At 63.2% G+C, this 56,472-nt stretch carries 51 protein-coding genes (1 of these 51 cut by a window edge); 39 read left to right on the top strand and 12 right to left on the bottom strand.

From position 1 onward, the window contains the following. On the bottom strand, positions 1-2 hold a 2-nt sliver of the coding sequence (locus DMP08_RS04210) for a PadR family transcriptional regulator (protein WP_123191724.1). Its footprint begins 313 nt before the window's first position; a 2-nt sliver of its 315-nt coding sequence is all that appears in the window; the start codon is cut by the window's left edge — 2 of its three bases fall inside, at positions 1-2; its stop codon lies beyond the left edge, outside the window. 659 nt (positions 3-661) lie between these two features. Here DMP08_RS04210 and gatC point away from each other — a divergent pair. From gatC to DMP08_RS04235, 5 genes are all read left to right on the top strand, one after another. Then, the gene (gene gatC, locus DMP08_RS04215) at positions 662-973 is read left to right on the top strand and encodes an Asp-tRNA(Asn)/Glu-tRNA(Gln) amidotransferase subunit GatC (RefSeq protein WP_123191725.1); all 312 of its coding nucleotides are present in this window, start codon (positions 662-664) and stop codon (positions 971-973) included. After that, on the top strand, positions 973-2,598 hold the full coding sequence (gatA, locus tag DMP08_RS04220; protein WP_123191726.1) for an Asp-tRNA(Asn)/Glu-tRNA(Gln) amidotransferase subunit GatA: 1,626 nt from the start codon (positions 973-975) through the stop codon (positions 2,596-2,598). The genes gatC and gatA overlap by 1 nt, the downstream gene beginning before the upstream one ends. A gap of 2 nt (positions 2,599-2,600) precedes the next feature. Continuing rightward, positions 2,601-4,175, top strand: coding sequence for an Asp-tRNA(Asn)/Glu-tRNA(Gln) amidotransferase subunit GatB (gene gatB / locus DMP08_RS04225; RefSeq protein WP_123191727.1), 1,575 nt, complete (start codon positions 2,601-2,603; stop codon positions 4,173-4,175). Positions 4,176-4,238: 63 nt separating this feature from the next. Continuing rightward, the gene (locus DMP08_RS04230; protein WP_123191728.1) at positions 4,239-5,753 is read left to right on the top strand and encodes an alanine/glycine:cation symporter family protein; all 1,515 of its coding nucleotides are present in this window, start codon (positions 4,239-4,241) and stop codon (positions 5,751-5,753) included. A 55-nt stretch (positions 5,754-5,808) separates the two neighbouring features. Continuing rightward, positions 5,809-6,084 carry a holotricin-3 gene (locus DMP08_RS04235; protein WP_123191729.1) on the top strand — a complete coding sequence of 92 codons (276 nt, stop codon included), beginning with the start codon at positions 5,809-5,811 and terminating at the stop codon, positions 6,082-6,084. A gap of 101 nt (positions 6,085-6,185) precedes the next feature. Here DMP08_RS04235 and DMP08_RS04240 read toward each other — a convergent pair whose 3' ends face one another. Next, positions 6,186-9,632 (bottom strand): DUF11 domain-containing protein, encoded by a 3,447-nt coding sequence (locus DMP08_RS04240; RefSeq protein ID WP_123191730.1) that lies wholly within the window; start codon positions 9,630-9,632, stop codon positions 6,186-6,188. Between the two features lie 268 nt (positions 9,633-9,900). On the opposite strand from DMP08_RS04240, the gene DMP08_RS04245 reads away from it, so the two are divergent. From DMP08_RS04245 to DMP08_RS04315, 15 genes are all read left to right on the top strand, one after another. Beyond that, positions 9,901-10,794 (top strand): DUF2797 domain-containing protein, encoded by an 894-nt coding sequence (locus DMP08_RS04245; protein WP_123191731.1) that lies wholly within the window; start codon positions 9,901-9,903, stop codon positions 10,792-10,794. A gap of 404 nt (positions 10,795-11,198) precedes the next feature. Continuing rightward, a complete protein-coding gene (gene hisZ / locus DMP08_RS04250; protein ID WP_123191732.1) occupies positions 11,199-12,914 on the top strand; it encodes an ATP phosphoribosyltransferase regulatory subunit in 1,716 nt (571 codons plus the stop codon). Positions 12,915-12,918: 4 nt separating this feature from the next. After that, positions 12,919-14,247: a histidinol dehydrogenase gene (gene hisD / locus DMP08_RS04255; RefSeq protein ID WP_123191733.1), complete on the top strand. Its 1,329-nt coding sequence runs from the start codon at positions 12,919-12,921 to the stop codon at positions 14,245-14,247. After that, positions 14,240-15,310 carry a histidinol-phosphate transaminase gene (gene hisC, locus DMP08_RS04260; RefSeq protein ID WP_123191734.1) on the top strand — a complete coding sequence of 357 codons (1,071 nt, stop codon included), beginning with the start codon at positions 14,240-14,242 and terminating at the stop codon, positions 15,308-15,310. Before hisD ends, hisC begins: the two co-directional genes overlap by 8 nt. A 2-nt stretch (positions 15,311-15,312) precedes the next feature. Next, positions 15,313-15,915 carry an imidazoleglycerol-phosphate dehydratase HisB gene (gene hisB / locus DMP08_RS04265; RefSeq protein ID WP_123191735.1) on the top strand — a complete coding sequence of 201 codons (603 nt, stop codon included), beginning with the start codon at positions 15,313-15,315 and terminating at the stop codon, positions 15,913-15,915. An 82-nt stretch (positions 15,916-15,997) separates the two neighbouring features. Further along, on the top strand, positions 15,998-16,657 hold the full coding sequence (gene hisH / locus DMP08_RS04270) for an imidazole glycerol phosphate synthase subunit HisH (protein WP_123191736.1): 660 nt from the start codon (positions 15,998-16,000) through the stop codon (positions 16,655-16,657). A gap of 1 nt (position 16,658) precedes the next feature. After that, the gene (gene hisA, locus DMP08_RS04275) at positions 16,659-17,495 is read left to right on the top strand and encodes a 1-(5-phosphoribosyl)-5-[(5-phosphoribosylamino)methylideneamino]imidazole-4-carboxamide isomerase (protein WP_123191737.1); all 837 of its coding nucleotides are present in this window, start codon (positions 16,659-16,661) and stop codon (positions 17,493-17,495) included. Positions 17,496-17,644: 149 nt separating this feature from the next. After that, positions 17,645-18,409: an imidazole glycerol phosphate synthase subunit HisF gene (gene hisF / locus DMP08_RS04280; protein ID WP_123191738.1), complete on the top strand. Its 765-nt coding sequence runs from the start codon at positions 17,645-17,647 to the stop codon at positions 18,407-18,409. Between the two features lie 2 nt (positions 18,410-18,411). After that, on the top strand, positions 18,412-18,729 hold the full coding sequence (gene hisI / locus DMP08_RS04285; RefSeq protein WP_123191792.1) for a phosphoribosyl-AMP cyclohydrolase: 318 nt from the start codon (positions 18,412-18,414) through the stop codon (positions 18,727-18,729). A gap of 246 nt (positions 18,730-18,975) precedes the next feature. Then, on the top strand, positions 18,976-19,656 hold the full coding sequence (gene fsa / locus DMP08_RS04290) for a fructose-6-phosphate aldolase (RefSeq protein ID WP_114567867.1): 681 nt from the start codon (positions 18,976-18,978) through the stop codon (positions 19,654-19,656). Further along, entirely contained in the window at positions 19,653-21,413 is a 1,761-nt protein-coding gene (gene rho, locus DMP08_RS04295; protein ID WP_123191739.1) for a transcription termination factor Rho, read from the top strand. Before fsa ends, rho begins: the two co-directional genes overlap by 4 nt. A 137-nt stretch (positions 21,414-21,550) precedes the next feature. Beyond that, positions 21,551-22,633 carry a signal peptide peptidase SppA gene (gene sppA, locus DMP08_RS04300; RefSeq protein ID WP_123191740.1) on the top strand — a complete coding sequence of 361 codons (1,083 nt, stop codon included), beginning with the start codon at positions 21,551-21,553 and terminating at the stop codon, positions 22,631-22,633. After that, positions 22,614-24,641, top strand: coding sequence for a methionine--tRNA ligase (locus tag DMP08_RS04305; RefSeq protein ID WP_123191741.1), 2,028 nt, complete (start codon positions 22,614-22,616; stop codon positions 24,639-24,641). Before sppA ends, DMP08_RS04305 begins: the two co-directional genes overlap by 20 nt. 77 nt (positions 24,642-24,718) lie before the next feature. Continuing rightward, a complete protein-coding gene (gene rnhA / locus DMP08_RS04310; RefSeq protein ID WP_123191793.1) occupies positions 24,719-25,195 on the top strand; it encodes a ribonuclease HI in 477 nt (158 codons plus the stop codon). 144 nt (positions 25,196-25,339) lie between these two features. Next, positions 25,340-26,473, top strand: a complete 1,134-nt coding sequence (locus DMP08_RS04315; RefSeq protein ID WP_123191742.1) for a coiled-coil domain-containing protein — start codon at positions 25,340-25,342, stop codon at positions 26,471-26,473. 89 nt (positions 26,474-26,562) lie between these two features. On the opposite strand, the gene yihA is transcribed toward DMP08_RS04315, so the two are convergent. Continuing rightward, the gene (gene yihA / locus DMP08_RS04320) at positions 26,563-27,144 is read right to left on the bottom strand and encodes a ribosome biogenesis GTP-binding protein YihA/YsxC (RefSeq protein WP_123191743.1); all 582 of its coding nucleotides are present in this window, start codon (positions 27,142-27,144) and stop codon (positions 26,563-26,565) included. A 353-nt stretch (positions 27,145-27,497) separates the two neighbouring features. Between yihA and DMP08_RS04325 the strand changes: the two genes are divergently transcribed. The 16 genes from DMP08_RS04325 to rpmE all read left to right on the top strand — a co-directional run bounded on the left by DMP08_RS04325 (position 27,498) and on the right by rpmE (position 42,438). Next, on the top strand, positions 27,498-27,812 hold the full coding sequence (locus DMP08_RS04325; RefSeq protein WP_123191794.1) for a DUF6110 family protein: 315 nt from the start codon (positions 27,498-27,500) through the stop codon (positions 27,810-27,812). 5 nt (positions 27,813-27,817) lie between these two features. Continuing rightward, a complete protein-coding gene (locus DMP08_RS04330; protein ID WP_123191744.1) occupies positions 27,818-29,899 on the top strand; it encodes a heavy metal translocating P-type ATPase in 2,082 nt (693 codons plus the stop codon). A gap of 262 nt (positions 29,900-30,161) precedes the next feature. Beyond that, positions 30,162-30,941, top strand: a complete 780-nt coding sequence (gene rpsB, locus DMP08_RS04335) for a 30S ribosomal protein S2 (RefSeq protein WP_123191795.1) — start codon at positions 30,162-30,164, stop codon at positions 30,939-30,941. Between the two features lie 102 nt (positions 30,942-31,043). Continuing rightward, positions 31,044-31,910: a translation elongation factor Ts gene (gene tsf, locus DMP08_RS04340; RefSeq protein ID WP_123191745.1), complete on the top strand. Its 867-nt coding sequence runs from the start codon at positions 31,044-31,046 to the stop codon at positions 31,908-31,910. Between the two features lie 434 nt (positions 31,911-32,344). Continuing rightward, positions 32,345-33,637 (top strand): UDP-N-acetylglucosamine 1-carboxyvinyltransferase, encoded by a 1,293-nt coding sequence (gene murA / locus DMP08_RS04345; RefSeq protein WP_123191746.1) that lies wholly within the window; start codon positions 32,345-32,347, stop codon positions 33,635-33,637. 12 nt (positions 33,638-33,649) lie between these two features. Beyond that, complete coding sequence (locus tag DMP08_RS04350; RefSeq protein ID WP_123191747.1) at positions 33,650-35,140, top strand: LCP family protein; 1,491 nt, start codon at positions 33,650-33,652, stop codon at positions 35,138-35,140. 115 nt (positions 35,141-35,255) lie between these two features. Continuing rightward, positions 35,256-35,489, top strand: a complete 234-nt coding sequence (locus DMP08_RS04355; RefSeq protein ID WP_123191748.1) for a NifU family protein — start codon at positions 35,256-35,258, stop codon at positions 35,487-35,489. Between the two features lie 33 nt (positions 35,490-35,522). Next, on the top strand, positions 35,523-35,816 hold the full coding sequence (locus DMP08_RS04360; RefSeq protein WP_123191749.1) for a hypothetical protein: 294 nt from the start codon (positions 35,523-35,525) through the stop codon (positions 35,814-35,816). Positions 35,817-35,996: 180 nt separating this feature from the next. Further along, positions 35,997-36,887 (top strand): pyridoxal 5'-phosphate synthase lyase subunit PdxS, encoded by an 891-nt coding sequence (pdxS, locus tag DMP08_RS04365; RefSeq protein WP_123191750.1) that lies wholly within the window; start codon positions 35,997-35,999, stop codon positions 36,885-36,887. Between the two features lie 41 nt (positions 36,888-36,928). Next, positions 36,929-37,531 carry a pyridoxal 5'-phosphate synthase glutaminase subunit PdxT gene (gene pdxT / locus DMP08_RS04370; protein ID WP_244596795.1) on the top strand — a complete coding sequence of 201 codons (603 nt, stop codon included), beginning with the start codon at positions 36,929-36,931 and terminating at the stop codon, positions 37,529-37,531. A gap of 105 nt (positions 37,532-37,636) precedes the next feature. Further along, on the top strand, positions 37,637-37,855 hold the full coding sequence (locus tag DMP08_RS04375; protein WP_123191752.1) for a UDP-N-acetylmuramoylalanyl-D-glutamate--2,6-diaminopimelate ligase: 219 nt from the start codon (positions 37,637-37,639) through the stop codon (positions 37,853-37,855). Positions 37,856-37,915: 60 nt separating this feature from the next. Then, on the top strand, positions 37,916-38,749 hold the full coding sequence (lgt, locus tag DMP08_RS04380; protein ID WP_123191753.1) for a prolipoprotein diacylglyceryl transferase: 834 nt from the start codon (positions 37,916-37,918) through the stop codon (positions 38,747-38,749). 159 nt (positions 38,750-38,908) lie between these two features. Next, positions 38,909-39,289, top strand: a complete 381-nt coding sequence (locus tag DMP08_RS04385; protein ID WP_123191754.1) for a desulfoferrodoxin family protein — start codon at positions 38,909-38,911, stop codon at positions 39,287-39,289. Between the two features lie 96 nt (positions 39,290-39,385). Beyond that, a complete protein-coding gene (gene pyk, locus DMP08_RS04390) occupies positions 39,386-40,891 on the top strand; it encodes a pyruvate kinase (RefSeq protein WP_123191755.1) in 1,506 nt (501 codons plus the stop codon). Positions 40,892-40,899: 8 nt separating this feature from the next. Beyond that, a complete protein-coding gene (gene rhaD, locus DMP08_RS04395) occupies positions 40,900-41,802 on the top strand; it encodes a rhamnulose-1-phosphate aldolase (protein WP_123191756.1) in 903 nt (300 codons plus the stop codon). Positions 41,803-41,967: 165 nt separating this feature from the next. Further along, the gene (rpmE, locus tag DMP08_RS04400) at positions 41,968-42,438 is read left to right on the top strand and encodes a 50S ribosomal protein L31 (protein WP_123191757.1); all 471 of its coding nucleotides are present in this window, start codon (positions 41,968-41,970) and stop codon (positions 42,436-42,438) included. Positions 42,439-42,559: 121 nt separating this feature from the next. On the opposite strand, the gene DMP08_RS04405 is transcribed toward rpmE, so the two are convergent. From DMP08_RS04405 to DMP08_RS04425, 5 genes are all read right to left on the bottom strand, one after another. Next, positions 42,560-43,786, bottom strand: a complete 1,227-nt coding sequence (locus tag DMP08_RS04405) for a molybdopterin molybdotransferase MoeA (RefSeq protein WP_123191758.1) — start codon at positions 43,784-43,786, stop codon at positions 42,560-42,562. Positions 43,787-43,873: 87 nt separating this feature from the next. Further along, a complete protein-coding gene (locus tag DMP08_RS04410; protein WP_123191759.1) occupies positions 43,874-45,010 on the bottom strand; it encodes an ABC transporter substrate-binding protein in 1,137 nt (378 codons plus the stop codon). A gap of 30 nt (positions 45,011-45,040) precedes the next feature. Further along, positions 45,041-45,823: an ABC transporter ATP-binding protein gene (locus DMP08_RS04415; RefSeq protein WP_123191760.1), complete on the bottom strand. Its 783-nt coding sequence runs from the start codon at positions 45,821-45,823 to the stop codon at positions 45,041-45,043. Continuing rightward, positions 45,820-46,950, bottom strand: a complete 1,131-nt coding sequence (locus DMP08_RS04420) for a FecCD family ABC transporter permease (protein WP_244596797.1) — start codon at positions 46,948-46,950, stop codon at positions 45,820-45,822. Before DMP08_RS04420 ends, DMP08_RS04415 begins: the two co-directional genes overlap by 4 nt. Before the next feature lie 201 nt (positions 46,951-47,151). Then, on the bottom strand, positions 47,152-48,012 hold the full coding sequence (locus DMP08_RS04425) for a DUF364 domain-containing protein (protein ID WP_123191761.1): 861 nt from the start codon (positions 48,010-48,012) through the stop codon (positions 47,152-47,154). A 120-nt stretch (positions 48,013-48,132) separates the two neighbouring features. On the opposite strand from DMP08_RS04425, the gene DMP08_RS04430 reads away from it, so the two are divergent. Together DMP08_RS04430 and DMP08_RS04435 are read left to right on the top strand one after the other, a co-directional pair. Continuing rightward, a complete protein-coding gene (locus tag DMP08_RS04430; RefSeq protein WP_123191797.1) occupies positions 48,133-48,765 on the top strand; it encodes a P-loop NTPase family protein in 633 nt (210 codons plus the stop codon). Positions 48,766-48,856: 91 nt separating this feature from the next. Then, positions 48,857-49,522 (top strand): flavin reductase, encoded by a 666-nt coding sequence (locus DMP08_RS04435; RefSeq protein ID WP_123191762.1) that lies wholly within the window; start codon positions 48,857-48,859, stop codon positions 49,520-49,522. A 148-nt stretch (positions 49,523-49,670) separates the two neighbouring features. Here DMP08_RS04435 and DMP08_RS04440 read toward each other — a convergent pair whose 3' ends face one another. The 3 genes from DMP08_RS04440 to DMP08_RS04450 form a co-directional block, all read right to left on the bottom strand. Further along, entirely contained in the window at positions 49,671-50,399 is a 729-nt protein-coding gene (locus DMP08_RS04440) for a TorD/DmsD family molecular chaperone (RefSeq protein WP_123191763.1), read from the bottom strand. 66 nt (positions 50,400-50,465) lie between these two features. Continuing rightward, complete coding sequence (locus DMP08_RS04445) at positions 50,466-51,086, bottom strand: 4Fe-4S dicluster domain-containing protein (protein ID WP_123191764.1); 621 nt, start codon at positions 51,084-51,086, stop codon at positions 50,466-50,468. A gap of 2 nt (positions 51,087-51,088) precedes the next feature. Next, positions 51,089-53,791: a molybdopterin-dependent oxidoreductase gene (locus DMP08_RS04450; RefSeq protein ID WP_123191765.1), complete on the bottom strand. Its 2,703-nt coding sequence runs from the start codon at positions 53,789-53,791 to the stop codon at positions 51,089-51,091. Between the two features lie 314 nt (positions 53,792-54,105). Here DMP08_RS04450 and DMP08_RS04455 point away from each other — a divergent pair, with 314 nt between their 5' ends. Next, positions 54,106-55,458 (top strand): Fic family protein, encoded by a 1,353-nt coding sequence (locus tag DMP08_RS04455; protein WP_161555414.1) that lies wholly within the window; start codon positions 54,106-54,108, stop codon positions 55,456-55,458. 100 nt (positions 55,459-55,558) lie between these two features. On the opposite strand, the gene DMP08_RS04460 is transcribed toward DMP08_RS04455, so the two are convergent. Continuing rightward, the gene (locus DMP08_RS04460) at positions 55,559-56,449 is read right to left on the bottom strand and encodes a class I SAM-dependent methyltransferase (protein ID WP_123191767.1); all 891 of its coding nucleotides are present in this window, start codon (positions 56,447-56,449) and stop codon (positions 55,559-55,561) included. Positions 56,450-56,472 lie beyond the last annotated feature (23 nt).

A 56,472-nucleotide genomic window follows, 5' to 3' on the forward strand; every position in this document is an offset into this window, starting at 1 on the left:
ATCGTATACCTCCTTGACGCCTTATACTATATGATACATAGTATAAGGCGTCAAGTGGTATGGGGGGCGTGTCGGAGCCGCTTTGTCCGATGTCGGGGAGCGCGCTCGCCGGTATCGAGTCCCGTCCTTCGCCTTATCGGCGTCTTTTTCGCTGTCAATCGCCGCGGGAGCCGCGTCTTGGCGTGGGCGGGCGGGGCTTCCGCGGCGATTGGGTCTACGGATTTCATCCTCAAGCGAAGATGGTTCTTGAGAGCCTGGGCGCGAATCAAGCTTGCGATGCACGCTTTTGCCCTCAATGTTGCGCTCGGCTTGGTCCGCCCCGATCCCGCCCCTGTGCGACCAGGTAAAACGTCCGCGGGGGTGCACGCTTCCAAGGGAGGGCGCGTCCAATGCGCGAACCATGCGCAACATTGAGGGCAAAACCGTGCAGAAAGCGTGACCATGGGCAGTGTCTGCACCCGCGCCCTTCACGCACGTCCCTTGCGCCCGCGCGTCTCCGCATGCCCCGCGCGGCCAAGAAATATCCAAGCGCATAGGGCGTATTTCGCCGCAGGGGCTGCGGGTTTGCTATTATGGTTCGGTTATGGTTTCACCTCTTCCACCCCCGTTGCCGCAAAGCGCGCGATGCGGGTGAAAACGAGAGAAGGAAAGAGCAAGCCCTATGACCCAGCATTTGACCGAACGCGACGTCCGCGACATCGCGGAGTACGCGCGCATCGGGCTGTCGGCAGACGAGGTGGCGCAAATGACCGTCGATCTCAACGCCATCGTGGACAGCCTGAAGCCCATCACCGAATACGACCTCGACGGGGTCGAACCCACCTTCCATCCCATCGGCGGCCTGTCCAACGTCATGCGCGAGGATGCCGAAGAGCCCGGCTTTTCCCAGGAGGTTGCGCTCGAGAACGCGCCCAAGCAGCAGGACGGCAGCTTTCTCATCCCGTCCATTCTGGGCGAAGGGGGCGATCGCTGATGACGCAAGCAAGCAACGCGTTCACCTGCATGAGCGTGCGCGCCATTCGGGAAGGTCTTGCCGCGAAGGAGTTCTCGGCGCGCGAGATCGCCGAGGCATCGCTCGCTCGCGTGCGCGCGCTCGACGGCGCCACGCATGCGTACCTTGAAACCACGCAGCAGCTGGCCTTCGAGCAGGCTTCGAAGGTGGACGCCGCCGTGGCGGCCGGCAATCTGGCTGCGGTCGGCCCCCTTGCGGGCGTGCCGGTGGCGTTCAAGGACAACATGAACCTGGCGGGCACCCATACCACGTGCTCGTCGCGCATGCTGGCCAACTACGTATCCCCGTACACCGCCACGTGCGCCGCGCGCACCATCGAGGCCGGCGGCATCCCGCTCGGCAAGCTCAACATGGACGAGTTCGCGTTCGGCTCCTCCACGGAGACCAGCGCGTTCGGCGCCACCAAGAACCCCTGGGACCTCTCCCGCGTTCCGGGCGGCTCTTCGGGCGGAAGCGCATCGGCCGTGGCTGCGGGCCTGGCCACCATTTCGCTCGGCAGCGACACGGGCGGTTCCATCCGCCAGCCCGGCAGCTTCTGCGGCATCGTGGCCGTCAAGCCCACGTACGGCGTGGTCTCGCGGTACGGCGTGGTGGCGTTCGGCAGCTCGCTCGACCAGGTGGGGCCGTTCGCGCGCTCGGTCGAGGACGCGGCGTTCGCGCTGAACGCCATTTCCGGCCGCGATGCGCTCGACTGCACCAGCCAAGACGTGCGCACGGACTTCACCGCGAATCTGGCGGAGGGCGTGCGCGGCATGAAGATCGGCATCGTGCCGGCGTTCATGAATGCGCAGGGCTTGACGTCGGAAGTGAAGGCGAAGGTCGAGGAAGCGGCCGAGCATCTGCGCGCACTGGGCGCCGAGCTGGTCGAGGTGGACCTGCCCAACGCGCAGGCCGCCATGAGCGCGTATTACGTGCTGGGCCCATGCGAGGCGTTCAGCAACCTGGCGCGCTTCGATTCGGTGCGCTACGGCTACTGCGACCCGGGGCACAAAGACCTGGGCGGCCAGTACGAGGCCAGTCGCGCGAAGGGCTTCGGCCCGGAGGCGCGCCGCCGCATTATGCTGGGCAGCTACTTGCTGTCCGCGGGCGTGTACGAGCAGTACTATTACCCGGCGCAGCAGGTCCGCACGCTCATCACGCAGGACTATGCGCGCGCCTACGAGCAGGTCGATTGCATTCTCTCGCCCGTTGCCCCGCGCACGGCGTTCACGTTCGGCGAGGTGTCGGACCCCACGGAGATGTACTTATCCGACATGTTCACCATCTCCATCAACATCGCCGGCAACGGCGGCATGAGCATGCCGGTGGGACTGGGTACCGAAACGGGGCTGCCCGTGGGCGTGCAGCTCATCGCCCCTCCGTTCAAGGACGAGAACATGCTGCGCGTAGCCGCCGCGCTCGAAACGGTGTACGGCCCGGCTCCTGTGGCGCCGGCCTTCGCAGGCGAGGCCCCGGCTGTCAAGGCCGCACCTGCGATCATCCCCGACGCTGCCGACGCGGTTCCGGGCGTCGATCTGCCGGGTTTGCTAACGGGGGAAGGCGCCGCCGGCGACGCCTCCTCGCAGGTGGAAAGGGCAGGTGAATAGCCATGCGCAAGCTTGAAGAGGTCCTGCAGGATTGGGAGGCCGTCATCGGCCTTGAGATCCATGCCGAGCTGACTACGCTCGACACCAAGATGTTCTGCGGCTGCAAGCTGGAATTCGGCGCGGAGCCGAACACCCACACGTGCCCCGTGTGCCTGGGGCTTCCCGGGGCGCTGCCGGTCCCCAACCGCTCCGCCATCGAGTCCATCGTGCTGGCGGGCTTGGCCACGAACTGCGACATCGAGAAGCACTCGATGTTCTACCGCAAGACGTACATGTACCCCGACATGTCCAAGAACTTCCAGACCACGCAGGGCCCCGTTGCCTTCTGCATGCGCGGGCATTTGGATTTGGACGTGGACGGCCCGGCTGCGAAGGAGCGCATCGACCTGGACGGGCTCGAGGTGGGCGAGAGCCGCGGCAACGTGACGCGCACGGCCGACGGCTACACCGCGCACGTGGGCATCACGCGCATCCACATGGAAGAGGACGCGGGCAAGATGGTGCACGTAGGCGGCGGCGAGGGCCGCATTGCCGGAGCCACGCATTCGCTGGTGGACTACAACCGTGCCGGCACGCCGCTGACCGAGCTGGTGACCGAGCCCGATCTGCGCACGCCCGAAGAGGCGCGCCTGTTCATGCAGAAGCTGCGCCAGATCTACCTGGCGCTCGGCATCTCGGACTGCTCGATGGAAGAGGGCAGCATGCGCTGCGACGGCAACGTGTCGCTGCGCCGTCGGGGTGCGAAGGAGTTCGGCGTGAAGACCGAGCTCAAGAACATGAACAGCTTCAAGAACCTCCACGACGGCTTGGCCTACGAGATCTGCCGTCAGGCCGAGGTGCTCGAGGAGGGCGGCCAGATCTACCAGGAGACGCGCCACTGGGACCCGTCCCAGAAGCGCACCATCGTCATGCGCGTGAAGGAGACGGCCGACGACTACCGTCTGTTCCCCGATCCCGACCTGGCTCCCTACGACCTGTCCGACGAGTGGATCGAGTCGGTGCGCGCGAAGCTTCCCGAGCTGCCCGCTCAGAAGGCGGCCCGCTTCGAGGACGCGTTCGGGCTCACGTCCTACGATGCGCGCCATCTGGTGGACCATCGCGTCACGGCGAACTTCTTCGAGGAGTGCATGCAGGCGGCGGGCGCCGACGCAGGCAGTCTGGCGAAGCCGGTGGCGAACCTGGTCATCAACGACGTGACGGCGTACCTGAACGCTCACGAGGGCGTCGATTTGGCATCTTCGCCGCTCACGCCTGCGCGTGCGATCGAGCTGGTGGGCTTGCAGGCCCAGGACGTCATCTCGTCCAAGCAGGCCAAGGAAGTGTTCGCTGCTGTGCTCGACGAGGACAAGGATCCGTCGGCCATCGTCGACGAGCGCGGCATGAAGCAGGTGTCGGACACGGGTGCCATCGAGGCGGTGGTGGACGCGGTTCTGGCCGCGAACCCCGACAAGGTGGAGCAGTATCGCGGCGGCAAGACGGGTTTGATCGGGTTCTTCGTGGGCCAGTGCATGAAGGAGATGCGCGGCCAGGGCAACCCGAAGGTCATCAACGAGCTGCTTGCAAGCAAGCTGGGCTAACGTGGCGGACCGTCGCTCTTCGAGGAAGGGCGACGGTCCGCAGGGTTTCGAGAAAGGGGATGAATGGACATCAACGAAATGCTGGTGAACCTCACCGGCGAGATAAGCGGGTACCTGTACACGTACATTCTGCTGATCCTGCTCGTGTTCGTGGGCGTGTACTTCACCATTCGCACGAAAGGCGTGCAGATCCGCTACATCAAGGATATGTTCACGCAGCTGACAGAGAAGAAGCACGTTCAAGGGGAGCGTTCCATATCGTCGTTTCAGGCGTTGATGGTCTCCACTGCCAGCCGCGTGGGCACGGGCAACATCGCCGGCGTGGCGACGGCCATCGCCACGGGAGGTCCGGGCGCGGTGTTCTGGATGGGCTTGATGGCGGTCATCGGCGCGGCTTCGGCGTTCATTGAGTCCACGCTCGCGCAGATCTGGAAGGTGCGCGGCATGGACGGCGAGTTCCGCGGCGGTCCGGCGTACTATATTGAGAAGGCGCTCGGCGCACGCTGGTTGGGCATCGTGTTCGCCATCCTGCTCATCCTGTGCTTTGCGTTCGGGTTCAACGGGCTGCAGGCGTTCAACGCGACGTCGGCGCTCGAGTACTACATTCCCGACTATGCCACGAACGGCGCGGCGGTGGCTTGCGGCATCGTGCTTGCCGTCATGACCGCGTTCGTCATTTTCGGCGGTGCGAAGCGCATCAGCATCATCACCTCCATCATCGTGCCTATCATGGCGCTCGGCTACATCGCCATCGCGCTGTGGACCACTATCGTCAACATCGGCGAGCTGCCGGCCGTGTTCTCGCTCGTGTTCGCCTCGGCGTTCGATTTCCAGTCCATCTTCGGCGGCTTCGCCGGATCGGTGGTCATGCTGGGCATCAAGCGCGGCCTGTACTCCAACGAGGCCGGCATGGGTTCCGCTCCGAACGCCGCCGCTACCGCCAGCGTGTCGCATCCGGTCAAGCAGGGCCTCGTGCAGAGCCTTTCGGTGTACATCGACACGCTGCTCATCTGCACGTGCTCGGCCATGATGGTGCTCGTGTTCTACGTGCAGGACCCCGAGGCCGCCGCCTCGCTCAACGGCATGCCGCTTGTGCAGATGGCCGTCAACAACTCGGTGGGCGAGATGGGCATTCACTTCATCACGTTCGCCATCTTCGCCTTCGCGTTTTCCAGCTTGATCGGCAACTACTTCTACGCTGAGAGCAACCTGCGCTTCATCAAGGGCAACAGCAAAGTGGTGCTTACGGTGTTTCGCCTGGTGTGTTTGGTCGTGGTGTTCTACGGCGCCGTCAACAGCTTCGACCTGGCGTGGAACCTGGCCGATATCTTCATGGGCTTCATGGCGTTGGTGAACTTGATCGCCATCCTGCTTCTGGGCAAATGGGCGCTGGCCGCGCTCGACGACTACACGCGTCAGCGCAAGCAGGGCATCGACCCGGTGTTCGTAGCCGACAGCATTCCCGGCCTGCCGAAGACCGACTGCTGGCATGTGTCGGAGGTCGAGGACTACGGCAAGCCTCCGGTCAAGGAGTATCTGGACGATGCCCTTGACGCGGAGTACGTGGGATTGAAGTAGCGAAAAGTCGGACGGAACGACCGTCCGAAGGCATGCGCGGGAAGGGAAGCGACTCATGGCAGGCAACGAAAGGCGTCCGGGAGACTGGCAACGCAAGGATCTGCGACAGAACGCGAACGACCTGGTAGAAGACGATGATCCTAAGAAGTGGTACGACCAGACCTTCTGGATCATCTTCTTCCTGGTGATCTTCTGGCCGGTTGGCATCGTGCTTGCATGGCGCAGCGATTGGCATATCGTCGCGAAGGTGCTGGTGAGCGTGTTCATCGTGGTGACCGTGTACTTCGCCTGGACGATGTCGCAGGCCGTGCAAGCGATGCAGGTTGGTTAAGCGGTTCGCTTGCCGCCATCGTTGAAGCGGGCTTTACGCAAAAAGAAGGGGACGGGATCCTGATTCGGATCTCGTCCCCTTCGTCGTCTGTTCCGGCGTGTCTACACCGCTCCTCTGTTTTCGTATTTCGTCTCCGAGGTGCACCAGGGCCATATGTCGTGGAGATAGCCCCAGCCGTAGCCCACCCAGTACACGCTTTCGTGCCGCGCGGCCGTAACGCCGCGCATCACCCGGGAAGTTTTGATGTCGTACACATCCACCGCAACGGTGCGCACATGGCGAACTGCCAGTTGGTCGCTTACTTTGGTGTAGCTTGCGTCGCTTACCACCACATGCGCGGGCGGCGCCTCCTTGCACTTCCATTGTACGAGAGGCTTCGGACGTCCCTTGGGGTAGTCGCCGGTATGGGTGTTTTCAGTGCGGACCGCTAGCATGGTGAAGCCGAGCGCGCGCAGTTCGCTGAAGACATTGCTTGCGTCGCCCATGTTCAGCCCGTAGTCGTTGAGGGGCTTTTGGCTGTACTTGATCTTCCTGATCTGGGGCAGGTTCGCTTCCATCTGCTGCCACTGAGCAAGATTGAGCTCGCCGGTGAACGAGTACATCAGCACGTCGTCGCGTTCCACGCTCTTTCCGAACGAGGCGTTTCCGAAGCGCGCGTCGTCGTACAGGCGACCGGACAGCGGTCCGGTGTGGCTGTCGAGCGAATACACGTGATCGTTGATCAGGCAGCGTATTTTGTTGCCTGCAAGCGGTTCGGTTGCTTGGCGCAGCGGGGACTTCGCGAAGACTTCCTTGTACTTCATCTCGGTTTGGTCGAAGACGCGTTCTTTCTGTCCGACCAGCTTCCGCAGCACCTGATCGGCCTGGGTCCTGAGGTCTTCTTTGGCGAGCTTGGCGTTGAGCTTCTCGGCATCGGTGCCGGTGCCCTCGACCGTCGAAAGGTAGGCCATGGACGACATGTAGCCGTACAGGTACGAGGTGATCATGCAGCCCAGGTACACGTCTTTGATCTCGAAGGTTTCCGGATCCCAGTTATAGTAGGTTTCGATCCAGTTGTAGTAGTCGCTCACCACGTCTTTGGTGCCGGTTCCAAGAATCATGCTGCCTAGGTTCACCGTGTCGGCGTACACGGTGGTGTTGAGCAGCCCGTTTTTGGCGTCGATGGCTTGCTTGAAGCTCGTCAGCGTCTTCTGGTTCTCTTCCGTCAATTCTTCGAAGACCTTTGCGTTCGTGCCTTCGTTCGCCAGCTCTTCCGGCGACATGGCGCCGATGGTGGCCGTGTACAGGGTGCCGTAGCTGTTCAGGTGGTCCATGAGCCACTTCACCTGGTACCAGTCCGATTCGAAGCCGCCGCGCTTGTCGATGGCGCGCAGTTGGATGGCCAGGTTGTCCACGCTCGTTTCCATGCGTGCGAGCTGGCCCTTCATCTGATTCAGCTCGTCAAGCACGTCCTTGATGTCGTATTGGGGGCCGGTTTCCAGCAGCGCGGCGATGATGCCCAGGATCTGCGAGATGCCCTGGCCTATGTCGGATAGGTCGGACGAGCAGAAATAGCTGATGGCCGAAACCAGCTTCTCCAGCACTTCGAACACCGTTTTCGCGGTGCGCATGTCGTCCTCTTGGCTGTAGAGCGCCGTTCCGCCCACGATGTTGGCCAACGATTCGTCGGAGAGGTTGATGGCGCAAGGCCCTTGGGCGATGCCCAGCTTGTTGAGCACCACGCCGTCGGCCAGATCGACCTCGTGACCGCGCATGAGCAGCGTCATCTCGTCGAGGAACTGCGCGTTCGCCTGCTCTTCGGTAAGGCCGCTCTCAGTGTACGCACCGTACCAGCCTTTCACTGTTTTGGCGTCGATGGCGAAATCGAAATCGAAGCCGTTCTTGCGCACCTCGGTGAACTTCACGGCTCCGGGATTGCTCTCCAACATGCCGGCGTCCCCGGTTTCGTTGGGGCTGTAATCCGGGGGGAGGGTCGGCGCCTGGCCGGGAAGGGATATCTGGGAGTTGCCGGTCAGGCTGAAGTCGGTGATGTTCACGCTGCCGTCCAGCGCGCCGAACTCAACGGTGTTGTGCACGACCAGGGAGCCATCCCCGTTTTTCGTGACGCTATTCGCTTTGACGGTGCCGTACGGAACGGCTGCCACGGCTTCGGCGGTGGAGACGGTGTCGTCGGTGGCATCGTCTCCGTCGTTGTAGAAGCTGTGCGCGATGGCGACGGGGGCTTCTCCGTCGAGGGCGGTCGGGTCGATGGCAAGCTGGTCGTTGGCGTCGAGGGCGGCGGACAGCGCCTTGAACTGGCCGAGCGGCGTGTCGGCGGCTGCCGTTACGGCAAGGGTGCCTCGCGTCGCGTCGTTCGCGTCGACGGCGAACGACGTAGCGGACAGGGACGGATCGGCGAAGGCGAAATGCGCAGCCTGCGCGCCCGCGGCGAACCGGCCGTTCTCGAGCGAGACGGGGATGGCGAACATCCCGTCCTTGTAGGAGCCTTCGGTAACATCGAACGTGATAAGGGCTTCTTCGGCGGCTAGCGTGGCTTCGCCGCTTATGCCGGCGTCGGCGAACGAGCCCGGGCCGAGGGTTATGACCCCTCGCGCGCCCGGCGCTCCGAGATCGCCCTCGAGGGTGACGGCGAGGACCGACCCTTCGGTGCCGTCGAGCATCGTTGCGGTTCCGGCGTGCTCGACGGAGGCGACGGACAGGTTCTTGAAGTCGCCGTCGAGCGACAGGGCACCAACTGACGGCTCCTTGGCGAACGGCAGGTTCGACACCAGGTTGATCCGTGCTCGCTTCGCGCCCGCAGAGGCGGCGGCTCCGTTGACGACCTCGACGTTCGCTTGCGAGAACGCGGCCTCCTGATCGGTTGATCCCACCGTGAGGGTGGCGGGGACGGTGACGCCGGGCTCGGCGCACGTTGCGGAGCCTTCGAGGATGAACGAGGTTGCGGCAACGGATTCGCTCGTTTCCGCGGCATGGGCCTCGCGCGGCGCCAGGGGCATCAGGCTCGCTACGAGCACGACGCCCATGAGCGTTCCCATAGCGCCCCTTGCCCGACGGCTGCGCGCCTGCTTGCGCGAGAACGTGGCAGCCGCCAGCGCGATGAAGCCCGCAGCCGCTGCGGCTGTCAGCGCGATGCCGGCTGCGTTTCCGTTGTCGCCCGTGGGCGCCAGCCGCTTGAACAGGGAGGACTCAAACAACACGCTCAGCTTCAATTCGATCGTTTCGCCGGCCGCCAGCGCGTCGACCTCGCGAGCCGTGGCATCGCCGTTGCGCGCCAGCTTCACGCCCTGCGGCAGTTGAGCCTCCAGCCGTACCTTGTTCCAGGTGACGGGCGTGTTGTTCGCAACGGAGAACGTGACGACCGCCTGATCCCCGGGTTCGTACGCGCTCTTGTCGAAAGAGCCGACGACCTGCGGGATCGAGGGATTTTCCGCTCCTGCCTCCTCGGCGTATGCGTGCATGGGAAGGATGCAGAGGACGGCGGTCAGGATCGCCGCGATCATCGAGAAGATGAGCGGCGCGGGAACGGAGGCCGGGGCTGAGCGCGTCATGATGCCTCGATTCTATGACAGAGGGGCCGTTTTGCTGGTAAACGCATCAACGATAATAGTATAAAGCACCGGGCACGAGCAAAGGACGCTTTCCTTCGAAGCGGATCGCTTCCGGCGGCGGGGTCGGGGGCGCGGCGGAGCCTCATGGTTCGGATGCGGGGGATTTTTGTCTTTTGCCCGATCGTTCTCGCATCGAATGATCCTTGTACGCTATCATTTCGAACGAAAAAGCGATCCAGTCCGTACGATTTTGCACAAGGATGCCGACATGACGAATTTTCTTCACGGCCGCACGGCCGTTCTGGCGGGGCATGGGTTCGATGAGAGCGGTCCCTATCTGTTGATCAACGACGTGGACCGCGCGGAGCAGCTGCGCTTCTCGGTTCTGGGCAAGACTTTCTCGCTCAAGCGGTTGCCGCGTCGCCGCTGCGTGGGGCGTTTCGACTTGGAAACGCAGGTGAAGAGCACGTGCCCGCTCAACGTGGAGCTGCTTCCCGATGCGAAGGAGACGATGTGTCCCGCCTGCATCGAGGCGACGGGCTTCAATCCCTCGTTCTACTATGCCGACTTCATCTCCGCCCAGCAGCGTGCTTACAATCTGACGCCGCATTTCACGTACTTGGCCTACTTCTCGCCCCAGCACGTGAAGGCCGGCATTTCGTCTGAAACGCGCGGCATCGAGCGCCTGCTCGAGCAGGGCGCTCGTGCGGCTCGCATCGTGGGACGGTTCGGCTGTGCGGACGATGCGCGCGAGCTGGAGGCCGCGCTGTGCTCGCAGCAGGGCGTTCTGGAAACCATGCGCGCTTCCGTGAAGACGAAGCTGCTGGTGGAGGCGCGGTTCGACTTTTCCGAGGCGAAGCGCGTTCTTGACGCTACGGCGGAGCGCTTGGGCCTTGAGGACGCCGAGCCGGCGCAGGATCTTTCGCCCTACTATTTCGGCGGTCCGTCGCCTGACGTGCACGATCTGCAGATTCCCGATGGGCACGAGGGCGAATGCGGCGGCCGCTGCATCGGCATGGTGGGCGGTGCGCTCGTTTTCGAGCAGAGCGGCGCCAACTACGTGGTGGCGGTGAAGGATTGGGAGTCCCATGAGGTCGAGCTTCTAGAGGATGAAGTCATCTGCGAATACGCCTTCGAGCCTCAGCAGTTCTCGCTGTTCTAGACTGGTTGCGGGCCGCTGCGCGCATGCGGCGGCCCTTGTCGAAGGTGGACGAATAATCGAGTTTTGCGTTCGTTTGCTCGCGTCGTATCCCAGCGATCGATTTCCCCACCAGGCACGATGCTGCCAGCTGCTTCCTCGATCTCTGGCTCTCTTGTCGAATCCGGTGCATTCCCGTGATATTCGTCCATTGCTCTCGAAGTCATGGAACCGTGCTGGCTCGCGGCGAAATCGTGCACAGGCGGGCTTCTCGCTACCGTTCGCGTCGTAAAATGGAATCGCTCCTATATTTCTGTTGCTTTACTACTCTACTGTGATAGAGTATCGTGCATAGAGCGGCATTGACGGCGCCGCAGCGAAATGCGACGCGCAGGCATGATGCCATGACGGGCAGGGAAGAGGGAACGATGAATTTTGCAACGCCGGCGGGTTTCCGGGATGTGCTTTCCGACGAGGCTCGACAGCGCGAGCTCATTGCGCGCGCGGTGCAGGATCGGTTCGCGGCGTGCGGTTATGCGCCCATCGAAACGCCGACGCTCGAGGCGATGGACGTCATGCGGGCGAGCGGCCGTTTGCCGGGCTCGCCTTTCAAGTTCTTCGACTCGCAGGGCGATCTGTTGGCCATGCGCCCCGATGTGACGCTGCAGGTCGCGCGCATGGTGGCCACGCGCTTGCCGGGTCAGCCCGGGCCGTTTCGGTTCCGCTACATGCAGCGCGTGTTCCGCGAGGCCGAAGTGGAGCTGCAAGCCGCCGCGCGCGAACTTACGCAGATGGGCGTCGAGTGCATCGGCGTGTCGGGTCCCGAGGCCGATGCCGAAGTAGTGGGACTTCTTGCTGAAGCGCTTGCGCTTGCCGACGTGCGGAACTGCACTATGGCGCTGGCTACCGTGGGCGTGTTGCGCGCGCTTCTGGAGGCAAGCGGCGCGCCGACTTGGTGGAAGGAGCAGGTGCTCGATGCTTACCACGCCTCGAACTTCGTGGAGTTGGATCGCCTGACAAGCTCCGAGGGGGCGGTCCCGCCGGTCGACTCCGTTTCGAATCCCGATCGCTTCACGGGTCGCGTCGCGGTTCCGCCCGTGTTCGCCGCCGCCATCCGCGCGCTGCCGCGCATTCGAGGCGGCCGCGAGGCCATCGACGAGGTGCGCGCGCTCGTGGCGCCCTTGGGCTGCGAAGACGGCCTGGACGATTTCGCCCGCACGTACGATCTGCTTGCGCAAGCCGGGCTCGGCGCGCGCATTTTGATCGATTTCTCGGTCATGAGCTCGTTCGATTATTACACGGGCATCGTGTTCGAAGCCTACGCGCCCGGCCTGGGCGCTCCTTTGGGCAGCGGCGGCCGCTACGACAACATGATCGCCGCATACGGCCAAAGCCGCCCCGCTGCCGGCTTCGCGTTCTTCCTGGAGCAGGCGATGGCCGCCGCCGCGCGCGAGCGCGCCGCTGCAGCCGCCGACGAGCGTCCCTTGCGCGTCGCGGTCCCCAAGGGCTCCCTGAACAAGGACACCGTCAAGGCGCTCGCCGAGGCGGGCTTGGACGTATCGGGGCTGGCCGATCCCGGCCGCCAGCTCATCATCAGCAATCCCGGCGTGGACTACGTTATCGTGCGGCCCACCGACGCGCCCGTGTTCGTTGCGCTGGGCGCCGCCGATTGCGGCATGTGCGGGAAGGACTCGCTTTTGGAGGCCGCGCCCGACGTGGTGGAGCTGGTGGACCTGCGCTACGGCGCATGCCGTTTCGTGGTGGCGGAGCCTGCCGGCGCGGCCGAGGCCACAGCGGCGCATCATCGCGAGCTGGGGTCCATCCGCGTGGCTACGAAGTACCCGCGCATCACGCAGGCCCACTACGCGAAGACGGGCACGCAGGTGGAGATCGTGAAGCTGCACGGCAACATAGAGCTGGCTCCCCTGACGGGCATGGCCGAGCGCATCGTGGACATCACGGCCACCGGCACCACGCTCAAGGAGAACGATCTCGTGGTGGTCGAAGAGGTGCTGTCGTCGACCGCTCGATTCTTCGCGAACGCCTGCGCGTTCCGCACGGACGCGCGTATCGTACAATTGGCTCAAGCATTGCAGCAGGGCGCGGATGCGCCCGCATCGCAGCAGAACGCAGAACAGGAGTAAGCCCATGCGTCGTGTCATCCTTCAACCTGGCGAGATCTTCTCGAACGCGCACCTCAAGCGAACGGGCGCGTTCAACGCACCTGCTCTTGCGGCGGCCACCGACATCATCGAGGACGTGCGCGAGCGCGGCGATGCGGCGCTGCGCGACTACACCGAGCGCTTCGACGGCGTGCGCGTGGAAGATTTCCGCGTGCCTTATGCCGACATCGCCGAAGCGGTGACCCGCGTCGACGACCGCACGGTCAAGGCGCTGCGTCAGGCGGCCGACCAGATCCGCGATTTCCACGAGCGCCAGCGCCAACAAAGCTGGTTCACCGTGCGCGAGGACGGCGCGCTCGTGGGCAGCAAGGTGGAGCCTCTGGAATCGGTGGGCATCTACGTGCCGGGCGGCCGCGCGCTCTACCCGTCCACCGTGCTCATGAACGCCCTGCCCGCTGCCGTGGCCGGCGTGCCGCGCATCGTGTGCGTGACGCCTCCCGCTCCCGGCGGGGGCGTGGACGCGGCCATTCTGGAAGCCTGCCGCATCTCGGGCGTGACCGAGATCTACACGGTGGGCGGCGCCCAGGCCGTAGGGGCGCTGGCGTACGGAACCGAGTCCATCGAGCCGGTGGCGAAGATCACGGGCCCGGGCAACGCGTACGTGGCGGCTGCGAAGAAGATCGTCTCGGGCGACGTCGGCATCGATATGATCGCCGGGCCCTCCGAAGTGTGCGTGGTCGCCGACTCCACGGCCGACCCGGCGCTTGTCGCCATCGATCTCATGGCTCAGGCGGAGCACGATCCCTTGGCGGCATGCTACCTGGTCACGTTCGACGAAGCGTATGCCAACGAGGTCGAGCGCATGATCGAGCGCCATCTGGAATCGTCCACGCGCGCCGAGATCACGGCTGCGTCCCTTGCCGATCAGGGGCTCGTGGTGGTGTGCAAGACCATGGACCAAGCGCTCGAAGCCGTGAACGTCATCGCGCCCGAGCACTTGGAGCTGCACGTCGACCACGCCTTCGACCTTCTGGGTGCCATCCGCAACGCAGGCGCCATATTCTTGGGCGCCTGGACGCCCGAGGCCGTGGGCGACTACGTGGCCGGTCCGAACCACACGCTGCCCACGGGGGGCACGGCGCGCTATGCGAGCCCGCTTTCGGTGGACGAGTTCGTGAAGAAGTCGAGCGTCATCCAGTACTCTTCGGCGGCGCTCGCCCATGATGCGGAGGCCGTCATGACCATTGCGGACCACGAGGGCCTGTGGGCGCATGCGAAGAGCGTGGAAATGCGCAAGAACCTTCTGGAGTGCGGCAACGTGTTCGGAGCCGGGGACGGCGGTGCCGATGCGTAGCGTGCGCGGCTCCGCGCCTCAGCTGGCGAACCTGGTGCCGTACGACCCCAAGTACCTGCCGGCCGAGGCGTTTCTTTCGGCGAACGAAAACCCCCACGATGTGGACCAGGACATACGGCACGAGATCATGCGCGAGGTGAAGCGCCTGCCGCTCAATCGCTATCCGGATCCTTTGGCCAACGATCTGCGCGACATGATAGCCGAGGCGAACGGGCTCGACCGCGACCAGGTGCTCGTGGGCAACGGGGGCGACGAGCTTCTGTTCGACATGGCGCTGGCGTGGGGCGGCCCCGGTCGCACGTTCTTGAACCTGCCGCCCACCTTTTCGGTCTACGACAACAACGCGCGCCTGACGGGCACGACGGTGGTGGACGTGCCGCGCTGCGCCGATTATTCCATCGACGAGGATGCGGTCCTGGCGCGCGTGGCGCAAGGCGATATCGACTACCTGGTGGTGACCAGCCCGAACAATCCCACGGGGCAGCTGGCGAGCGAAGCTTTCATATTGAAGCTGCTGGATTGCACCGACGCGCTCGTGATGGTGGACGAGGCGTACTTCGAGTTCTCGCGGCAAACCATGCGCCCGTATCTCGACCGCCACAAGAACCTGGTGATCCTGCGCACGTTCTCGAAGGCGTTTTCCCTGGCGGGCGTGCGCATGGGCTATCTTCTGGGCGACGCGGACGTGGTGCGCGAGTTCGCCAAAGTGCGCCAGCCGTATTCGGTCGACGCGGTGTCCCAGGCGGTGGCCCGGGTGGTGTACCGCAATCGTGCGAAGTTCGAGCCCGGCATTCGGCGCATCATCGAGGAGCGCGCCCGCGTGATCGAGGGGCTGCGGAAGATCCCCGGCGTGAAGCCGTTCCCGTCGGATGCGAACTACGTGCTGTTTTGCATGGAGGACGCGGCTCGGGCATGGGAGGCGCTGTATGCGCGCGGCATCTTGGTGCGCGACCTTTCGCGCGCGCCGCATCTGGAGGGTTGCCTGCGCGTGAGCATCGGCGCGCCGCAGGAGAACGATCGGTTTTTGAGCGCGTTGCGCGACATCGTCATGGAGAAGAGGTAGCAATGGCCGAGCAGGGATCGCGCGTTGCGCGGATCGAGCGCGTCACGAACGAAACGCAGATCAGGCTGTCCGTCGATCTGGACGGAACGGGGCGGGCCGACGTGGAGACGGGCATCGGGTTCTTCGACCACATGCTGTGCGCGTTCGGCCGGCATGGGCTCTTCGATTTGGAGGTGCGCGTCAAAGGCGACTTGGAGGTTGACGGGCATCACAGCGTGGAGGACGCCGGCATCGTGCTGGGACAGGCTTTCGCCCGCGCGCTCGAAGACAAGCGAGGCGTCCGCCGCTTCGGATCCATCATGCTTCCCATGGACGAGGCGCTGGTGCTTGCGGCGTGCGATCTTTCGGGGCGCGGGCAGCTGCACTGGGACGTGGACGTGCCGCCCGTCATGCTGGGAGGGTTCGACGCAACGCTGGCCAAGGAGTTCTTCATCGCGTTCGCCGCGAATGCGGGCGTGACCCTGCACGTGCGGAAGTTGGCGGGCGAGAACGTTCACCATGTTCTGGAGGCGGCGTTCAAGGCTGCGGCCCGCGCGCTGCGCGAAGCGGTGGAAGCCGACGAGCGCGCGGCGGACGATCTGCCCACGACGAAGGGCGCTCTGTAGGCAGCGAGAACTTGCGGAAGGGGCGGGGCTCGGGAGGCTGCCGCCGACGGCATCGGCAAGGCGAGACGGGAATGCGCAAACGATGATAGCAGTTGTTGATTACCATAAGGGGAACCTGAAAAGCGTGGCGCGCGGTTTGGCTGCGGCGGGCGGCGAGGTGCTGGTCACCGACGATGCCGCGGTCATCGCGACGGCCGACGCCGTGGTGCTGCCGGGCGTGGGGGCGTTCGCCGACGCGTCGACCTCCATGCGGGAGCTGGGCCAGATGGACGTCGTGCGGGCCCGCATCGCCGCGGGCGCTCCCTTTCTGGGCATTTGCCTGGGCCAGCACCTCATGTTCGAAGAGGGCGTCGAAGGCGCCCCCGAGGCCGATGACGAAGCGTCGTCGCACAATGCGCCCGGCCTCGCCGTTCTTCCCGGCGTGGTGGCCAAGATGCCCTCCGTCGATACGGCGGGTCGGCTTCACAAGGTGCCCCATGTGGGTTGGAACACGGTGGAGGTTGCGGATCCGTCCTGCCCTTTGCTCGAAGGCATCGTTTCGGGCACCTATTTCTACTTCACGCACAGCTACGTTGCGCCTTCCGGGCTCTTCGTTGCAGCTGAGACTACGCACAGCGCGCCGTTTCCCAGCGTGGTGCAGTACGGACAGGCGGCATTCGGCGTGCAGTTCCATCCCGAGAAAAGCTCGGATGCGGGCGCGGCGCTGCTGCGCAATTTCGTCGACATCGTGAAAGGGGCTTAGCATGCATTTGCTTCCCGCTATCGACATCCTGGGCGGCAAGGCCGTCCGCCTGGCCAAAGGGGATTACCGCCAGGTGACCGTGTACCACGACGATCCCGCTGCGCAGGCGCAGCTGTTCGAGGAGGAGGGCGCGTCCTGGCTGCACGTGGTGGATCTGGACGGCGCGAAGTCGGGCGTTCCCGAGAACATCGCCATCATCGAGAGGATCCTCAAAAAGACCCTGCTCAAGGTTGAGGTGGGCGGGGGAATCCGCTCGCTCGACACCATTGCTCGCCTGGCGGACGCGGGCGTGTCGCGCATCGTGCTGGGAACGTCGCTCGTGGCCGATCCGTCGTTCGCGGAGGCTGCGATCGACGCGTACGGCAAGCTTTTGGCTGCGGGCATCGACGCGAAGGGCGGGGAAGTGGCCGTTTCCGGCTGGCGCGAAGGATCGGGCGTGGCTGCCGAGGAACTGGCCCGTCACGTTTCCCAGATGGGATTTCGCCATCTCATCTACACCGACATTTCGCGCGACGGCATGCAGACCGGCATCGAGGCACAGGCGTACGTGCGCATGGCGCAGGCATTCGGACATCCCGTGGTCGCGTCGGGCGGCGTTGCGGGCGTAGCCGACATCGAGCGCTTGGCTCCCGTTGCCGCGAGCATCGAGGGCGTCATCGCGGGCCGCGCCATCTACGAAGGCGCGCTTTCGGTTGCCGAAGGCGTGCGCGCCTGCGAGGCGGCCACGCGCGCCGCCGAGGCCGCGGCCGTGCAGGCGAACCCGTGCGGCGCGGCTCCGCGGACGAAGCCGGCCATCGGCCCGGACGACCCTCATCCGGCGCCCGTCATGCCCTGTTGATCCATGGCCACCGCCGCAGGTGCGGCGTACGATGCAGTCAAAAAAGGGATCGACAAACTGTTCAAGGGCAAGTAAAGGTAGAACGGACGAAAAAGGATCGCCGAGCGCTTCTTGTTGACGGCGCGAACGACGGGTAGGAAAGGACAGGCATGCTGGCAAAACGGGTCATTCCCTGCATGGACGTCAAGAACGGGCGCGTGGTCAAAGGCGTCAACTTCGTGAACCTGCGCGATGCGGGCGATCCCATCGAGCTCGCCCAGCGCTACGATCAGCAGAAGGCCGACGAAGTCATCTTCTTGGACATCACCGCCACGAGCGACGACCGGGCCACTACGGTGGAGCTGGCCAGCCGCGCGAGCGAGGAGCTGCACCTGCCGTACTGCGTGGGGGGCGGGTTTCGCAGCGTGGCCGACATGCGCACCATGATAGCGGCCGGAGCCGACAAGGTGTCGGTGAACTCGGCTGCCGTGGCTCATCCCGACCTGATATCCCAGGCCGCGGCGGCGTTCGGATCGCAGGCTATCTTATGCGCTATCGACGCGAAGAGCGTGCCGGGCAATCCGAACAAGTGGGAGGTGTACGTGGCTGGCGGCCGCAAGGCAACCGGCATCGATGCGGTGGAGTGGGCGCAGGAAGCGGTTCGGCGCGGAGCGGGGGAGATACTGCTCACCAGCATGGACCGCGACGGCAGCCGCGACGGGTTCGACTGCGCCCTCACGCGCGCCGTGGCGCGGGCGGTGAACGTGCCCGTCATCGCAAGCGGCGGCGTGGGCAAGCTGGAGCATTTCGCCCAGGGGATCATCGAGGGAGAGGCCGACGCCGTGCTGGCCGCGAGCGTGTTCCATTTCGGCGAGCTGACGGTGCGCCAGGTGAAGGAGCACATGCGCGCGCAGGGAATCCCGGTAAGGTTGTGATCATGGACGTTTCCGCTTTTTCGTACGACGAGGCCGGCCTTGTGCCGTGCATCGTGCAGGACGCCGACACGCTCGAGGTGCTCATGATGGCGTGGATGAGCGAAGAATCCCTGCGTTTGACGCTCGAGCGCGGCGAAACCGTGTTCTGGAGCCGCAGTCGCCAAGAGCTGTGGCACAAAGGCGCCACGTCGGGCAACGTGCAAAAGCTGGTCGAGCTGCGCTACGATTGCGACGCCGACACGCTGCTCGCTCTGGTGAATCCGGCCGGCCCCGCTTGCCACACCGGCGCGCGGAGCTGCTTTTACCGGGTCGTGGAATAGGGTTGCGGAGACGGCCCCGCATCTGCGTCCTTCGTCTGGTTCGCGCTGATCCGTAGCCGTACCTCCATCGCAAATACATGCATCGACCTCGTTTTTGCTTGAACGATATGGTGACATGCGCTACCATAAAGCCAGTTCTTTTGCCTTTCAAGGAAGAAAACCCATCACATTGCATCTCATTCACGGGACTCATGCGCGCCTTCGCGCGCGTTTCACACTGATACGTCACAACATAAGGAGGACTGGGTGAAGTTTTTTCTGGACACCGCTGACCTGACCGAAATCGAGGAAGCGGCTAGTTGGGGAGCGCTCGCAGGCGTAACCACGAACCCCACGCTGTACGCGCGCACGGGCGGCAAGCTGTCCGATTTCCACAACCACATCAAGCGCATTTGCGACATCGTGGACGGACCGGTTTCCGCCGAGAGCGTAGCCATGACGCGCGACGAGATCGTGCGCGACGGCCGCGAGCTGGCCGCCATCGCCCCGAACGTGGTCGTGAAGGTTCCCACCATGGTCGAGGGCCTGGCCGCCACGCGCACGTTGGCCGACGAGGGCATTCCCGTCAACATGACGCTGTGCTTCAGCGTGCCGCAGGCCATCCTGGCCGCGCGCGCCGGCGCTCGTTACATCAGCCCGTTCGTGGGTCGCTTCGACGACATTTCCGACGACGGCTTGGACCAGCTGAGCAAGGTTGTTGCGGCTATCGGCAACTACGATTACTCCGACAACACGGTCAATCACGAGCAGGTGGAGATCATCGCCGCTTCCATCCGCAGCGCGAACCACGTGACGCAGGCGGCCCTCATGGGCGCCGACATCGCCACCGTTCCGTTCGGCGTGCTCAAGAAAATGGTTCAGCACCCGCTGACTGACCGCGGCCTGGATTCCTTCATGAAGGACTGGGAGAAAGTGCAGAACGCATGAGCGAAAACGAAGCATCGACTGCGGAGGGCGCACCCGAGGCTCCTTCCGCTCCCACTCCGCGTCGCCGCCGTTCCACAAGCGTGAGGACGAAGTCCGCGGCCAGCAAGGCGGAGAAGTCGGCGGAACCTGCGAAGGCGGATGCGGTCGAAAAGCCCGGCAAGGAAGCTCCGGCGGCCCAAAGCGACAAGGCCGATCCGTCTGCGTCCGAGCGCCCTGCTCAGGCAAGCAAGACGCCTCGCAAGTCGACCAGGGCGAACGGCAAGGACGCGGCTTCGCAGTCTTCCGGCTCGACGAACAGGCGCCCGAACCAAGGGCAAGGCCAGAGCAACAAGGGCGGTTCCAATCAGAGCAACCGTCAAAGGCAGAACAACAACAACCGCCAGAAGCAAGGCGGGCAGCAGAACGGCGGCAACCAGAACTTCCGCCGCCAGCGCCGTCCTCACAGCAATCAGGGCGGTCGCGAAATGCAGCCCAGCGTGTCGCGCGACGATCTGAACAAGCTCAAGGTTGCCGAGCTGCGCGAAAAGGCTGCGGAGCTGCAGATCGACGTGACGGGCCTCAAGAAGGCCGAGTTGGTCGAAGCCGTGTTCGAGGCAAGCGTCAAGGCCGAGGGATTCATCGAGGTGTCCGGCATTCTGGACATCCTGGCTGACGGCTACGGCTTCCTGCGCACCCAGGGCTACCTTCCCAGCGAGTCGGACTGCTACGTGGGCCTGTCCACCATCCGTCGCAACGGCCTGCGCAAAGGCGATCTGGTAAGCGGCCAGACGCGTCCCGCCCGCGAGAACGAAAAGTACGCGGCTATCCAGAAGGTCACGTCCGTCAACGGCACGCCCATCGAGGAGCTGGGCAACCGCGTGCGTTTCGGCGACCTCACGCCGGTCTACCCGGACGAGTGCCTGAGCATGGAGCACGGCAAGAACACCGTCACGGCGCGTGTCATCGACCTGGTCAGCCCTATCGGCAAGGGTCAGCGCGGCCTGATCGTCAGCCCTCCGAAGGCGGGCAAGACCACCATCCTCAAAGACATCGCGGCGGCTATCAGCGCAAACAACCCCGAAGTGCACCTCATGTGCCTGCTGGTTGACGAGCGCCCCGAAGAGGTTACCGACATGGAGCGCTCCATCAAGGGCGAAGTCATCTCCTCGACCTTCGACATGCCTACCGAAAACCACATCGCCGTGTCCGAGCTGGTTATCGAGCGTGCGAAGCGCCTGGTGGAATGTGGCAAGGACGTTGTCGTGCTGCTGGACTCGCTCACGCGCCTGGCGCGCGCGTACAACCTGGCGCAGCCAGCGTCGGGCCGCATCCTGTCCGGCGGCGTGGACTCGACGGCGCTCTATCCGCCCAAGCGCTTCCTGGGAGCCGCGCGCAACATCGAGCACGGCGGAAGCCTGACCATCCTGGCGTCGGCTTTGGTGGACACGGGTTCGAAGATGGACGAAGTCATCTTCGAGGAGTTCAAGGGCACGGGCAACATGGAGCTCAAGTTGGATCGCAACCTGGCCGACCGCCGCATCTTCCCGGCCATCGATCCGGTGGCGTCGGGCACGCGCAAGGAAGACCTGCTGCTCGATCCGCAGGAGGCGCCGCTCATCTGGGCCGTTCGCCGTATCCTGGCCAACACGAACAGCACCGAGCGCGCCATGGACATGCTCATCAAGTCGCTCAAGCAAACCGAAACCAACCAGGAGTTCTTGGTTCGCACCGCCAAGAAGGCGCAGCACACCAAGGCCGACGGCACGGTGGAGTTCTAGGCGAGTTGTCATGCGTTCGCTACCGAAGTGAAGCTTCGCCGTTCTATAATGAGCGCATGATGCGGAACCGCGTCCCTTGGGCGCGGTTCCGCAGCGCCTACGCTTGATCGACCCTGCAATTCGTACCAGGAGGGCCCATGTCCCAGGATAACAACAACTGGCAGCAACAGGTGTGGCAGCAGCCTGCCGCGCCTCAGCCGTCCCAGCAGCCTGCCGGCGGCTACGCGCCGCAACCTTACGCGCCGCAGCCGCAGCCCAAGAAGCGCGGATGGATCGTGGCGCTCGTTGCCGTCGTCCTCGTCTTCGTCCTCATCGCCATGAGCATGTGGTCGTGCACGTCCATCATGTCGTCGTCCATGGGGTCCCTTGGGGCCGTCGGGTCGCTCGGCGAAAGCTCGATGTCCGAGGCGGACTTCCTGACCTCGGATGCGGTGGGGGTCATCGACATCGACGGCACTATTCAGTACGACGGCACCACGTCGTCGCCCGAGGGGTTGAAGACCCAGCTCGATCGTGCGGCGCAGAACGCCTACATCAAGGCGATCGTGCTGCGCGTGAACTCTGGCGGCGGTACGGCTACCGCTGGCGAGGAGATGGCGGCGTACGTGAAGGAGTTCTCGGAGGAGACCGGCAAGCCCGTGGTGGTGTCGAGCGCTTCCGTGAACGCGAGCGCGGCTTACGAGATTTCCAGTCAGGCCGACTACATCTTCACGGCCAAGACCACGGCCATCGGTGCCATCGGCACGGCGCTGCAGGTGACCGACCTTTCGGGGCTGCTGGAGAAGCTGGGCATCAACGTGGACAACATCACCTCGTCTGAAAGCAAGGATTCCAGCTACGGCACGCGCCCGCTTTCGGAAGATGAGCGCGCTTACTACCAGAGCATGGTCGAGCGCATCAACGAGACGTTCGTCCAGACCGTTGCCGAGGGGCGCGGCATGAGCGAAAGCGACGTGCGCGCGCTGGCTACCGGCATGACGTTCACCGGTATGGACGCCGTGGAAAACGGGCTGGCCGACGAGATCGGCACCAAGGAGGACGCGGTGGCGAAGGCGGCCGAGCTAGCGGGCATCTCGCGTTACTCCACGGTTGATCTGAAAACGACGAAGAGCACCCTGTCGAGCTTGCTCGACCTTATGACCGAAAGCAAGAGCCTGTCCGCCGGCGACTTTGCCGCCGCTTTGAAGGAGTTTGAGAACGATGGCAACATCGCCCAGTAACATCGAGCGTCCCTCTTGGCCGAAGAGGGCCGTCGTCACGGCCGGCATGCCGTACGGCAACAAGCCGCTGCACTTCGGCCACATCGCGGGCGTGTTCGTCCCGGCCGACGCGTTCGCCCGCTTCCTGCGCGATCGCATCGGCGCCGCCAACGTCCGGTTCATCAGCGGAACGGACTGCTTCGGCTCTCCCATCAACGAGGGCTACCGCAAGCTGGTGGAGGCCGGGGAGTTCGACGGCACCATAGAGGAGTACGTTCGCAAGAACCACGAGGCGCAGAAGGCGACGCTCGATTCCTACAACGTCAGCCTTTCCATTTACGAGGGGTCGGGGCTGGGCTACGCGAAGGGCGTGCATCAGCTGATCAGCGAGAAGTTCATCGAGAAGCTGCACGAGAACGGCCATCTTCGCAAGCGCGCCACGCTGCAGTTCTACGATGCGGAAGCCGGCACGTTCTTGAACGGACGCCAGGTGGTGGGCCGCTGCCCCGTGCAGGGCTGCAAGTCCGAGCATGGCTACGCCGACGAATGCGATCTGGGGCATAGCTACGCACCCGAGGACCTGATCGCGCCGAAGTCATCGTTGACGGGAACCACGCCCGAAATGCGTCCAGTGGAAAACTGGTACTTCGACCTGCCCGCGTTCGGGGGCTTCCTTCGCGACCATGTGGCTCGGCTCGAGGCCGACCCCGAGGTGCGCGCCATCGTGCCGAAAACCATCAAGGAGTTCTTGGTTGCGCCCGTGGTCTACATCAAAAACGACGAGCGCGCGGCGTACGAGCAGGTCGCGGGCGATCTTCCCGTGCACGAGCTGCGCGAACCCGAAAAGGGAAAGCAAAGCTTCGAGATCGAGTTCGCCGACATCGAAGCGCGCGATGCGGCGCGCGAAGTCTTGACGCGCGCGGGAATCCGCTTCCGCACGGGCAAGACCTTGGTGCCGTTCCGTATCACGGGCAATATCGAATGGGGGGTCAAGGCCCCGGTCATCGAAGGTTTGGAGGGCTTGACCGTGTGGTGCTGGCCCGAAAGCCTGTGGGCGCCCATGTCGTTCACCATGGCCGTGAACGACCAGATGGGCTTGCCCAGGGGCAGTTGGCGCGATTGGTGGTGCTCGGAGGATTCCGAGGTTTATCAGTTCATCGGACAGGACAACCTGTACTTCTACGGCGTCGCCCAGCCGGCGCTCATCGAGGCGCTGCGTCCCGGCGACATCTTGGCTCCGGGCGAGACCGACCACCCCATTCGCCAGACGAACCTGGTGGCCAACTACCATATCTTGTTCGGCGACAAGAAGGCCTCGTCGTCGGGCGCGGTCAAGCCGCCTACTGCCGATGCGCTGCTCGAGCACTACACCGTCGAGCAGCTGCGCGCGCATTTCCTAGCGCTCGGCCTCGACCAGAAGTCGGTCGGCTTCAAGCCGAAGCCGTACCTGGCCACGGAAGAGGAGCTGGCCGATTCGCGCGTGGCGGATCCCGTGCTCAAAGAAGGCGCGCTTCTGACTAACGTGTTCAACCGCCTTGCTCGCAGCTGCTTCTACGAAGCTCAGAAGAATTTCGAAGGCTATCTGCCGCTCGGCACCGTGTCACCGGCTGTGCTGGACAAGGTGAACGAGGTGCTGCGCGTCTACGACGCCACCATGCATCGCGTTGAGCTGCACACCATCATGTCGATCATGGACGAGTTCATTCGTTGGGCGAACAAGTACTGGTCCGACGGGATCCGCGCGGTCGAGAAGGGCGGCGACGACGCGATGCGCCGTCAGGTGCTCGTGGACTCGTTCTTCTTGCTGCGCGTCGCCACGCTGCTCATGCATCCCGTGGTGCCGGCGGGGGCCGAGAAGATCTGCGACTACCTGAGCTTCGAGTTCGATGACTTCTTCAGCTGGAACTACGATTTCGAGAGCTTCGACGAGCTGTGCAGCGCCGGCGAGATCACCGAAGGCCGCCACCGCATCCGCGAGCTGCCACCGCGCTTCGACTTCTTCGAGAAGCACCCGTCTCAGTACAAGTAGCGCGCCACGTTCCGCCGGTCTTCGAACCGGCGGAACGTTTCTTCGCCGAATCTCTCCGTTTGAAAGGATGTTTTTTGTTGAAGGTCGATGCATTTACCGATGGGTCCGCACGTGGGAATCCGGGGCCGGGCGGCTACGGCGCCGTGCTGCGGTTTGTGGATCGTAACGGGCGCACGCACGAAAAGGAGCTCTCGCAAGGTTACGAGCGCACTACGAACAACCGTATGGAGCTTCTGGGCGCTATCGTGGCGCTCGAGACGCTCAAAAGTCCCTGCGAAGTCACGCTCTACACCGATTCGCAGTACGTTGCGAACGCGTTCAACCAGCACTGGATTGACGGCTGGCTCAAGCGCGGTTGGAAGAACGCCAAGAAAGAGCCGGTGAAAAACGTGGACTTGTGGCAGCGTCTGCTGAAGGCGAAGGAGCCGCATCGCGTGGAGTTCGTGTGGGTCAAGGGGCATGCGGGGCACGCGGAAAACGAGCGGTGCGACCAGCTTGCCACGGCGGCCGCCGACGGGGCGGGGCGCATCGCCGACACGGGTTTCACGGGATAGGCCCGGATTGACGGACGGCCGCAGCATGTTGTGTGCTGTGGCCTTTCTGTAACGATCGATCGAACGCCCGGCCACCATGCGTTCGATTTGCTACACTGATTCGCATTGTATGCACGTTTTCGGATGGCAGGTGGAGGTACCCACATGCAGCAGAAAGCACGGGGCGGTCGCGCAAGGGGCGCGCTCGTCGTATTCATGGCAACGGCGCTTGCCGTCTCCCTTATGGTTCCGAGCATCGCCCTGGCAGATCCTTCTGCAGCTGAGAAGCAGGCGGAGGCTCAGGCGGCTTTGGCTTCGCTCAACTCCATGCAGGAAAAGCTCAGCAAGGCGGCGGACGCGTACGACGATGCGCTGGTCGCTCAAAAGGACGCCGAGGCCAAGCGCGATGACGCGCAGGCTCGCATCGACGAGGCTTCGGCCCAGATTGCCGATTTGCAGGATCGTTTAGGATCGCGCGCTCGCAGCATGTATCGTTCGGGCGGCAGCTCGGCGCTCGACCTGCTTTTGGGTGCCACGTCGTTCAGATCTTTCGCGACCAACTGGGACCTGCTCAATTCCATCAACGAAAGCGATGCCGAACTGGTGCAGCAGACGAAGGATTTGCGTGCCGAGGTTCAGGAGCAGGAAGCCGTGCTTGCCGAACAAGAGCGCATAGCTGCGCAGAAGGCGAGCGAGGCTTTGCGCACGAAAGACGAAACCGCCTCCACTATGGCCGCCATGCAGTCGACCTACGACAACTTGAGCGCCGAAGCTGCGGCGCTCGTCGAGCAGGAGCGCGCGGCGCAGGTGGCGGCCTACGAGGCGCAGGCCCAGGCCACGGTAGACGCATCCGCTGATCAGGCGCAGCAGGGCTCCGGCAACAACGGCGGCGGCAACGCCAGCAACAACGGCGGCGAATCTTCCGGCGGCGGCAACGTCAATCCGCCGGCTCCCGATTACAACGAGCCTATCGCGGGCTCGGTGGTGGGTCGCGCGTACAGCCAGCTTGGCAAGCCGTACGGCTACACCGATCCCAGTTACGGCGCGGGCCCGTCGTCGTACGACTGCTCGGGCTTCGTGTCGTTTTGCCTGAGCGGCAGTTATAGCCGCATGGGAAGCACGCTCACGTTCATGAATTGGCCCCAGGTGAGCGATCCTCAGCCGGGCGACGTGGCTGTGAACGCCGGGCATTGCGGCATCTACATCGGCGGTGGCCAGATGATCCACGCGGCCACGTACGGCGTGGGCGTGGTGCAGGGTCCCGTGCAGCCCGGCATGATCATCGTGCGACCCTGGTAATCGACCGTTCATTGTTGGCCAGGCGGGGAGTCGGGAGGCGTCGACGCGCCTTTCGGACTCCCCGCCTGGCGGTTTATCTGGAGAGGAGCCTAGCGAGCGGCGTTCTTGATGACGGTGCGCAGCTCGTCGATGCCCGTTCCCTTTTCGGAAGAGCACACCACCAAAGGCACGTCGGCATGCAGCTTCAGCTGCTTTTTCAGGGCTGCCTTCTGCTTCATTTGCTGCTGTCGGGATAGCTTGTCGGCTTTCGTCAGCACCACGGCGAAGGGAAGCTCCGCCTCCTGCAAGAACTCGATCATGTTTTCATCCAGGCTTGAAGCGGGGTGGCGGATGTCCACCAGCGATACCACGAGCGCCAGGTTGCGATCTTGGTTGAAGTACCCTTCGATCAGTTCCGACCAGCGTCCCTTCTCGGATTTCGCCACCTTGGCGTAACCGTAGCCCGGCAGGTCCACGAACCGCACGCCGTCGCACGAGAAGAAGTTGATGGTGGCCGTCTTGCCCGGTGTTTGCGACACCTTCGCCAAACTTTTGCGATTGAACAGCTTGTTCAGCAAAGACGACTTGCCCACGTTGGACCGGCCGGCAAATGCGATTTCGGGCAAGGTGGACGTCGGCAACTGTAACGAGGTGCCGAAGGACTTCTCGAACGCGACGTTGTTGATATTCATACTGGGCTCCTTGCGGTTCCGTCCCTCGCGTTGCCTGCGCAAGGGGAGGGTGCGGATGTTGTTGCGTTCATGGTAGCGGAACTGCGTCCATCGCGCGCGGAAAACCCCAAGCTCTCCTTGACGTTGCCTTGCTAGGAGCGCTTCCTGCCCGTGTACATGGCCATAGCCATGCAGGCTATAGCGGCCCAGGCCCAGAACGTGTGCTTTTTCATAAGGTTCCTTTCAACGATCGATTCATATTAGTTAGCTTTAATTGACTTTTATCGGATCTCTCATTATGCTAGAAAAGTTAACTTTAAGCAACTATGAAGGATGTTGCGAACGACGCGCGCGAGCGCAGGAAAGGGGCATGCATGGACTTCCCGAAGAAGAGCGGCTGGCTGATCGGGGCGGGCGTGTTGCTGGGGGCGGTGGGGGCGAAGGCCCTGACGGGTCCAACGGCTAAGAAGTGCTACGTGCAAGGCGTTGCGAAGGGCCTGCAAGCGAAGGCCGCCTACGAGGGCATCGTCGAGCAGGCTAAAGCCGAAGTCGACGACATCGTGGCCCAGGCTTCCTACATAAACGTGCAGTCCTCGCTCGCTGGCGAGCCGTCCGCTGCTGCCGACGAGCCGTCTGCGGTTGAACCAGCGAAGTTCAAGGCGGATTCGGCTCAGGCATCGAAGAAGTAGCCGCGATGCAGTACGCCATTGCGAACGAAATCCCGGGCCGCGTGCGCGTCAAGCTGGCCGGTCCGGTTCCCTTCGCCGACCTCGATGCGCTGTATCGGGTGCTTGCGGCTATTCCGACGGTGGAGAAAGCATCGGTCTATCCGCGCATCGGCAGCATCGCTTTGACGTACCGCCCGCTCGAAGGAGCGCGGAACCTGGTTTTGGAGCGCCTGTCCGCCATCGACGCGAAATGCATTGGTGAAGCTCGATCCGGTTTCGGCCTTGACCTTGCCCCGCGCTCCCAGTCGCTTCTCATGGATCTGGCGCGCCTTGCGGGTCTGTACGTTTTGCGGCGCTGGTTCGTGCCTCGACCGCTTGCCGCCGTTGCGGCGGTGTGGCGTTACCGGCGTTTCCTTGGAGCGGGTCTGCGCTCGCTCGGGCGCTCGCGCCTCGATGTTGCGGTGCTGGACGCCGCTGCTATTGGAACGTCGTTTCTCAAACGCGATCCTCGGACGGCCGGGCAGACCATGTTCTTGCTCGATGTGGGCGAAACGATGGAGGAGTACACGCGCTCGCGCTCGGAAGGGGCCCTTGTCAGCGCGCTGCTCGATCTGCCGGAGACCGCTCAGCTGCTTTGCGACGACCAAGAGGTGCAGGTGCGCGCGTCCGATCTCGAGCCGGGAGATTTGGTTGTCGTGCGCACGGGCATGCCCGTGTGCGTCGATGGACGCGTGGTTCGCGGCGTTGCGATGGTGAACCAGGCCTCGCTTACCGGAGAGCCCCTTGCCGTCGAGCGCGCCGAGGGCGACGACGTGTTCGCCGGCACTGCCGTGGAAGACGGCCAGATTGTCGTGCAGGTTCGCGCGAAGGCAGCCGAAACGAAGCTGCGCTCCATTGTGTCTCTGGTCGAGCGGTCTGGGGCGAACAAAGCGCAGGCCCAGTCTCGGATGGAGCGTCTTGCCGACGGCATCGTCGCGTGGAACTTCTTGCTGGCGGCTGGGGTTGCCTTGGTCACAGGCAGTTTGACGAAGGCATCGGCTGCGCTCATGGTGGACTACTCGTGCGCGCTCAAGCTGACCAGCTCGATCGCCGTGCTTTCGGCCATGAGCCATAGCGCGAAAGCAGGTTTTGCCGTCAAGGGCTCGAAGCACTTCGAAGCCATGGCCGCTGCCGATGTGATCGTGTTCGATAAAACCGGAACCTTGACCGAGGCTACGCCGGAGGTGGCGTGCGTTTTGGCTCTTGACGGCTGGAACCGGCGCGAGGTGCTGCGGTTGTCGGCATGCCTGGAGGAGCACTTTCCGCATCCCGTGGCGCGCGCCGTGGTGCGCGCGGCGGCGCAGAAGAACCTCAAGCACCGCGAGCGCCATGCCGAGGTGGAGTACATCGTGGCGCACGGAATAGCCTCGTCGCTGGGCGGCAAGCGCGTGGTCATCGGGTCGGAGCACTTCGTGATGGGCGACGAAGGCGTTGCCGTGTCGGAGGACCAGCGCGCGAGGATCGCCGCCGAAACCGAAGGGCTCACGCCGCTGTACCTGGCGGTCGACGACGAGTTGGTGGGCGTCGTCGGCGTCTACGACCCGCTCAAGGAAGGCGTGGCGCAGGCGGTAGCCAATCTGAAGGCGCTGGGATTTCGCCGCGTGGTGATGCTGACGGGTGACGGGGATCGCACGGCGGCGCGCATCGCGCAGGAAGCGGGCGTGACCGAGTACCGGGCCAACCTGCTGCCCGAGGACAAGCATGCGTTCGTCGAACGGCTCAAGGCCGAGGGACGGCGCGTGGTCATGGTGGGCGACGGCGTGAACGACGCGCCTGCGCTTTCCGCAGCTGACGTGGGAATTGCTATGGGGCAGGGGACCGCTGTGGCCAAGGAGGTCGCCGACATCACGCTTGCGGGAGGAGATTTGGGGGCTATCGTGGAGCTGCGTCGCTTGAGCAAGGGCTTGATGCAGCGCCTAGACGCGTCCTTCAGGGAGGTCATGCTGGTCAACTCGGTCTTGCTCGCAGCGGGCATCGGCGGGGTTCTGACCCCGCAGGCGTCGTCGCTTTTGCACAACGCGTCCACGGTGGCGCTCAGCTTGCGCAGCGCAGGCGCGTACCGTTCGTGATCGCGTGCGTGCGGTTGGTTTCGAGTCGGGGTCCGGCCGGTCGGCTCGACTGCCTCAAGCTTCGCAAGCTTCAACTGCTTCTCGCGAAAGGACGTTCATGTATGCGATCTTCGAGAAGTGCTTGCATTTCATTTTCTCTGTGGTAAGATTCAACGGTTTCTAATTACACATGCTTGTGCGACCTGATCCGCCAGTGGCCAACCGAAAAAGGCTGCGGATTCGGGGATGACCGCAGGCAGAGGACTAACGAATGGAGAAAGTCATGACGAAAGTCGGCATTAAGTCGCTGCTCGACGCAGGCGCACACTTCGGGCATCAGACCCGTCGCTGGAACCCCAAGATGAAGCCGTACATCTTCGGCAGCCGTGGGGACATCTACATCCTCGACCTCAAGCAGACGCTCGTGGGCCTGGACCAGGCGTACACGTTCGTGTCCGAGATCGCTCGCAAGGGCGGCACCGTGCTGTTCGTGGGTACGAAGAAGCAGGCTCAGGAAGCAGTTGCCGATGCTGCCAACAAGTGCGGCATGCCCTACGTGAACGCTCGCTGGCTCGGCGGCATGCTGACCAACTTCGTCACCATCCGCTCCCGCGTGACCCGCATGGAGGAGCTGGAGGCCATGGAGGCCGACGGCCGCATGGCGATGCTGCCCAAGAAGGAGCAGATCCTGCTGCGCAAGGAGCTTTCCAAGCTGCAGACCAACCTCAACGGTATCCGCAACATGAAGCGCGTGCCCGACGCCGTGTTCGTGATCGACACGAACCGCGAGGCCATCGCCATCCATGAGTCCCGTCGCCTCGACATCCCCGTGGTGGGCACGCTCGACACGAACTGCGATCCGGACGACGTCGATTTCGGCATTCCCGCGAACGACGACGCTATCCGCTCCGTTCGCCTGTTGGCCGACTTCATCGCCGATGCCGTCATCGCCGGCGTGGGCGCGCCGGTGACGGTGGCCGATATGGCCGCTCCTGCTGAGGCCGAGGCCGCTCCGGCCGAGGTTGAGGCTCCGGCCGAGGCCGCCGCTCCTGCTGCCGAATAGCTTTTGATTTACCGATGAACGAACGCGCCGCCGGTTTAGAAACCGGCGGCGTTTGACAGACCAGGGCCGCGCTCGTGCGCGGCGCATAGAGAAAGGAACAACGTGGCTGCTGTTACCGCTTCCATGGTCAAGGAACTCCGCGAGATGACCGGTGCCGGCATGATGGAGTGCAAGAAGGCGCTCGTCGAGGCCGACGGCAATCTGGACGCCGCCGTCGACGTCCTGCGCACCCGCGGCCTGGCCGCTGTTGCCAAGAAGGCCGGCCGTGCCACCAACGAGGGCACCGTCATGGCGCTCGTGTCCGAGGACGGCAAGGCTGGCGCCGTCGTCGAGCTGAACTGCGAGACCGACTTCGTGGGCATGAACGACAAGTTCAAGGCGTACGCCGAGAAGATCGCCAAGGCCGCGCTGGCCGCCAACCCCGCCGACATGGACGCCCTCAAGGCCGCCGACGCCGAGGGCGAGACGGTCGAGGCCGTGGTGACCGACGCTATCCATACGCTGGGCGAGAACATCCAGCTTTCTCGCTTCGCGGTGGAGCAGGGCGGCGCCGTGTCGTCCTACATTCATGGCGGCGGCAAGATCGGCGTGCTCGTGCAGTTCGACGTCGAGGGCATCGACCCTGCGTCCGCTGAGTTCAAGGCATACGGCCGCGACGTTGCCATGCAGGTTGCCGCCGCGTCTCCGGTTGCCGCTAACCGCGACTCCGTCGATCCGGCTATCGTCGAGCATGAGAAGGCCATCTACATGGCTCAGGCTGCCGAGTCCGGCAAGCCCGAGGCCATCCAGGAAAAGATGGCCGTCGGCCGTCTGGAGAAGTTCTTCAAGGAGAGCACGCTCACTGAGCAGGCGTTCGTCAAGAACCCGGATCAGACCGTGTCCGAATACACGGCCGAGGTTGCGAAGAACCTGGGCGGCGAGATCAAGGTCGTCGACTTCAAGCGCTTCGTCCTGGGCGAAGAGGCGTAGGCTCCCTTTTCCGCTATTGGCAATGCTTGGACCCGAAGCTTCGGCTTCGGGTCTTTTTTGTGCGTCGGGAAAGGCGTGCTCTGGCCGTGAGATCCGATGGGGGCATCAAGCCGTCTCAGCCGCCGCCGTTGTCGATCCAAAAACACGTTTTTTCGTCCAAAAACGTGTTTTTGGATCGACAATGCATCCGGATGCTACTTGTGTTTCGATGCCGTCGCTCTGGCTTGCCGGGAAAGGACGACGCACGATTCAGCCCGCGATCAATGTTCCGATTAGTATTCCCCCCCATGCCGTTCTGCTTTCGTTGTGAAGGCATGCATAATGCGGGTCTTCACTTTCTATAATGGACGCATTGCGAACCGAACGCGTCGTCTCCGGCGCGCATCCATAGACGAGTCAAGCCGGGTCGTGCATCCCGGCGTTAAGGAACACCCATGGCAGAAGAGATCATCATTGTCGAAGGCAACGGCGTGCTCGCGGGCGAAGTGGCTGTGTCGGGCGCCAAGAATTCCGCGCTCAAGCTCATTGCCGCTGCCTTGCTCGGCCAGGGCGAAACGCTCGTGCGCAACGTGCCCCTCATCTCCGATATCAGCATCATGTCGGAGGTGCTGCGCCGCCTGGGCGCAACCGTGGAGCGCGACGGCCATACGCTGGTAGTGGACACGACCGATGTCGAGCAGTTCGAAACGCCGTACGACTTGGTATCCAAGATGCGCGCGAGCATTTCGGTTCTGGGCCCGCTGGTCGGTCGGTTCGGGAGGGCCCGCGTGGCCATGCCCGGCGGGTGCCAGATCGGCGCGCGCAAAATCGACATGCACCTCGTGGGACTTGAGGCGCTGGGCGTGGAATTCACCATCGATCACGGATTTCTGGAAGCGCGCACGCCGAACGGCCTGGTCGGGGCAGACGTCGTTCTGGATTTCCCCAGCGTCGGGGCAACCGAGAACCTGCTTATGGCGGCAGTTACGGCAAAAGGCACGACGGTGCTCGAGAACGCCGCGCGCGAGCCTGAAATCGTGGACTTGGCGAACATGCTGGTGTCCATGGGGGCGAAGGTGGCCGGGGCCGGTTCTTCGATAATCGAGGTAGAGGGCGTTCCGCTTTCCTCGCTGCATCCTTGCGACCATACGACGGTAGGCGATCGCATCGAGGCGGGCACCTTCTTGGTGGGCGGCGCTCTCACGGGGGGCCCCGTTACGGTGCGCGGCATCGATCCGTCGTATCTGCGCGTTGCCCTCATGAAGCTTGCCGCTATGGGCTGCGAGGTGCAGACCGGAGCCGACTGGGTCACCGTCAGTCGTACGCGCCCCCTTATCCCCATCGATATTCAAACCCTGCCGCATCCGGGCTTCCCGACCGATCTGCAGGCGCAGTTCATGTTGCTAGCCGCGCGCGCGGAGGGCGTGTCGGTCATCACCGAGAATGTGTTCGAGAACCGCTTCATGTTTGCAAGCGAGCTTATCCGCATGGGAGCCGATATCACTATCGAAGATCATCATGCGCTGGTCAGGGGCGTTGCGGGCCTACAGGGCGCCGACGTGTCCTCCACCGACCTGCGCGCGGGCGCGGCGCTTGTTCTTGCGGGAGTGTCTGCCGAGGGGCAGACGCGGGTGCACAACATCGGTCATATCGACCGTGGCTACGAAGATTACGTTGGCAAGCTGTGCGATCTGGGGGCGTGCGTTCGCCGCGCGCCTGTCGACGGCATGCCGGACATCTGCGGTTAGCGGAGGCCGCACATGGTCAAGCGCCGTAAGGGCTTTTCGGCAACGCAGTCCAAAATCACCTCGCGCCGTTTGCGCACCGCTACGCTGGGCACGCACGTGCCGCGGCGTTCGCGCGGGCGCATGAACGCCGATTCCGTCGGGTTTTCGAGCGCGCGCAAGCAGAAGCGCGCGGCGCGCGGCTACGTGGAAACCATTTTGCCGAACACGTCGTCCGGGGAGAGCGCCTCCCAGTTCTCTCGTCGCGTGAGCAGGCGCGAGTTCTCCCATGGCATCCAACGCCGCGCGCGCATGCGGCGACTCGTCGCAGTGGTCGCATGCGTCGTTTTGGTGGCGATCGTTGCGGCGGGCGTAGGGACGTTCGCGTTCTTCGGTTCGCTCGATTCCAAGATAGGTCTCAAGAACTCGGACGCCTCGTCGGCGCTTGTTGCTCCGAAAGAGGCTGCCGACGCCTTCTACGCGCTGGTCGCTGCAGATTTGGATTCGGCGGGGGCCGCGAACGCTCAAGCCGGGCCTGATGCTCTTGCCCTGGTGCGGGTGGATCGAGCCGCGCGGTCGGCGGTCGTCGTGTCCGTTCCTGCTGCCTTGCAGGTCCAGCTTAAAGACGGAAAGCCTCATCAGCTTCGAGACGCCGCTGTGCAGGAAGGAGATGCGTCCCTGATCAAAGCTGTGTCGAACTTCGCCGGGGTGAACGTGTCTCATTTGGTCAAAATTGATGCCGATGGCGTGGCGAACCTGATCGATGGGCTTGGCGGCGTACAGGTGAACGTGGCCGAAGAGGTGGACGACCCAACGGCGGGCGACGTCTACCTATCTCCGGGGGAGCAGACGCTCGACGGCAAGGCCGCCCTCACGTTTTTACGCGCGTCGAACTTTTCGGGAGGCTTTCAGGTGCAGGCGGCCAATCAGCGCGAGCTGCTTGCGGCGCTGTCCCTCCGCCTGCTTGACGAGGGGTCGTTTTCCTTCTTGTCCACATTGGATAAGGTGGGGGGTTCTTTCGGCACCGACATGGGCGCGAAAGATGCGCTGGGCTTGGCCGATGCGCTGCGGGGCATGGACGCGTCTGCGGTGAAGGGTGCTCTCGTTCCCGGTTATGAGACGACACGCGATAACGTCTCTTATTACGTGGCCTCAACCGATGCATGGTCGTCTATGATGGAATTGGTGAAGCAGGGGAAAGACCCGGTGATCGAGAAGAAGATCGCTGCGGTCGATCCGGCCAGCTTCACCCTGACCGTCCGCAACGGCGGAGGCATTACCGGCGCGGCGGCCCAGATATCCCAAACGCTTGCAGGCATGGGGTTCAAGGTCGAGGAAACCGGCAATACCGATACTGCTGCTTACGCCGAAACGTTGGTCATCTACAAGGACAACGCGTTCGAGCCGGCCGCGCAAACCGTGGTCTCCGCTCTGGGCCTTGGCCGTACGGTTGCCGATGCGGGGTTCTATACGTTCGACACGGACGTGCTGCTGGTTCTGGGGAAGGATTGGAAGCCTTCTTCGTAGCGTCATGCGCCTCGTCGATGTTTCCTTCGCATTTCCCGGCTTCGGCCGTGCGCGCCAAGGCTCTGTGGTAGAATCGGCACCTGATAACACCCATTCAGACGAAGGAGCGATTCCTATGGTGGATAAGAACGACGTAGCGGCTGTGCTCGAGCTCATTCGCCCCAGCCTGCAGGCTGATGGCGGCGACGTGAAGCTCATCGACGTTGCCGAGGACGGCGTGGTCACGGTTGAGCTGCAGGGCGCGTGCAAGGGCTGCCCGATGTCTCAGATGACGCTCGCCAACGGCGTGGAGCGCATCCTGAAAGAGCGCGTCCCCGGCGTGACGAAGGTCGTGCCCGCGGCTGAATAGCCGTGAGCGTTCGGGATTGAAGGGAAGGCGGATATGGCGAACTGCTGGGAACTGCGCGGATGCGACGAGGAGATGATGTCGCGTTGTCCGCACAACATACCCGGAGAGCCTTGTCCTGCCGACTGCCGCTTTGCAGCTTGCGTGCGGTCTACGCATGAAGTGTGCCAGGATTTCAACGTACTGTTGAACCCGGAGCGCGACTACGATGCGGCCATCAAGGAGATATGCCGCTTCTGTACGCACTTTTTAACGCATGGGCCGAACATGGCCGATCGCAAAGAAGGCTGCGTGGCCCGGCAAGGCAACCCGAACCGGTTTCTGCTCTAGGCCTGTTCTTGGCTTCGCGCGTTACGGTTGCGTTAACGTGTTCGCATCGAGGCGCAGGAACGGGTATCGTACATGCTTGGATTCGAGCGCGGCCGCACGGCCATTCGTGCGGCCGCGCTCTGCATGCTGTCGGCGCGTTGCGGACAGCTATTCGAACGATCGCGATGAAAGGACGGCTCGATGACCGAACAGGCGCATGGCACGCTCAAAGTGAAGACCGGCTTTGCCGAGATGATGAAGGGCGGCGTCATCATGGACGTCGTCAATCCCGAGCAGGCGAAGATCGCCGAGGATGCGGGCGCCGTGGCCGTTATGGCCCTCGAGCGCGTCCCCGCCGACATCCGCGCGCACGGCGGCGTGGCGCGTATGAGCGATCCCACCATGATCGAGGGCATCGTGGAGGCCGTGTCCATCCCCGTTATGGCGAAGTGCCGCATCGGGCATTTCGTGGAGGCGCAGGTGCTGCAGAGCCTGGGCGTGGACTTTATCGATGAGAGCGAGGTGCTCACGCCGGCCGACGACGAGTACCATGTGAACAAGTGGGATTTCGACGTGCCGTTCGTGTGCGGCGCGCGCAACCTGGGCGAGGCTTTGCGCCGTATCGCCGAAGGTGCGGCCATGATTCGCACGAAAGGCGAGCCGGGCACGGGCAACGTGGTGGAGGCCGTGCGTCACATGCGTACCGTGACTACCGACATCGCCCGTATCAAAGGTTTGCGCGACGAGCAGTTGTTTACGGCTGCAAAGGAGCTGCAAGCTCCCTACGAACTGGTGAAGTGGGTGGCCGAGCACGGGTGTCTGCCCGTGGTGAACTTCTCGGCCGGCGGCATTGCCACGCCTGCTGACGCGGCGCTCATGATGCAGTTGGGCTGCGACGGCGTATTCGTGGGCAGCGGCATTTTCAAGTCGGGCGACCCGGCCAAGCGCGCTCGCGCCATCGTGGAGGCCACGACGAACTACGACGATCCCGACACTATCGCGCGCGTTTCGCGCAACCTGGGCGAGGCTATGGTGGGCATCGAGATCTCCGACATCCCCGACAACGAACTGATGGCGCAGCGCGGCTGGTAAAGACGAGCTGCGTGAACCTATGAGGCTTGGTCATGCAACCTATGAATAAAACTATCGGCGTCCTAGCGCTTCAGGGCGCGTTCCGCGAACATCGAGCTATGCTCGACGGGCTGGGAGCGGCTACGCGCCTCGTGCGCTGGCCGCACGAGCTCGACGGCTTGGACGGCTTGGTGCTGCCGGGCGGCGAGTCGACGGCCATCGCGAAGCTCTTGGCCATCCACGGCATGTACCAGCCTCTGCGCGATGCGTTCGCGCGGGGGATGGCCGTGTTCGGCACATGCGCCGGCGCTATCCTGATGGCGCGCGACATCGAAGGCGCGCGGCCCGATCAGGAGCCGCTCGCTCTTATGGACGTGCGGATCCGGCGCAACGCCTACGGCCGGCAGATCGACTCGTTCGAGACGGCGGTGCCGTGGGTCGGGATCGAGGGCGGCCCCGTGAAGGGAGTGTTCATCCGCGCGCCGAGGTTCGCCGATTGGGGGCCGAACGTGGAGGTCCTCAGTGCCGCCGATGACGGCGAGCCGCTCGCCGTGCGCGAAGGGCGCGCGCTCGCCGTGGCGTTTCATCCCGAGTTGACCGACGATGCGCGCGTGCATGCGTTCTTCCTTGACCGCGTGGTGGGCGAGGAACGCGCCTCTTGCTGATGTGAAGCCCGTCCGGCGTGGGCGCCGTTCGGCGTTCGCGTCGGCGGGCTTCTGCTACAATGAGGACAAAAGAAGGCGGGCGAACGAGCGAAGGAGCGTGAACCGATGAATCGAAGCGCAATCTGCCCTGCATGCGGCGCGAACGATCTGGACGTATGTCGCTACGATGCCATGATGGTTCTGCGAACGGACCTGGCCTTGTTCACGCTGCGCTGCCCGCACTGCGACACCTCGGTTTCCATTGTGCACCCCATTCCGTCTCAGCTGCGCGACGAGGTTCGCTTCGCCGCCATCGAGGTGGGGGCTGGTATGGGCCAGGAGTAGGCTCTGCGCCTCGCTTCCGAAGGCAATCGTCCCGCCTCGGTTTTTTGCGAAAGGAACTTCATGCTCAACAACATCTACCAAAGCCTTGACCCGGTTGCGTTCGCTATCGGGCCGTTTGCGGTGCGCTGGTACGGTATCGCCTACGTGCTCGGATTCGTGTGCGCGGCGCTTGTGGTGTGGCGTGTAGCGCGCCGATGGCGCGTGCGCGTGGACGTGGATTCCTTGCTTACCATCATGTTCTGCGTAATCGTTGGCGTGATCCTTGGAGGGCGCTTGGGCTACGTCTTGTTTTACGGCGATGGCTACTACCTGGCTCATCCTGTCGAGATCCTTGCGTTCAACCGTGGCGGCATGAGCTTTCACGGCGGCCTGATCGGCGCGCTTCTTTCGGGTATCGTGGCGGCTAAACTGACGAACATCCCGTATCTGACGCTGGCCGATCTGGGCTGCATCGGCGCTCCGCTCGGCTTGCTGTTCGGTCGCTGCGCGAACTTCGTGAACGGCGAGCTGTGGGGCGCGCCCACCGATGCCGCGTGGGGCGTGGTGTTCGGCGGGGCCGCTGGAGCGATGCCGCGCCATCCCTCTCAGCTGTACGAGGCGTTTTTGGAGGGGATCGTCATTTTCGCGGTGCTCTACCTGCTCTCGCGAATGCGTCCGGCTCGTCCGCGCGGTACTTTTCTGGGCTTGTTCCTGATCATGTACGGATGCTTCCGCTTTCTGGTTGAGTTCGTGCGCGAGCCGGACGTGCAACTAGGCTACTTGTGGGGCGGGTGGCTTACCATGGGGCAGCTTTTGAGCGTTCCGTTGATCCTGGTAGGTGTGGGCGTGTTGGTTTATGCGATTGTCGTGAAAAAGCCCCAGCAGGGTCTTCCTGAAATGCAACAAAGTGAGTAACATTTAAAGAGGCAAGGGGCACGGTGCTTGGCAAGCGAGGCGTTTCGGCGACGTTACGGTTCGGCTGCAAGCATCGCGGTGCGTTCACTGCGCATCGGCCCTGCGCTATCATTAAAAGAAGCAGGTAGACCTGTACGCGAAGCTAAAGGGGGCCCGAATATGGATCTCAAGTTTTACAAGTGCATGCACTGCGGCAACATCGCCGTGAAGCCGTTCGATGCTGGCGTTCCGCTGGTTTGCTGTGGCGAGAAGATGACCGAGCTCACCGCCAACACCACCGACGCCGCGCTCGAGAAGCACGTTCCCGTCGTGAGCGTCGATGGCGCGAGCGTCCACGTCGAGGTGGGCAGCACGCTGCATCCCATGACGCCGGAGCACTACATCACCTTCATCTGCCTGGTTACGAAGAACGGTTACCAGATGCGCGAGCTCACCCCCGAGGATGCTCCCGTTGCCGATTTCGTCGTGGCTGAGGGCGACGAAGCTCTCAAGGTGTACGAGTACTGCAACCTGCACGGCCTGTGGGTCGCCGAGGTGTAAAGACGTTTTGCGATCGTTTCGAGAGCGCCCGTTCCGTGCAAGCGGAGCGGGCGCTTTGCGCTATCATGAAGGAAAACGACGTACGACGGGGAGGCTATGGCTAGGCGAACGAAAATCGTGTGCACGTTGGGACCGGCGGTTGACGACGAAGCCGCGCTGCGCGACCTCATTGCGGCGGGCATGGACGTGGCGCGCTTCAATTTCTCGCATGGCTCGCATATCGAGCACGCTGCGCGCATGGAGCGCTTGCGCGCGGTATGCAACGAGGTTGATTCCCCGTGCGCGGTGCTGCTGGACACGCGAGGACCCGAGATTCGCACGGGCCGCTTGGCGGGCGGCGTGCCGGTGCAGCTTGCCTCGGGAAACCGGATCGTACTGACTGAAGCCCAGATGGAGGGTACGGCGCAGCGGGTTTCGCATACGTGTCCGGGTTTGGCGGACGTGGTTGCGCCGGGTACTTCCGTGCTGATCGACGACGGGCTTATCGAGTTGCGCGTGGATGCAACGGAGGGCTCCGACATTCTGTGCACGGTTCTTAACGCAGGCATGTTGGGAGAGCGCAAGTCCGTGAACCTTCCGGGCACTTCGGTTCCGCTCCCGGTCATGACCGATCAAGATCGCGATGATTTGCTGTTCGGCGTTCGCCAGGAAGTCGATTTCGTTGCGGCCTCTTTCGTAAGGGACGCGCGCGGGGTTTGCGAGATCCGCGATTTCCTGGACCAGCACGGCGGGGCGGGCATCATGCTGATCGCGAAGATCGAGTGTTCGGAGGCCGTGGAGAACATCGAGGAAATACTCGAGGCTGCTGACGGCATCATGATTGCACGCGGAGACTTGGGCGTGGAGGTTCCCGCGTACCGCGTGCCGCATATTCAGAAGGAAATCATCCGCGCGTGCAACCGCGCATCGAAACCGGCTATCACGGCTACGCAGATGTTGGATTCCATGATCCGCAATCCTCGGCCTACGCGTGCCGAGGTGGGGGATGTCGCGAACGCCATCTACGACGGTACCGACGCGGTCATGCTGTCGGGCGAAACGGCGTCGGGAAGCTATCCGGTAGCTGCGGTGCGCATGATGGCGCGCATCGCTGAAGCCAGTGAACCGTACCTGTTCGAAGAGCGCGCGCCCGATCGGCGGCGCGTCCATGCGCGCGTCGCGTTGGCAGTGGGCATGGCGGCCGTGCAGACGGCCGAGAACGTGGGCGCTTCGTGCATCGTTGCTCCCACCATGTCGGGGCGTACGGCGCGCCTGGTGTCGAACTTGCGTCCGCGCGTGCCCATCTACGCGGTTACGCCGTTTCCGCGCGTCATGCGTCAGCAGCAGTTGAACTGGGGCGTCGTTCCTATGATCGGCGACGTGCAAGGCGATATGCGCTGCGTTATCGACCATGCGCATGCCACTGTGCTGCAGCGCGGTTTGGTGAACCCGGGGCAGCTGGCCGTGTTCACGGCAGGCGATCCTTTGACCAGCCCGGCGGCGGGTACGGACGCGCGGGGAGTCGAAACGGTAGCCGCCACCAACGTGATGTACGTCGTGCGAATTCGCACTGACGAAGAGCAGCCAGGCGTTGGCGCGCTGTCGCCAACGCATGAACGATAGGAGAGGCTATGGGTTTTTTCGACGAAGCTCAAGAGATGCTCGATCGGGGCGTCTCGGCTGCGAAGGGCGCCGTTTCCGGTGTCGCCGTGGAGCAGCAGCAGTTCGCGAAATCGTTCGTGCGCCTGTGCGCCGACGGGTGGGCGCAGGGGTGGCACGAGAGCAACGGCGGCAACCTGTCGTATCGCATGAAACCTGAGGAAGTGGCTTCATGTCGGTCGTTTTTCTACGACAACCCCAGCTCATGGGTGCCGCTCGGTCTTCGCGCGGAGAATTTGAGCGGCGAGTTCTTCATGGTTACGGGAGCGGGCCGCATCATGCGCAACGTCGCGCTCGACGCAGACGGCAACGCCGGTATCGTGGAGATCGCTCCCGCAGGCGACGCGTGGCGCATCGTATGGGGGTTCAAGGACGGCGGCCGCCCCACCAGCGAGCTCGCCAGCCATTGTGCCGTTCACGCAGTGCGCAAGGAGGTTTCCTCGGGGGTGGATCGCGTGCTCTACCATGCCCATCCGACCCAGGTCATAGCCTTGACGAACGTGTTGCCGCTTGATGCGCGCACGTTCACGCGCACGTTGTGGAAGGCCATGCTCGAGAGCATGGTGGCGTTCCCGGCCGGCGTCGGCGTGGTACCGTGGATGGTTCCGGGCGGTCCCGCCATTGCGGACGCCACGGCTGCGGCGATGCGCGAGCATGGCGTATGCGTATGGGCGCACCACGGGCTGTTCTGCGCGGCGCCCGGCTTCGATGCGGCGTTCGGCGTGGTGCAAACCATGGAGAAGGCTGCCGGGGTGTACGCACAGGCGCGCGCGATGAACGGCGGTAGCGACCAGTTCCTGAATTCGATCCCCGACGAGGGCCTGCGCGGCATTGCGGCTGCATACGGATTGCATGCGAACGAGGCGTACCTGTAAGGTCCGGCGCTGGTCGCTTTCGGCTTTCGGAGCTTTCGGAGGGCCGCCGCCGTATCGTGAAGTTATTCCGCAAAGAAGTGGTATTCGGACTGCTGGTGTGCTATAGTGCAAAGGCTTGTCTTCACCTTGGTCGGAAACCAAGGTCAGTAAAGGAGAACCAGAACCATGAAACAGGGAATTCATCCGGAGTACGTGGAATGCACCGTCAAGTGCAGCTGCGGCAACACGTTCACGACGCGCTCCACGAAGTCTGAGCTGAAGGTCGACATCTGCAACGTCTGCCATCCGTTCTACACCGGCCAGCAGCGCTTCGTCGACACCGGTGGACGCGTCCAGCGCTTCGCTGACAAGTTCGGCGCTGCCGCCAAGGACAGCGTTGCCGAGCGCGAGGCAGCCAGGAAGGCTGCGCGTGCCGCCGCCGTCGCCGAGGCCGAGGCCAAGAAGAAGGCCGAGCGCGAGGCGAAGGCTGCCGAGAAGGCCAAGCGTGCCGAGGAGTTTGCGAAGAAGTCCGAGGCCGAGGCCAAGAAGGCCGCCGAGGCCGAGGCTGCCGCCGCTGAGGCTGCTCCGGCTGAGGCTGCCGCTGAGGAAGCTGCCGCCGTCGACGCTCTCGTCGAGGAGGCGCCGGCCGCTGAATAGCGTGTCGAACGCATAACGCGAAACGCGCACGGCAAGGGCCGCATCGGAAACGATGCGGCCCTTGTGCATGTAGGAGTGTTCCGTACGGCCTACATGCGGCTTGCGTGCAGGCCGTGCTGCTTCATCGATTGGCTCGGCGTGCCTCGATGAACTCCTCGCCCCGAAGAAGTTCCACTTCCAGGAGGTCTCCTTCCTTCCAGCCTGCTTCGCCGATAGGGGATACGCGTTGCGCGTTCGACGTCATGCAAGCGGCCAGCTCGCCGGCTTTGAAGTTGAGGAAGCGGGCCGTGTAGCCCTCGTCGTCGCGTTCTACCTGTACACGCGCGATGTTTGCCATCTTGGGGATGCTCGACTTTGCCGCAACGGCACGCGCTTGCACCGTGGGGCGACGATGCAGGGGGATGTCCAGCATGCGCGCGATCACGGCTTGCAGGCACCATTCGGATCCGAAGTAGGCCGCCATAGTCGGCCCGGGCAGGTTGATGACCGGCTTTTCGTCCACGACGGCCATCATGAGCGGGCGTCCCGGAACGGCAGCGATATAGTGATGCACCACGCGTCCCCGCCGCTTGATCAGGCGGGCGTTGAAATCTTCCTCGCCAAGCGCGGAACCGCCGTTGATCACCACCAGGTCGGCGGTCGAGAGCGCTTCCTCGAACGCCCGCTCAAGGTCGGCGGGATCGTCGTGCACGAGGGGAAACAGCATGGGTTCCGCTCCGTACTCGATCAGCAGGTGCTTGCACATGAGGCTGTTCGCGTCGACGTTCTGCCCGCGGTGCGGCTTGATGCCGGCGGGCACGAGCTCGCTGCCCGTGGGAATGAAGGCGACGCGCGGCTTGGCGCGCACGGGCACCATGGCAACGCCTCCCATGGCAAGCGCGGCCAAGTCGGTGGGGCGGACGATGGTCCCTGCATTCATGAGCGGATCTCCTGCGCGCAGCGTCGACCCTGCAGGTCGTACGCCCGAGCCGGGCGTGACGGACACGTCCTTGTCAAGCGCCACCGAGCCGTCTTCCCGGATGGCCGCTTTCTCGATCATCACCACGGCGTCGAACTCGTCGGGGAAGTCGTCGCCGGTATCAGCGCGCGTGTAATCGACGCCGAGTTTCCAGCTGCTCGTGTCGGGCAGTCCGTTCGCGAACGCGCTGGCCTTCACCGCGATGCCGTCGAACGAGGACGCGCGCACCACCGGCAGGGTGTTCGCGGACGTCAGGTCGCGCGCCAGCACGCGGCCTACCGCATGGTCGAGCGTTACGTATTCGGTGCGCCGCACCGGCTCCCATGCGGCGAAGAAATCGTCCAGAGCCTCTTCCTTCGAGGGGAATCCATCGAGTATCTTTTCTCCCATGCGCCTCTCCTTGTCCGGTTTCCCTTGTGCGTCAGGAGAGCCCGGCGTACCGGGCTCTCCTGCGGTTCTTCTATACGAGCGCGGCTGCTATGCCTTAGGCTGCGCGTGCGCTGCGATCTGGTCGAACTCGGCCTTGCTCAAATCGTAGCCGTAAAACGTCTTGAAGTAGCCCGACACTGTTTCGTACAGATCATTGTCGTACTTGTCAGGATAGAGCAGGCGGGGCAGCCATTGCATGCCCAGCACCTGGTTGACCGTGGGCGGGTTGTTCAACCAGTTCCACGGGGATCCGGGCACTTCGTAGTACATGCCGTTCTTGACGGCGGTCAGTTCTGCGAACGCGGCGTCGGAGCCTACGGAGTCGTAGATGCTTCCTCCTGCGAACAGGATGACCTGCGGGTCCCAAAGAGCCAGCTGCTCCATGCTGATCTCGACGCCCGCACCGCTGCCGGACACTTTGCCCAAATCGGCTACGTTGTTGGCAACCAGGTCGACCACCTGGCCTTGATAGGAGTTCTTTGCGATGGTGTTCGTTCCCTTGTCGCCTAGAAGATAAGCGACGTTGACGCGGTCTGACTCGGGAATGGTGCTCATGACGGACACGGTTTCGTCGTAAGCCGCCTTGCAATAGTCGGACAGCTTCTTGCCGCGATCCTGCATACCCAAAAGGTCGCCGAGCGTTTCATAGGCTTTTCCGTAGTCGCTCATCTTGGTTTCGATGACCACCACGGGGATGCCCAGCTGCTGCTGCAGCGTGTCCAGATCCTCTTTCATCCCGTCTTTGATCTCGCCGGTGTCGATGAGGATCTGGGCGCCCGAGGCCGCTACCGCTTCCTTGTTGAGGTCGCCCTTGGCGCCGAACGCCGCTCCCGTTACGGGCAGATTCGCGTAGTCCGCCCCCAGATACTTCGCCTGATCCGCGGTAAGCTCGGTCGAGATCGACACCAGTTTGTCGGGAGCCATCGTGAGCAGCACCTGGGTGGCGGTGTGGCCGGCCGGCGCAATGCGGTCGATGTGCGCCGGCACCTCGACCGTGCGTCCCGCTGAATCGGTGAACGTGCGGGTCTCGCTTTGCGCGGGCTGATCCTGCTTCGCGCCTTCGTCCGCGCTCGGCGCTTGCTGGGCGCACCCGCTTGCGACGAACGCCAAGCCAAGGCATAGCACGCATGCGATCAGCAAGCGCGCGGTCCAAGGCGCTTTCCTCGTTTTCGTAGTCCCTCCCATGGGAGCCTTCCTTTCCGTTGCTTCTTGAGCCTACCGTTCTATCTCGCGTACCGGCACGCAGACGCGCACCTTGTCGCCGTATAGGGAGTTGACCTCCACGTCCACGTGGTAGATGGCGCTTACCAGCTCCTTCGTGATGACCTCTTTGGGGTCGCCGAAGGCGTGCACGCGGCCCTCGTTGATGACGAGGGTGCGGTCGGAGTAGAGAAAAGCCTGGTCAGGCTGATGGGTTGATTGCACGATGCTCATGCCTTCGCGAGCGAGTTGACGCACGGTGGACAGTACGCGCACGGTGTTTCCGTAGTCCAGCGCGCTGGTGGGTTCGTCCATGACGATGGTGCGCGCATTCTGCGCGATGGCGCGCGCGATAAGGACCAGCTGTTTTTCGCCTCCGGATATCTGCGTGTAGGGGCGGTGTCCCAAATGGGCTACGCCCACGCGCTCAAGCGCTTCCCAGGCGCGGTCCGTATGCTGGCGTTTCGGCGTTCCGAACAGCCCGACGTCGCCCCCGGCGCTCATGAGCACCACGTCGAGCACATCGTAATCGTACGTGGAGGAGTGCGACTGCGGGATGTAGGCCACCTCGCGCGCTCGTTCGCGAATGGGAAGGTCGCGCAGGTTCTTTCCATTCACGGTGATCTCGCCCGTCCAGGCGGAGTTCAGGCACAGGATGCAACGAAACAGCGTGGACTTTCCTACGCCGTTGGGCCCCAGCACGTTCACCAGCGTATTGTCGGGAATGGAGAAGCTGACGTTGTGCAGCACCTCGTGGCTTCCGTAGGAAAAGCTCAGGTTTTTGACGTCGATGCTCATAGCTTCTGCTTCTTCCGGGTGATGAGATACAAGAAGAACGGCGCGCCCACGAATGCGGTCAAAATGCCGATGGGTATCTCCGCGGTTGCGACCAGTCGGGCGATGTCGTCTACTACCAGCATGAAGCTGGCGCCCATGAGCATGCTCGCCGGCAGCAGTTTGCGATAGTCGCAGCCGATGACCATGCGGGAAAGGTGGGGGATGACCAAGCCGACCCATCCGATCATGCCCGATACGGCTACGCTGGAAGCGGTGATCAGGGTTGCCGCCAGTATGACGACAAGTCGTGTTCGGCGTGCGTTCACGCCCATAGTGGAAGCTTCGTCGTCGCCCATGGTCAGCACGTTGATGCGCCAACGCAGGGCGAACAGCGCTCCCAGCCCGACTGCCATGGGGATGGCTGCCAGGGCCATATCGCTCCACTTGGCGCCGGTTAAGCTGCCCATGAGCCAGTACGTGATGGCGGCAAGCTGGTTGTTGGGATCGGCTATCAGCTTGGTGAACGAGACTCCCGCGGAAAACAGCGAGCTGACCATTACGCCCGCCAGCACCACGATGAGCAGGTGATTCCCTCGGGCTCGCGTGCCAATGAGCAGCACGAGCATTACGGCTGCGATGGAGAACAGAAAGGCGGAGGCGGAAACGCCGAACGCTCCCATGCCCAGCAGAATGGCGCACGCCGCCCCGAACGCCGCGCCTTGCGACGCTCCTAGTATGTCGGGCGATACGAGCGGGTTCTGAAACGTTCCCTGATAGGCTGCGCCCGCTGTGGCAAGGCTGCATCCCACCATGACGGCAAGCACTATGCGCGGCAGCCGTACTTGGAAGAAGAGCGTTTCCTGCTGCGGGGTCCAGAATGGATCCACGGGAAAGGCTAAGTTGGCTAGCATTCCCACTGCTTCTACCGGCGTGATGGGATAGCGACCCAGCATGAGCGAAGCGAGCGCGCTTGCTATGAGCAGAACCCCCAATGCAATCAGGATGGCGTTGGCGCGGCGCGTGTTTCTTCGAGATGCGCAGCGGGCGGCGCGCATCTCGGGATCGAGGTCACGGCTGCTGCTCGCCTCTTTGCCGGGCGCGGTTGCCTTCGATGTGTCGGGTGGGTCGTTGAGCTCTCGTGTCTTCATAGTCCCCCAATGAAGAATAATACTGTTTCTTAAATATATACTAGAATGAGAATATAATCAAACAAATATAAATGACCGTAAAAGTTGGCACGAGGCTTTTCTGAGGCAGCTTGGGGGGTCGGCACCGGAAAGCTGGCGGGCCCGGGCCGTACGCCCAGGCCCGCCAGCCTGCGTGGGGGGGGGGATCCAGACGGGATCTTGTTACGCGCGCTTCCGCGTGATCGACGTCATTTGGAGCGCTTCGCCGAAAAACTGTCCGGCTCCGCTTTTCACGGCGAAGCGGGCTTTCTCGGGATCGGCCACGACGCTGCCGGCCAGCATATCGACGCCGCGGTCGAACAGTTGCGAAGACATGACCACGCTCGGTCCCACCATGACGGTAGTCGCGTTCTTTGCTAGGTCCAGTAAGCGGGGAGCGGTCTTGTTGATGATGGTCACGCCCGTTACGAACGCGTAATCAGCCATGGGAACAACGTACTCGCAGGCAGGATCGGGCGTGTCGAGCGGCTGCGAGCAATTTCTTTCGAGCACCGTCAGATTGGCGTATTCCGCAATGCGGTCGACGTGAGGGAAATGCCCGACCACCACGACGTTGGCGTTGCCTTGCGCCGCGATGCGCGGTCGATACAGCTCGAATGCGTCTTTGCTTCGAACTGTTCCGTCCGGACGTTCGACGGGTTCGTCGTAGACGGCCCCCAACGGATCGAGCAGGTGCTTTTGCGCGTAGTAGGCGTTGAGCGCCGCCACCCCAAGCGTGGCTTCCTCGAAGCACCATGACTTCGCAAGCTGGGCCATTGCGCGAAGCGAGCATCTGCGTAAATCGTTTTTGGCCTGGCGCTTCGCTCCGCCTTTGCAGGTGAAGCTCACGCCCATGCCGCAGTCGGCTTCCACGTACGACCAATGCGTTCCTAGGCAGTAATCGTGCACGGCAAGATCTTCGGGGATCCCTTTGATCAGCAAGTCGTAGAATTCCCACGGGGATCGGTTTTGCAGCGTGCCGGAGGAATCGCCCGTCTCCGCTTCGCGCGCGTTCGAGCAGGTGTTGTTCTCGGAACGTTCCATACGGCTCTCCTCGTTCGCAGATTTTCGTGTCGAAGCGCCTTTGCGTGCAGCGCGTCGTTTATATTGTACCTATTGGCGTATAATACACCGTTGAGAAGAATCAAGGAAGGGGTGCTGACCATGCTGTTCCTGCTGACGGGCGACGTGCAGATAGGAAAGACCCGCTGGCTGGAGGCTGTGGCGAAGGAGCTCGCTGCTCAAGGCGTTGCGGTGGAAGGCGTCTTGGCTCCTGGCGTCTGGCGCAGGAACCAATCGGGAGAGGTCGTTGACGGCTCTGCGTCGGCGGACGCCGACGCTTTGGAAAAGCTCGGCATCGATAACATTCTGCTTCCGGGCGGCGAGCGGGTTTCCTTCGCTCGGCGGCGCGATCTGGCTTTAGCCGAAGGAACGTTTTGCGAGAAAAGCCAGAGCGCCCGCGCGAAGCTTGCCTGGGAGATATCGGACGACGCTCTTGCGCGCGTGAACGCCCATTTCGATAACCTGAAAGTCGCTGATCAGCCGCATTGTCCGGGTTTGCTGGTGGTGGACGAGCTGGGGCAGTTGGAGTTGCTGCGCGGCGGCGGGTTGACATCGGCCATGGATGTGCTTTCGCAGGGGCCTTCGGCCCGAAGCGCTCACGCTCTTGTGGTGGTGCGCGCGTGGTTGCTCGAATGTGCTGCCGAACGGTTCGGCGATGTTTGGGGAGGTGCGAAGATGCTTGCTCCCGACGGTGAGGCTCGTTCGACCTTGCGTTCGGCATTCGATCTTGTTTGAGCAAACGATACCAAGTATCATCAAAATCGACCGATCGGTATTAGACGAGACAGGACCGCGGGCAGGCGCATCGCGGCGGGAAGGTGTCATCATGATCGATAAATCGGCCTTTCATAGCTTGAGCTATGGGCTCTACATCGTTGGCGCGCAGCATGAGGGAAAGCGCTTCGGATGCGTTGCGAACACGTTTCAGCAGGTGACGTCTTCCCCTATGCAGGTAAGCGTGACGTTGAACAAGGAAAACGCTACGACCGAAGCCGTGCTCGAGTCCGGTCGTTTCACGGCAACGTGCTTGTCCCAGGAGGCGACGATGGAGCTCATCGGCACCTTCGGCTTCCATTCGAGCGCCGATGTGGACAAGTTCGCTTCGTGCGAGACAGCTGAAGACGCGGCGGGCGTGCCCTACGTGGCCGAACAGTGCGTTTCGCGCTTCTCGGCGCGCGTCGTGCAGATCGTCAATTTGGGCACGCATATCCTATTTGTGGGCGAGGTGGAGGAAGCCGAGAGGACTTGCTCCGGCGAGCCGATGACGTACGCCTACTACCATGTGGTCAAGGGGGGCAAGACCCCGCCGAAGGCATCGAGCTATCTGGGCGAAGAGCCTGCTGCCGCGCCCGCCGAGGGCGATGCGAAGCCGAAGTTCGCTTGGCGGTGCACCGTGTGCGGCCATATGGAGTATCTTGACGAGCTGCCGGAGGATTATGTGTGTCCCGTGTGCGGCGTGGGCCGGGACATGTTCGAACGGGTCGCCGTGTAAATCGAGGGGGCGATGAGACGAAGGGACGGGGTCAATGACTCATTTTCTGGCCTACGGCCGAAAATGAGTCATTGACCCCGTCCCTTCGTCTCATGCGGGGCGAGGCAAAGGAGTGCTTGCCTCGCCGCGCCCGCTCCGCTCGTTTCCCTTATGCGTTGCAGCTGGGTGCGGGGCAGCGGGTCTCGCACCCGGAGCATGCGCCGTCCGCCCCTTTCAGCTCCTTGGCAAACAGCGCGGATTCCTTGCAGGCTTGCACGATCAGCATCGAAAGGCCCCGGTACAGGTTGCTGTTCGATTTTTCCAGGATCAGGTCGCGCCAACCTTCCACCCAAGAGTTCGGGTGCTCTTCCAAAAAATCATGCTGGTCTGACACCACCCGTTCGAATCCTTCTTCGTCGCCGGCATCGAGCTTCTCCTTTGCGATGCGCGCCAGATGCGCCGCAAACAACAGCTCGGAGGCAAGATGGTCGTCCGGTTCGTGCTGGAAGCCTTCTACCTCCAAGTTGTATGCTCGGTACGCTGCCCGCACTTGCAGCGTACGCTCCTGGAACACCATGCGCTCGCGGCTGAAGTGCACCGATTCCCAAAGGGGGGCGGCTACCTTTTGAGCGCCTACAAACAGGCGCGTGTAATCGACGCGGACGGCTTCGAAGTCGTTGTCGGAAAAGGGCGTCGCACAGTTGTTCGTCCAGGCAAGGAGCAAGTCCTGCGGTTGCCTTGCCTGCGAGCCGTCTACGAAGGGTATGGACTCGAACAAGCGCTCTTCGACGACGCGGGCGAAAAGATCGCGATCCGGCATGCCGTACAGCAGTCTTCCGAGCAATGTGAGCAGGGCTTCTTCTTCTGCGAGCCTTGATCGGATGGCTTCGGTGTCCATGTCGTCTCCTATCGAATCGTCGATGCAAGGGGCTTCGGGCGATCCGCAGCCCCTTGCGCGTTGGGATTATTGTTCAAGCGAAAGAAGTCGTCCTTCGCCTTCCCTGAACACGGCGTCCTTGTGCGCGGTGATCGCCACGTTGGGAAGCGTTTCCGACGAAGGGGGCAGCGGTTGCACGTCGGCTACCTTGCCGTAGGTGCTGCGGAGCTCCTCGATATCGCCAAAGGCGAGGGCTCGCTGCGGGCAGATGCCGACGCAGGCCGGCTCTTCCCCAAGGTCGATAAGATCTTTGCACAGATCGCACTTGCGCGATTTCTTTTCGGCTTCGACCAGCTGGCATGCTCCGTACGGGCAGGCTGCGTTGCACGTGCCGCATCCGATGCACTTCTCGAGATCGATTGCGACGATGCCCGTGTCCGCATCCTTCGAGATGGCCCCTTGCGGGCACTTGGCGAAGCAAGCGGGGGAGTCGCAGTGCCCGCACGAGAACGACACCGAGTACGAGAACACGCCTTGCGGGGTGAAGCAGTTCAGCGCCTCGTCTTTCTCCCACGTTCCGCCGCACATCATCCGCACGCGGCGAAGCCGCGCGCCTACGTCGAGGTTGTTCTTGTCTTTGCAAGCGAGTTCGCAGGCCTTGCAGCCGGTGCACGAAGCGCTGTCGATGTAAAAGCCCATTTGAGACATGATTAGTCCTCCTTAAACACTTCGCGCGGTTCCCAGGTGTAATCGGGGGCGAGCGGCGTTCCCGTCCATTTCTCAACCTTCACGATGCAGCTGTTCCATGCTTGATGGCCGTACCCTACGCAGTTGGGGCCGTTCAGCACGTTGACGCTGCCCGCCAGATCGATCCCGGTTTCCTCGTCGATCTCGACCCACGAGCCTTGGCCGAGGCCCAATACGCCGGGCATCATGATCTCGGTGACCAGCAGCGGGCGCAGGCTCTTGCCCCATTTCGAGGTGATGAGCACCGTCTGGCCTGTTTCGCACCCGATGGTCGCGGCATCGAGCGGGTTCATGTACAGCGGGTGGTCGAACGCCTCGCGCAGGTTGGGGACGTCTGCGAACGAGGAGTGCGAATGGCGTGGGATGTGCAGGCTGACCAGCTGATAGGGGTACTCGCCCTTCACCTTGCCGCCCCAATCGGAAAACGTCTCCTCGTATCCTTCGATGCCGGGTTCGTATTTGGCGATGGGCGGAATCTCGGTCCATCCGCATGCCTTCACGCGCGCGGCGGCGTTCGGCGAGCAGATTTCCAGCTTGCCCGTAGCCGTCGTGGCTATGGGGTTCGCTTCGGGATCCTTGCGGAAGGCTTCCAGCACCACGTAATCCAGGCCGTCTCCTTCGGAGCGCTCGACCGTGTAGATGCCGTCGCGCTTGAAGTCGAGGATGGGCACGCGACCTTCCTGGGGCTTGCCTTCCACGCCGAGCTCCTTCAAGTCGTCTTCCGTGACGCTGACCAGGTTCTCTACGCCGCTTCCGTCCTTTTTGGTTGCGGTTGCGGCGGCAACCCAATCGAAGACCTGCTGCTTGAGCTCGAGCGGGCGCACCTGCTTCGGATCGACGCCGATGTACTCGGACAGCTCTGCGGCGATATCCACGTCGCTTTTGGCTTCGAACAAAGGCTCGCATACCTGGCTCGTCCACAGCACCTGCTCGCGATACGCTGCAGTGAAGTCTCCGTAGCGCTCCCATTGGGTGGTGACGGGCAAGACGATGTCCGCGTAGCGGCAAGCCGTGGTCATCACGATGTTCTGGGCGACGACGCAGTCCATTTTGCGATAGGCTTCGATGGCCAGCATGGTTCCCGGTGCCTGGTTGATGATGTTCTCGTGCGTGTCGTAGATCATGTGCACGTTGCAGGGACGCTTCTTGCCCAGGCCGGTGGTGAACTCGCCGGACAAAATGCCCGTCCATGCCTCGTTGATGTTGATGCGGTAGTACGGCTCTTCGGGCAGCTTGTACATGCCGTTGGGCACGCCGTACTCGATGGAGTCGCCGCCGAGGGGGTTCCAGATGGGAGCGATGTTCCCCGATGTTGTCCATGAGGGCTCGCCGAGGATGGTGCCGCCCTGCAGCAAGGTCAGGTAGCCGCCCTGCAGCCAGGAGTGGCCGGCGTCGGATCCGGTGCAGCAGCCCGGCTTGCCGATGCAGCCGGCCATGGCGCCGAGCGTCATGATGGCCTGGGGCCACGTGGTTCCGTTGGTGGTGCGCGACGGCGCGGGAGACATGATGATGGACACGCGCTCGGTCTGCGCGATCTGCAAAGCTAGATCGGTGATCACGGCGGGGCTTACGCCGCAGATCTCCGCAGCCCATTCGGGCGTTTTCGGCGTGCCGTCGTACGTGCCCAGCACGTAGTCTTTGAAGTTGTCCTCGGGCGCCGCTCCTTCGGGCATGTGGTCTGCGTCGAATCCGACGGTGCAGCGGTTCAGGAAATCCCAATCGATGAGCGGCTTTGCGGCGGGGTCGTCGTTGGTCAGCAGCACGTAGGCCATGGCGATGGCGAGCGCCGTGTCGGTGCCCGGTCGCACGCCGACGAACTGGTCGGCAACGGCTTGCGCGGTGGCGTGACGGAAGATGTCTATGCAGATGAACTTCGTTCCCGCAGCTTTGCATTGCATGTAGTCGTAGGTGGGAAGGCCGGTGCGGCTCCAGGCGGGGTTCGATCCCCATAGCACGATGATCTGCGCCTTTCGAAGATCCATGCGGTCGTTCGTATCTTCGGCCAGGCCGTATATCTTGGCCATCGATCCCCACGCGCCCGAAGAGCACGCGCCCCAGTGCTCCAGGTACCCTCCGTGCAGCGCCAGCATGCGCCCGATATCCCAGTTGCCGAACAGGGAGGCCACGTAACCCGGCACGAATATCGCATCGTGCCCGTATGCGGAAGTGATGCGCTTGATCTCGCCGGAGATCAGCTGGTACGCTTCGTCCCAGCTGATGCGCTCCCAGTCGTCCTTGCCGCGCAGCGCCCCGTTGGCGTTGTCCCCGCCGCCGGGCTGCCAGCTCTTGCGCTTCATGGGGTACTTGATGCGGTCGGCGCCGAACACCATGCCGCGCAGAGCCCGCCCGCGCGCACACGACCTCAACTGCGGGCAGTCGGGGGAGTCAGCGTGGGTTTTGTCCGTTCCCATGCGGACGCAGTCGCCGTCCTGCACGAACACTTTGTTGAAGCCCTTGCTGCCGCAGTCCGCCCAGCAGTTGCAGGGGATCCAGCTTCCCTCCGATGCCCCCTTCGCCGCTTCTCCTTCCGGTTTTTGGTTGAACCCTGCGCAGCCGGTCGTGCCGAGCGCGGCGGTTCCCGCTACGGCGACGCCCGTCCATTTGAGCAGGTTTCGACGGGTGATGCTCGATCTTGCTTCCGCCGTTTCGTGCGTCGATGCTCCCATGTTCCCTCCTATCGTCGTGCGGCCGCCCCCTTGCTGCGGCCGCTTCAACCCCTTGCAGGGTTCGCGAAGATCATAGGAACGACGATGCCGTTGTGCCAATGGGCGAGGCACTGTATTGCAGAACGGGTCGAAATGGAAGCATGTAAGCCGAATCCGGCTTGTTTTGCGGTTTCGATTATTCTCGAAACGGATGGTCGTATTAGCAAATCAACGAAATCGGAAATAAGGAGCCCGCTTGCGGGGCATTGCTCGCGTCGATGCTAGAATGGAGTGCGAGGGGAGGGAGTTTCGGCTCTTGGAGCCGGAGTGCCGCCATGCAGTATTTCGATAGACAGATCGGGCAGGACGACCTTGCACGGCTCATCGCCGACCTCGCTTCCGTGCGTGCGGAAAAGGACAAGGTCAACCGAAAGAAGCGCTCGGGGGCGCCCTACGAGCCCAAGTTGCTGTGCCCGCGCAACTTCGTTTTGAGCAGCGAGACGGCTGCGGTTGTCGCTCGCGCGGAGATCGCGGTGGCGAAGTCCGATTGCCTGGTCGAGGGGTCGGCCTATCCACTGCGCCGCTTGCTGTCGCGCGTGGAGGGCGTGGCTTCGGTGCGCACTAACGGCGTGAAGCCGAGCTACCGGGCGTGCTGCTATCTGGATCTTGGTTCCTGGACGCATGCGCCGGCGGGCTCTGCGCGCCTTGTCAAGAACGCAGCCCGCATGCATGCGGGCTGCACGTCGGCTCAACTGGACGCTTCGTACGCCGCTCATTTGGTGGAGGGCGCGGTGAACTTCATTCTTTCCGACGTTTCTCAAGACGGCGATATAACGGCCGCGCATCTGGAGGCTTTGTATCGCGGCATCAGCGAAGGGTCGTATTGGGAGAAGGAAGCCGGCCTTCGTTCGTGGGATTATCATCATCGGCGCAGTCCCGACGTGGATCTTGACATGTATCGTCCTCCGACCGCGGCTCAGCTTCCTCGGTTCATGAAGGACCTCGTGCAGTTTTGCAACCGCAATTCGTATTCGCCTATAGCGCGCTCGGCCATCGCCCATTACCAGCTTGAGGCGACCAAGGCGTTCATGGCGGGATCCGACCAGATCGGTCGTATTCTGGCTATCTTGATCTGGCGCAAGGCGGGGCTTATCGAGCATTACATGCCTCCGTTCTCCATCACGCCGGCCATGACCACCATGCGCCATACAAGAAGGCTCGAACCGTATCTGACCGAGCACGATTTCGTGGATGCAGGCGAGTTGCTTGCCGTGGACGAATGGGTGTATCACTGCGCTCGGGCCTGCGAGCTTTCCGTGCGCATTGCGAAGGTGTGCTGTCGAGAAGCATCCGCTTTGACCGATTCGTGGACTGCGCAGGTTAAGGGAAGCGGGATCGAGTTGCGCAAATGCGTGCGCAAGCTGATGAACGAGCTGATAGGAAGCCCGGTTGTCAGCATCCCCTTTGCGGCCGAGTTGATCGGAAGCAGCTTTTCCACCGCCGCGCGCGCCGTTTCCGATTTGGTGGAGGCGGGCGTTTTACGCCAGATGGGGGGCGGTGGGCGCAACCGCGTGTTCGAGGCAGCCGAGGCGATCGCGCTGTTCACGCGGATAGAAGGTGCCTTCTTGCCTGAAACGCCGCTGTCGCGCGAGTTCCTCATCGAACAAAGCAAGGGGACGATCGCGTGAGGCGCAGGCGATGAGACGAAGGGACGGGGTCAATGACTCATTTTCGGCCGCAGGCCAGAAAATGAGTCATTGACCCCGTCCCTTCGTCTCATTCTGCGGGCTATTTGTTCCAGGCGAGGAACGCCCAGGTGACCGTGCGCGGCTGGCGCAGGCGCAGGCGTCCTTGCGCGACGCCCTTCTTGTCGGGCTGTCCGGATAGCCCGTTTTCAACGAGGTTGTCTTTCGTCCATGCGCGCAGGCGCTCGAGCGCGTTTTCGCGCGCATCGTCGTCGACCAGGCCCGTTGCCGCGTCGTTCACCATGCGTGCGAACGCCTCGTAGGCGTCTTCGTAGGAGTCGAAGGTGTCCTCGCGGGCGCTTTCGATGTAGGACAATTCGGGCTTGAGGCCCTCGTTCGCCAAAATGTTGAAGGCGTACAGGTAGTCGTGTCCTCTCACCTGGTCAAGGCCGATGTCGGCCAGCAGACGCTCGTCGGTGCGCGGGGAGGCCCCGGTTGACAGCGTGACGCAGACGCGCCGGCGCGCCGTGTCGGTCAAGCGCAGAAGCGATTCTCGCATGTCGGCGGTCGCTATGGAGCGCGACGCTAGGGCCACATCCGCCGCGCCGGGTTCCACGCCGAAGGCCGACCAGTCGTCCTCCCAGCTCATGCGCCTTGAAGATACGGTCCGAACACCCAGATCAGCAAGCTGTTCCCCCATGCGGTCCAGCATGCCCTGGGAGAAGTCGGCGGCTATCACGTTGTGCCCCGCCTGTCCGAGCGGCACCGAGAGAGCGCCCGTGCCGCATCCCATGTCGAACACCGTTTCGCCCGGTCGTATGGCGGCAAGCTCCAAAAAGCGCTCCACGTAGGGGTTGGGCGCGTCTTTCGTGGAGAACGTCGCCGAGCGCTTGTCCCAATACGAGGCATCGTCCACGCGGCGGCGCAGCTTCTGCAGCGTCTTCCATTCTTCGTTCCAATCGTGCGTGGTAAGCAGGGGGGAGAACGGTTCCATGGCATGCCTTTCACGTGAAGGGC

It is taken from the genome of Paraeggerthella hongkongensis (assembly GCF_003726035.1).
GTDB classification, from domain to species: Bacteria; Actinomycetota; Coriobacteriia; order Coriobacteriales; family Eggerthellaceae; genus Paraeggerthella; species Paraeggerthella hongkongensis.

What these genes read in the sequence shown, in the direction of transcription:
- DMP08_RS04305 (WP_123191741.1), top strand. Translation starts at nt 22,614, where the DNA reads ATGGCAACATCGCCCAGTAACATCGAGCGTCCCTCTTGGCCGAAGAGG.
- hisA (WP_123191737.1), top strand. Translation starts at nt 16,659, where the DNA reads ATGCATTTGCTTCCCGCTATCGACATCCTGGGCGGCAAGGCCGTCCGC.
- DMP08_RS04455 (WP_161555414.1), top strand. Translation starts at nt 54,106, where the DNA reads ATGCAGTATTTCGATAGACAGATCGGGCAGGACGACCTTGCACGGCTC.
- DMP08_RS04425 (WP_123191761.1), bottom strand. Translation starts at nt 48,012, where the DNA reads ATGGAACGTTCCGAGAACAACACCTGCTCGAACGCGCGCGAAGCGGAG.
- rhaD (WP_123191756.1), top strand. Translation starts at nt 40,900, where the DNA reads ATGGGTTTTTTCGACGAAGCTCAAGAGATGCTCGATCGGGGCGTCTCG.
- DMP08_RS04420 (WP_244596797.1), bottom strand. Translation starts at nt 46,950, where the DNA reads ATGAAGACACGAGAGCTCAACGACCCACCCGACACATCGAAGGCAACC.
- DMP08_RS04230 (WP_123191728.1), top strand. Translation starts at nt 4,239, where the DNA reads ATGGACATCAACGAAATGCTGGTGAACCTCACCGGCGAGATAAGCGGG.
- DMP08_RS04315 (WP_123191742.1), top strand. Translation starts at nt 25,340, where the DNA reads ATGCAGCAGAAAGCACGGGGCGGTCGCGCAAGGGGCGCGCTCGTCGTA.
- DMP08_RS04350 (WP_123191747.1), top strand. Translation starts at nt 33,650, where the DNA reads ATGGTCAAGCGCCGTAAGGGCTTTTCGGCAACGCAGTCCAAAATCACC.
- pyk (WP_123191755.1), top strand. Translation starts at nt 39,386, where the DNA reads ATGGCTAGGCGAACGAAAATCGTGTGCACGTTGGGACCGGCGGTTGAC.
- gatB (WP_123191727.1), top strand. Translation starts at nt 2,601, where the DNA reads ATGCGCAAGCTTGAAGAGGTCCTGCAGGATTGGGAGGCCGTCATCGGC.
- DMP08_RS04375 (WP_123191752.1), top strand. Translation starts at nt 37,637, where the DNA reads ATGAATCGAAGCGCAATCTGCCCTGCATGCGGCGCGAACGATCTGGAC.
- hisH (WP_123191736.1), top strand. Translation starts at nt 15,998, where the DNA reads ATGATAGCAGTTGTTGATTACCATAAGGGGAACCTGAAAAGCGTGGCG.
- DMP08_RS04450 (WP_123191765.1), bottom strand. Translation starts at nt 53,791, where the DNA reads ATGGGAGCATCGACGCACGAAACGGCGGAAGCAAGATCGAGCATCACC.
- pdxT (WP_244596795.1), top strand. Translation starts at nt 36,929, where the DNA reads ATGAATAAAACTATCGGCGTCCTAGCGCTTCAGGGCGCGTTCCGCGAA.
- pdxS (WP_123191750.1), top strand. Translation starts at nt 35,997, where the DNA reads ATGACCGAACAGGCGCATGGCACGCTCAAAGTGAAGACCGGCTTTGCC.
- hisF (WP_123191738.1), top strand. Translation starts at nt 17,645, where the DNA reads ATGCTGGCAAAACGGGTCATTCCCTGCATGGACGTCAAGAACGGGCGC.
- DMP08_RS04405 (WP_123191758.1), bottom strand. Translation starts at nt 43,786, where the DNA reads ATGGGAGAAAAGATACTCGATGGATTCCCCTCGAAGGAAGAGGCTCTG.
- DMP08_RS04415 (WP_123191760.1), bottom strand. Translation starts at nt 45,823, where the DNA reads ATGAGCATCGACGTCAAAAACCTGAGCTTTTCCTACGGAAGCCACGAG.
- DMP08_RS04460 (WP_123191767.1), bottom strand. Translation starts at nt 56,449, where the DNA reads ATGGAACCGTTCTCCCCCCTGCTTACCACGCACGATTGGAACGAAGAA.
- sppA (WP_123191740.1), top strand. Translation starts at nt 21,551, where the DNA reads ATGTCCCAGGATAACAACAACTGGCAGCAACAGGTGTGGCAGCAGCCT.
- DMP08_RS04440 (WP_123191763.1), bottom strand. Translation starts at nt 50,399, where the DNA reads ATGGACACCGAAGCCATCCGATCAAGGCTCGCAGAAGAAGAAGCCCTG.
- hisB (WP_123191735.1), top strand. Translation starts at nt 15,313, where the DNA reads ATGGCCGAGCAGGGATCGCGCGTTGCGCGGATCGAGCGCGTCACGAAC.
- rpmE (WP_123191757.1), top strand. Translation starts at nt 41,968, where the DNA reads ATGAAACAGGGAATTCATCCGGAGTACGTGGAATGCACCGTCAAGTGC.
- DMP08_RS04240 (WP_123191730.1), bottom strand. Translation starts at nt 9,632, where the DNA reads ATGACGCGCTCAGCCCCGGCCTCCGTTCCCGCGCCGCTCATCTTCTCG.
- rpsB (WP_123191795.1), top strand. Translation starts at nt 30,162, where the DNA reads ATGACGAAAGTCGGCATTAAGTCGCTGCTCGACGCAGGCGCACACTTC.
- DMP08_RS04430 (WP_123191797.1), top strand. Translation starts at nt 48,133, where the DNA reads ATGCTGTTCCTGCTGACGGGCGACGTGCAGATAGGAAAGACCCGCTGG.
- hisI (WP_123191792.1), top strand. Translation starts at nt 18,412, where the DNA reads ATGGACGTTTCCGCTTTTTCGTACGACGAGGCCGGCCTTGTGCCGTGC.
- DMP08_RS04435 (WP_123191762.1), top strand. Translation starts at nt 48,857, where the DNA reads ATGATCGATAAATCGGCCTTTCATAGCTTGAGCTATGGGCTCTACATC.
- rho (WP_123191739.1), top strand. Translation starts at nt 19,653, where the DNA reads ATGAGCGAAAACGAAGCATCGACTGCGGAGGGCGCACCCGAGGCTCCT.
- hisD (WP_123191733.1), top strand. Translation starts at nt 12,919, where the DNA reads ATGCGTCGTGTCATCCTTCAACCTGGCGAGATCTTCTCGAACGCGCAC.
- DMP08_RS04385 (WP_123191754.1), top strand. Translation starts at nt 38,909, where the DNA reads ATGGATCTCAAGTTTTACAAGTGCATGCACTGCGGCAACATCGCCGTG.
- DMP08_RS04235 (WP_123191729.1), top strand. Translation starts at nt 5,809, where the DNA reads ATGGCAGGCAACGAAAGGCGTCCGGGAGACTGGCAACGCAAGGATCTG.
- DMP08_RS04410 (WP_123191759.1), bottom strand. Translation starts at nt 45,010, where the DNA reads ATGGGAGGGACTACGAAAACGAGGAAAGCGCCTTGGACCGCGCGCTTG.
- DMP08_RS04355 (WP_123191748.1), top strand. Translation starts at nt 35,256, where the DNA reads ATGGTGGATAAGAACGACGTAGCGGCTGTGCTCGAGCTCATTCGCCCC.
- DMP08_RS04330 (WP_123191744.1), top strand. Translation starts at nt 27,818, where the DNA reads ATGCAGTACGCCATTGCGAACGAAATCCCGGGCCGCGTGCGCGTCAAG.
- DMP08_RS04325 (WP_123191794.1), top strand. Translation starts at nt 27,498, where the DNA reads ATGGACTTCCCGAAGAAGAGCGGCTGGCTGATCGGGGCGGGCGTGTTG.
- lgt (WP_123191753.1), top strand. Translation starts at nt 37,916, where the DNA reads ATGCTCAACAACATCTACCAAAGCCTTGACCCGGTTGCGTTCGCTATC.
- DMP08_RS04245 (WP_123191731.1), top strand. Translation starts at nt 9,901, where the DNA reads ATGACGAATTTTCTTCACGGCCGCACGGCCGTTCTGGCGGGGCATGGG.
- gatA (WP_123191726.1), top strand. Translation starts at nt 973, where the DNA reads ATGACGCAAGCAAGCAACGCGTTCACCTGCATGAGCGTGCGCGCCATT.
- DMP08_RS04445 (WP_123191764.1), bottom strand. Translation starts at nt 51,086, where the DNA reads ATGTCTCAAATGGGCTTTTACATCGACAGCGCTTCGTGCACCGGCTGC.
- hisC (WP_123191734.1), top strand. Translation starts at nt 14,240, where the DNA reads ATGCGTAGCGTGCGCGGCTCCGCGCCTCAGCTGGCGAACCTGGTGCCG.
- DMP08_RS04360 (WP_123191749.1), top strand. Translation starts at nt 35,523, where the DNA reads ATGGCGAACTGCTGGGAACTGCGCGGATGCGACGAGGAGATGATGTCG.
- yihA (WP_123191743.1), bottom strand. Translation starts at nt 27,144, where the DNA reads ATGAATATCAACAACGTCGCGTTCGAGAAGTCCTTCGGCACCTCGTTA.
- gatC (WP_123191725.1), top strand. Translation starts at nt 662, where the DNA reads ATGACCCAGCATTTGACCGAACGCGACGTCCGCGACATCGCGGAGTAC.
- murA (WP_123191746.1), top strand. Translation starts at nt 32,345, where the DNA reads ATGGCAGAAGAGATCATCATTGTCGAAGGCAACGGCGTGCTCGCGGGC.
- hisZ (WP_123191732.1), top strand. Translation starts at nt 11,199, where the DNA reads ATGAATTTTGCAACGCCGGCGGGTTTCCGGGATGTGCTTTCCGACGAG.